The 45556-nt window shown below is 73.1% G+C and carries 42 protein-coding genes, 1 tRNA gene and 1 pseudogene; 35 read left to right on the top strand and 9 right to left on the bottom strand.

Annotated elements, in window-relative coordinates; genetic code table 11:
• Window positions 1-158: 158 nt before the first annotated feature.
• Entirely contained in the window at window positions 159-332 is a 174-nt protein-coding gene (locus tag ACFXOZ_RS29460) for a hypothetical protein (RefSeq protein WP_380404606.1), read from the bottom strand.
• A 263-nt stretch (window positions 333-595) separates the two neighbouring features.
• Between ACFXOZ_RS29460 and ACFXOZ_RS29455 the strand changes: the two are divergent.
• From ACFXOZ_RS29455 to ACFXOZ_RS29430, 6 genes and pseudogenes are all read left to right on the top strand, one after another.
• A pseudogene (locus ACFXOZ_RS29455) lies at window positions 596-871 on the top strand (PIG-L deacetylase family protein); the annotation flags it as partial.
• A gap of 247 nt (window positions 872-1118) precedes the next feature.
• Window positions 1119-1622 (top strand): hypothetical protein, encoded by a 504-nt coding sequence (locus tag ACFXOZ_RS29450; RefSeq protein ID WP_380522859.1) that lies wholly within the window; start codon window positions 1119-1121, stop codon window positions 1620-1622.
• Entirely contained in the window at window positions 1592-3010 is a 1419-nt protein-coding gene (locus ACFXOZ_RS29445) for a hypothetical protein (protein ID WP_380522861.1), read from the top strand. The genes ACFXOZ_RS29450 and ACFXOZ_RS29445 overlap by 31 nt, the downstream gene beginning before the upstream one ends.
• 8 nt (window positions 3011-3018) lie before the next feature.
• Window positions 3019-4509, top strand: a complete 1491-nt coding sequence (locus ACFXOZ_RS29440) for a VWA domain-containing protein (protein WP_380593285.1) — start codon at window positions 3019-3021, stop codon at window positions 4507-4509.
• A gap of 62 nt (window positions 4510-4571) precedes the next feature.
• A complete protein-coding gene (locus tag ACFXOZ_RS29435) occupies window positions 4572-5687 on the top strand; it encodes an AAA family ATPase (protein WP_380522799.1) in 1116 nt (371 codons plus the stop codon).
• Window positions 5684-8551: a hypothetical protein gene (locus tag ACFXOZ_RS29430; RefSeq protein WP_380593284.1), complete on the top strand. Its 2868-nt coding sequence runs from the start codon at window positions 5684-5686 to the stop codon at window positions 8549-8551. The genes ACFXOZ_RS29435 and ACFXOZ_RS29430 overlap by 4 nt, the downstream gene beginning before the upstream one ends.
• Window positions 8552-8662: 111 nt before the next feature.
• Here ACFXOZ_RS29430 and ACFXOZ_RS29425 read toward each other — a convergent pair whose 3' ends face one another.
• The gene (locus ACFXOZ_RS29425; RefSeq protein ID WP_380593283.1) at window positions 8663-9751 is read right to left on the bottom strand and encodes an alcohol dehydrogenase catalytic domain-containing protein; all 1089 of its coding nucleotides are present in this window, start codon (window positions 9749-9751) and stop codon (window positions 8663-8665) included.
• 156 nt (window positions 9752-9907) lie between these two features.
• On the opposite strand from ACFXOZ_RS29425, the gene ACFXOZ_RS29420 reads away from it, so the two are divergent.
• The 5 genes from ACFXOZ_RS29420 (at window position 9908) to ACFXOZ_RS29400 (ending at window position 16987) form a co-directional block, all read left to right on the top strand.
• Window positions 9908-10801: a LysR family transcriptional regulator gene (locus ACFXOZ_RS29420; protein ID WP_380593282.1), complete on the top strand. Its 894-nt coding sequence runs from the start codon at window positions 9908-9910 to the stop codon at window positions 10799-10801.
• Between the two features lie 281 nt (window positions 10802-11082).
• On the top strand, window positions 11083-12066 hold the full coding sequence (locus ACFXOZ_RS29415; RefSeq protein WP_375893758.1) for an ABC transporter permease: 984 nt from the start codon (window positions 11083-11085) through the stop codon (window positions 12064-12066).
• A gap of 1 nt (window position 12067) precedes the next feature.
• Complete coding sequence (locus ACFXOZ_RS29410) at window positions 12068-13045, top strand: ABC transporter permease (protein WP_380593281.1); 978 nt, start codon at window positions 12068-12070, stop codon at window positions 13043-13045.
• On the top strand, window positions 13042-15210 hold the full coding sequence (locus ACFXOZ_RS29405) for a dipeptide ABC transporter ATP-binding protein (protein WP_380593280.1): 2169 nt from the start codon (window positions 13042-13044) through the stop codon (window positions 15208-15210). The genes ACFXOZ_RS29410 and ACFXOZ_RS29405 overlap by 4 nt, the downstream gene beginning before the upstream one ends.
• A gap of 76 nt (window positions 15211-15286) precedes the next feature.
• On the top strand, window positions 15287-16987 hold the full coding sequence (locus ACFXOZ_RS29400; protein ID WP_380593279.1) for an ABC transporter family substrate-binding protein: 1701 nt from the start codon (window positions 15287-15289) through the stop codon (window positions 16985-16987).
• A 135-nt stretch (window positions 16988-17122) separates the two neighbouring features.
• Here the strand turns inward: ACFXOZ_RS29400 and ACFXOZ_RS29395 are convergent, their stop codons facing one another.
• Window positions 17123-17791: a hypothetical protein gene (locus tag ACFXOZ_RS29395; RefSeq protein ID WP_380593278.1), complete on the bottom strand. Its 669-nt coding sequence runs from the start codon at window positions 17789-17791 to the stop codon at window positions 17123-17125.
• Between the two features lie 275 nt (window positions 17792-18066).
• Between ACFXOZ_RS29395 and ACFXOZ_RS29390 the strand changes: the two genes are divergently transcribed.
• The 4 genes from ACFXOZ_RS29390 to ACFXOZ_RS29375 all read left to right on the top strand — a co-directional run bounded on the left by ACFXOZ_RS29390 (window position 18067) and on the right by ACFXOZ_RS29375 (window position 21904).
• Complete coding sequence (locus ACFXOZ_RS29390; RefSeq protein ID WP_380593277.1) at window positions 18067-18720, top strand: restriction endonuclease; 654 nt, start codon at window positions 18067-18069, stop codon at window positions 18718-18720.
• Between the two features lie 102 nt (window positions 18721-18822).
• Window positions 18823-19557 carry a hypothetical protein gene (locus tag ACFXOZ_RS29385; RefSeq protein WP_380593276.1) on the top strand — a complete coding sequence of 245 codons (735 nt, stop codon included), beginning with the start codon at window positions 18823-18825 and terminating at the stop codon, window positions 19555-19557.
• Window positions 19554-20864 carry a nucleotidyl transferase AbiEii/AbiGii toxin family protein gene (locus tag ACFXOZ_RS29380; RefSeq protein ID WP_380593275.1) on the top strand — a complete coding sequence of 437 codons (1311 nt, stop codon included), beginning with the start codon at window positions 19554-19556 and terminating at the stop codon, window positions 20862-20864. The genes ACFXOZ_RS29385 and ACFXOZ_RS29380 overlap by 4 nt, the downstream gene beginning before the upstream one ends.
• A 65-nt stretch (window positions 20865-20929) precedes the next feature.
• Complete coding sequence (locus ACFXOZ_RS29375; protein WP_380593274.1) at window positions 20930-21904, top strand: hypothetical protein; 975 nt, start codon at window positions 20930-20932, stop codon at window positions 21902-21904.
• A 70-nt stretch (window positions 21905-21974) separates the two neighbouring features.
• Here the strand turns inward: ACFXOZ_RS29375 and ACFXOZ_RS29370 are convergent, their stop codons facing one another.
• Window positions 21975-22724, bottom strand: a complete 750-nt coding sequence (locus ACFXOZ_RS29370) for a FadR/GntR family transcriptional regulator (protein WP_380593273.1) — start codon at window positions 22722-22724, stop codon at window positions 21975-21977.
• A 399-nt stretch (window positions 22725-23123) separates the two neighbouring features.
• On the opposite strand from ACFXOZ_RS29370, the gene ACFXOZ_RS29365 reads away from it, so the two are divergent.
• From ACFXOZ_RS29365 to ACFXOZ_RS29330, 8 genes are all read left to right on the top strand, one after another.
• Window positions 23124-24644, top strand: a complete 1521-nt coding sequence (locus ACFXOZ_RS29365) for an amino acid permease (RefSeq protein ID WP_380593286.1) — start codon at window positions 23124-23126, stop codon at window positions 24642-24644.
• The gene (locus ACFXOZ_RS29360) at window positions 24641-25999 is read left to right on the top strand and encodes a glutamine synthetase family protein (protein WP_375893782.1); all 1359 of its coding nucleotides are present in this window, start codon (window positions 24641-24643) and stop codon (window positions 25997-25999) included. The genes ACFXOZ_RS29365 and ACFXOZ_RS29360 overlap by 4 nt, the downstream gene beginning before the upstream one ends.
• Window positions 25996-26769 carry a gamma-glutamyl-gamma-aminobutyrate hydrolase family protein gene (locus ACFXOZ_RS29355; protein ID WP_380593272.1) on the top strand — a complete coding sequence of 258 codons (774 nt, stop codon included), beginning with the start codon at window positions 25996-25998 and terminating at the stop codon, window positions 26767-26769. The genes ACFXOZ_RS29360 and ACFXOZ_RS29355 overlap by 4 nt, the downstream gene beginning before the upstream one ends.
• Complete coding sequence (locus tag ACFXOZ_RS29350) at window positions 26766-28139, top strand: aldehyde dehydrogenase family protein (RefSeq protein WP_380593271.1); 1374 nt, start codon at window positions 26766-26768, stop codon at window positions 28137-28139. The genes ACFXOZ_RS29355 and ACFXOZ_RS29350 overlap by 4 nt, the downstream gene beginning before the upstream one ends.
• Window positions 28140-28144: 5 nt before the next feature.
• Window positions 28145-28912: a 3-oxoacyl-ACP reductase gene (locus ACFXOZ_RS29345; protein ID WP_375893790.1), complete on the top strand. Its 768-nt coding sequence runs from the start codon at window positions 28145-28147 to the stop codon at window positions 28910-28912.
• 239 nt (window positions 28913-29151) lie between these two features.
• The gene (locus ACFXOZ_RS29340; protein WP_380593270.1) at window positions 29152-30348 is read left to right on the top strand and encodes a hypothetical protein; all 1197 of its coding nucleotides are present in this window, start codon (window positions 29152-29154) and stop codon (window positions 30346-30348) included.
• Window positions 30349-30452: 104 nt separating this feature from the next.
• Window positions 30453-31064 (top strand): winged helix-turn-helix domain-containing protein, encoded by a 612-nt coding sequence (locus ACFXOZ_RS29335; RefSeq protein ID WP_380593269.1) that lies wholly within the window; start codon window positions 30453-30455, stop codon window positions 31062-31064.
• On the top strand, window positions 31061-32401 hold the full coding sequence (locus ACFXOZ_RS29330; RefSeq protein ID WP_380593268.1) for an MFS transporter: 1341 nt from the start codon (window positions 31061-31063) through the stop codon (window positions 32399-32401). Before ACFXOZ_RS29335 ends, ACFXOZ_RS29330 begins: the two co-directional genes overlap by 4 nt.
• Before the next feature lie 43 nt (window positions 32402-32444).
• On the opposite strand, the gene ACFXOZ_RS29325 is transcribed toward ACFXOZ_RS29330, so the two are convergent.
• Window positions 32445-34472, bottom strand: coding sequence for a HelD family protein (locus ACFXOZ_RS29325; RefSeq protein WP_380593267.1), 2028 nt, complete (start codon window positions 34470-34472; stop codon window positions 32445-32447).
• A 366-nt stretch (window positions 34473-34838) separates the two neighbouring features.
• On the opposite strand from ACFXOZ_RS29325, the gene ACFXOZ_RS29320 reads away from it, so the two are divergent.
• Complete coding sequence (locus ACFXOZ_RS29320) at window positions 34839-34976, top strand: hypothetical protein (protein ID WP_380522814.1); 138 nt, start codon at window positions 34839-34841, stop codon at window positions 34974-34976.
• 40 nt (window positions 34977-35016) lie between these two features.
• Here ACFXOZ_RS29320 and ACFXOZ_RS29315 read toward each other — a convergent pair whose 3' ends face one another.
• Both ACFXOZ_RS29315 and ACFXOZ_RS29310 read right to left on the bottom strand, forming a co-directional pair.
• Window positions 35017-35349: an ArsR/SmtB family transcription factor gene (locus ACFXOZ_RS29315; RefSeq protein WP_375893805.1), complete on the bottom strand. Its 333-nt coding sequence runs from the start codon at window positions 35347-35349 to the stop codon at window positions 35017-35019.
• Window positions 35350-35554: 205 nt separating this feature from the next.
• Window positions 35555-35785: a hypothetical protein gene (locus tag ACFXOZ_RS29310; RefSeq protein ID WP_375893807.1), complete on the bottom strand. Its 231-nt coding sequence runs from the start codon at window positions 35783-35785 to the stop codon at window positions 35555-35557.
• Window positions 35786-36168: 383 nt separating this feature from the next.
• Between ACFXOZ_RS29310 and ACFXOZ_RS29305 the strand changes: the two genes are divergently transcribed.
• The 7 genes from ACFXOZ_RS29305 (at window position 36169) to ACFXOZ_RS29275 (ending at window position 40957) form a co-directional block, all read left to right on the top strand.
• Window positions 36169-36372 (top strand): cold-shock protein, encoded by a 204-nt coding sequence (locus ACFXOZ_RS29305; RefSeq protein WP_375893810.1) that lies wholly within the window; start codon window positions 36169-36171, stop codon window positions 36370-36372.
• Window positions 36373-36594: 222 nt separating this feature from the next.
• Window positions 36595-37077: a MarR family winged helix-turn-helix transcriptional regulator gene (locus tag ACFXOZ_RS29300; protein WP_375893813.1), complete on the top strand. Its 483-nt coding sequence runs from the start codon at window positions 36595-36597 to the stop codon at window positions 37075-37077.
• A complete protein-coding gene (locus ACFXOZ_RS29295; protein ID WP_380593266.1) occupies window positions 37074-37997 on the top strand; it encodes an ATP-binding cassette domain-containing protein in 924 nt (307 codons plus the stop codon). Before ACFXOZ_RS29300 ends, ACFXOZ_RS29295 begins: the two co-directional genes overlap by 4 nt.
• Window positions 37957-38838, top strand: coding sequence for an ABC transporter permease (locus tag ACFXOZ_RS29290; RefSeq protein ID WP_380522816.1), 882 nt, complete (start codon window positions 37957-37959; stop codon window positions 38836-38838). Before ACFXOZ_RS29295 ends, ACFXOZ_RS29290 begins: the two co-directional genes overlap by 41 nt.
• 50 nt (window positions 38839-38888) lie before the next feature.
• On the top strand, window positions 38889-39179 hold the full coding sequence (locus ACFXOZ_RS29285) for a hypothetical protein (RefSeq protein WP_380522817.1): 291 nt from the start codon (window positions 38889-38891) through the stop codon (window positions 39177-39179).
• A gap of 137 nt (window positions 39180-39316) precedes the next feature.
• A complete protein-coding gene (locus ACFXOZ_RS29280; RefSeq protein WP_380593265.1) occupies window positions 39317-39886 on the top strand; it encodes a pyridoxamine 5'-phosphate oxidase family protein in 570 nt (189 codons plus the stop codon).
• A gap of 114 nt (window positions 39887-40000) precedes the next feature.
• Window positions 40001-40957 (top strand): helix-turn-helix transcriptional regulator, encoded by a 957-nt coding sequence (locus tag ACFXOZ_RS29275; protein WP_380593264.1) that lies wholly within the window; start codon window positions 40001-40003, stop codon window positions 40955-40957.
• 16 nt (window positions 40958-40973) lie between these two features.
• Here ACFXOZ_RS29275 and ACFXOZ_RS29270 read toward each other — a convergent pair whose 3' ends face one another.
• Window positions 40974-41393, bottom strand: a complete 420-nt coding sequence (locus tag ACFXOZ_RS29270; RefSeq protein ID WP_380593263.1) for a hypothetical protein — start codon at window positions 41391-41393, stop codon at window positions 40974-40976.
• Entirely contained in the window at window positions 41390-41734 is a 345-nt protein-coding gene (locus tag ACFXOZ_RS29265; RefSeq protein WP_380593262.1) for a hypothetical protein, read from the bottom strand. The genes ACFXOZ_RS29270 and ACFXOZ_RS29265 overlap by 4 nt, the downstream gene beginning before the upstream one ends.
• A gap of 517 nt (window positions 41735-42251) precedes the next feature.
• Between ACFXOZ_RS29265 and ACFXOZ_RS29260 the strand changes: the two genes are divergently transcribed.
• The 4 genes from ACFXOZ_RS29260 to pgm all read left to right on the top strand — a co-directional run bounded on the left by ACFXOZ_RS29260 (window position 42252) and on the right by pgm (window position 45494).
• A tRNA-Tyr gene (locus ACFXOZ_RS29260) sits at window positions 42252-42331 on the top strand.
• 100 nt (window positions 42332-42431) lie between these two features.
• The gene (locus ACFXOZ_RS29255) at window positions 42432-43211 is read left to right on the top strand and encodes a GNAT family N-acetyltransferase (RefSeq protein WP_380522823.1); all 780 of its coding nucleotides are present in this window, start codon (window positions 42432-42434) and stop codon (window positions 43209-43211) included.
• A gap of 105 nt (window positions 43212-43316) precedes the next feature.
• A complete protein-coding gene (locus ACFXOZ_RS29250; protein WP_380404508.1) occupies window positions 43317-43622 on the top strand; it encodes a YciI family protein in 306 nt (101 codons plus the stop codon).
• Window positions 43623-43853: 231 nt separating this feature from the next.
• The gene (gene pgm, locus ACFXOZ_RS29245) at window positions 43854-45494 is read left to right on the top strand and encodes a phosphoglucomutase (alpha-D-glucose-1,6-bisphosphate-dependent) (protein ID WP_375893838.1); all 1641 of its coding nucleotides are present in this window, start codon (window positions 43854-43856) and stop codon (window positions 45492-45494) included.
• The last annotated feature ends 62 nt before the right edge of the window (window positions 45495-45556 follow it).

The following is a 45556-nucleotide window of genomic DNA, read 5'->3' as shown; positions in this document are numbered from 1 at the left end:
TACGTCCAGTACGAGGCCGACTCGGGCGCACGCCCAGCCGGGCGCCCAACGCCGCGCGCTGATCTGCCAAGATCCGCCGGACAGGCCCTAGCGGCGCGGAGGCAGGACCCCGGGGTCCTGCCGGTCCGTTCGACGGCACTGTCCGTGGGCTCCTGGGCTCAGAAGAGGGTGGGCTCGACCCCGTCAGCCCCGCCGAGTCCCGGGAGGGCGTCCTGCCGGACGACGGCGTCGGCCAGCGGCACCTGCTTCATGCTGCCTTCGCAGAGGATGAGGGAGCGGCGGTCCCGCTTGTGGTCATGGATGACGCCGTAACCGGCACGGCGGGTCGGCATGAGGGCTACCGGCCGTTCGCAGGCCGGGCACTGAACTCTCGGGGCACGCATACGCACAGGTTGCCCGGTGCCACTGACAATGACCAGGGGCGTGCGGATGCGGGCACCGACCCTACCCGTCCTCGTCCTCCTCCTCGGGCTCGGACTCGGTGGTTCACCAGAGGCGCGGTCCGGATCGCGTCGACATCGCCCTGCCACCGCAGTTGTGCCACGTCCCCGGTGCGGTCAACCGGGCCACGCCGCAACCCCAAGAGGAGGAATCCGTGTCCCTGCCCAGCCTGCTCGTCGTGATGGCGCACCCCGACGACGAGTCGCTCGCGGCCGGGGGCGTACTCGCCCAGCACGCCGATGCCGGAGCCCGGACCACCGTCGTCACCGCGACCTGGGAGCAAGGGACCCAGCGCGCAAGGGAGTTGGCCGAGGCGGTCCGGATCCTCGGAGCGGGCGAGCCCCGGCTGCTCGGCTGGGCCGACCACCGGGTTCCCGACTCCGCCCCCGGACGGCCGCGGTTGTGCGACGCGCCGTTGGACGCGGTGGTCGGTCAAGGGGCGACGGGCGTCGTGCCGCGGGCGCGTGGATGCGGGCGGGGAGAGCTCGAATTCCGCCGGGAGCTGACGGTCCGTCCCCGCCGGTGCGGGCGTCGACGTCCTTCCGCAGCGCCGAGTGATGAGCCGGGCCGGCCCGGCGGGGCCGGTTGTCGGTGGTGACCACTACGTTCATCACCACAAGCGCTGCCGCCCTGTCGTGGCGCGCTGTCCCCCCAACCCCATTGGAGATGGTGTGCTTCTGCCTGCCTGGGAAGGTTCGAGTACGGTCCGGGTGGTTCCGCCCGCCCGGCCCCGCAAGCTCGCGAAGGTGCCGTTCGTGCAGTTGGCGGACGGTCGGCTGCAGGGTGTGGTGTCCAGCGGTTCGGACATCGGCCGGGTCTACGTGTCGGCCGTCGAGGCCGGTTCCTTCGCGTTCTCGTGCAGCACCAACAACAACCGTCCGTGCGGCGGCGCCCGGGGTGGCTACTGCAAGCACCTGGAGGCGCTGGTCGGCGAGGCGGTGGTGCAGTTCGGCGGTGACCGTGTCGCCCGTTACCTGCGGGTGGACACCGGTACGGAGGAGGCCACCGCCCGGGTCATCACCGGTGCCATGAGCGCCACCCGCCCGGTGAAGGCCGCCGAGTCGCCTGCGGCGGCGGTGTTCACCCGGTTCCTGAACCACCTGGAGTACCTGGAGTTCGAGCCGGTGACCACTCCGCTGCCGGACCTGCACTGGTTCCCGACCACCCGGGCGGTGGCGTGATGCGCACCGACCTCCTCCACGCGCCGGTCGGCGGCCTCGACGAGGCGCTCGCCGTCGTCGACGCCTTCGACCGGGCGATGTCCGACGGCCTGGTGCGGCCCCGGCCGGCCCAGGCCCAGGCGCTGGCCGAGCTCGCGGGGGCCGTCGCGGACTCGCCGCTGGCGGCCCTCGTCGCCGAGGCCGCCGAGAAGGCGGCCGCCGGCACCGCGGACGAGGGCCACCTGCTGGCCCTGGCGGCCGCCCGTACCGCTCTGCTCGGTGCGGCCCACGACGCGCTCCACGGTGTCGTGGGCGGGGCGACCGGTCGTACCACCGCCCTGTGGACGGTGCCCGCCGAGGGCCCGGGCGGCGCGTCGAACGTGCTCACCGCGGTCCGCGCCTGGCTCGCGGACCTGGCCCGTACCGGCTGGCTCGGCATGGACCACGACCTCGTGTCGGCCTCGGCGCAGCTCGTCTCCGCGATGCTCCCGGACCCGCAGCTGCGTCGCCTCGCCGTCCTGCTGGACGGGTTCGCGGGCGAACTCGCCGCGTCCTGCCCGGGAGCGAGTCTGGAACGCGTCCCGGTCCGCCGCTGGGCCGACCTGTGGTCGCGGGCCCTGCTGCTGGCGACTCCCGGTGCGGGCACCGTCCCTGACCCGCAGACGGTCACCGGACGGCTGCTGCCGCTCGGCGTCGACCTGCACGAGCACGCGACGGCCGCGCAGGCCCAGGTCCACGCCGTGTTCGAGCCGGCCGACGGCTCCGCGCCCCGCCTGGTCCGGGCGTCGGTGTCGGTCCCGAAGCCGGACAGCGTCCTGGGCGCCGGGGTCTGGCAGCTGCTGCGCCCCCGGATGTCGCTCCTGGCGGCGGCGGGCGAGGGCCGCGCCGTGACGGTGACGGACATGCCGCTCACCGCCGAGGGCGACCTGCTGTGGAGCGACGAACTCGCCCGCACCGCGGCCGAGGCCGACCCGTTCGCCACCGCCAGGGTCGTGCTGCCCACCGCCGTGGGCGCGCCGGTCGCGCCGCTGGAGCGCCACCCGGTACGCCTGGCCGAGCCGGTCTTCCTGGAGGGCTACACCGCCCTGGAGCAGGACGGGGCGCTGACCTTCGACCTGGCCGGCCACCCGCTCGCCGTCGACACCGACCGCATCCCGGTGGCGGGCCCGCTCACGCCGCAGGCGGTGGCCGCGTCCACCGCGTGCATCGGCCTGCTGCGCTGGGACGCCGGGGCCTTCGTCCTCCAGCCGCTGGCCGTCGAATCCACCGTCAAGCGCCGGACGGTGGGCCTGCACGCCGGTGCGTGGGCGGGTGGCACCACCGACAAGAGCGGCGGCAAGGCCGAGGCGGCAGCGAGCGAGACGGTGACCGTGCTGCGCGAGCGCGCCGGCAAGCTGCTGCGGAAGTGAACGGACCCATGACCTCCTCCTCCACCTCCTTCACCACCACCGATGGGAACGGCGGTGCTCTCGCGGACCCCGAGGGGAACCGCCGACAGGTGCTGTACTGGCAGCTGCTGGCGCGTCTGTTCGACCCGGCGGAGCAGCCCGCGCTGGAGACGGCGAGTCTGGCCGTCGTCGAGGACCTGGGCCTGCCCGCGGGCCTGCTGGACCCTCGTACGTCCGTGGACTCGCTCGTCCAGCGCCACCCCGGCCTGGCAGCGGAGTTCGACGGCCTCCTGGCGCCGGGCGCCGACGCCGACCTCGAAACCGACGCTGATGCCGCCGCAGGCCCGGTCGGGGCCCGCGACCGGGCCGCCGAGGTCCGGCGCGCGGCCCTGTACTCCAAGATCCTCCTCAACGCCCTCGCCACCGGCTCCGGCACGGTGACCGCGGGCCAGCTCTCCCGCTGGCAGTCCGACGCGGGATGGCTGGAGCGCGCCCTCGGCTGCAAGCCCGGGGAACTGCGCGCCGGCCGCCACGCAGGCCTCGGCCGTCAGACAGGCCTCGGCCGTCACGCCGGCACCGGCATCGGCACCCCCGGGACCCCCGGCACCCCGGACCTGTCCACGCTGATCCCCGTGATCGGCCCCGAACTCGCCGCCATCGAGGCCGATCTGGTCAAGCGGATGCGCCTGCGCGAAGTCCTCGCGGACAGCAGGCTCGCCGCCCGCCTCACCCCGAGCATGTCGCTGATCGAGCAGCTGCTGCACGACAAGGGCAACCTCGACGGCACCGCGCTCGCCAACGCCAAGGCCCTGATCCGCCGGTTCGTCGACGAGGTCGCCGAGGTGCTGCGCACCCAGGTCGAGAAGGCCACGGCGGGGGAGCTGGACCGCTCGGTGCCGCCGAAGCGGGTGTGGCGCAACCTCGACCTCAAGCGCACGGTCGAGAAGAACCTCGTCAACTGGAGCCCCGACGACGAGCGGCTCTACGTCGACCGGCTCTACTACCGGCACACCACCCGCAAGACGACGCCGCAGCGCCTGATCGTGGTCGTGGACCAGTCCGGCTCGATGGTCGACTCCATGGTCAACTGCACCATCCTCGCCTCGATCTTCGCCGGCCTGCCCAAGGTCGACGTCCACCTGGTGGCGTACGACACCCGGGCCGTCGACCTCACCCCGTGGGTCCACGACCCGTTCGAGACGCTGCTGCGCACCCAGCTCGGCGGCGGCACCGACGGTACGGTCGCCATGGCCCTCGCCCAGCCGAAGATCGCCGAGCCGGTCAACACCGTCGTCGTGTGGATCTCCGACTTCTACGAGTGGCGCGGCGAGGAGCTGTTCGCGCAGATGGCCGCCGTGCACCGCTCCGGCGTGAAGTTCATCCCGGTCGGCTCGGTCACGAGTGCGGGCCGGGGCAGCGTCAACCCGTGGTTCCGCCAGCGGTTCAAGGACCAGGGCACCCCGGTGCTCTCCGGCCACATCAACAAGCTGGTCCACGAGCTCAAGACGTTCCTGACCTGAGCGCCGCACCGCGCCGCACCCGTTCATCCCCCATTCCCACGCCGCAGAAAGGCTCCTGCCCGATGTCCGACATGCTCCGCGCCCCCGCCGAGACCAAGTACGCCGATGAGCTGGACTACCTGGAGTCGGTCGACTCCGGCCCGAAGCCGTCCACGTGGCGGCTGTCCCCGAAGATGATCCGCACCTTCGTCCTCGGCTCCGAGCCCTCCGACGGCATGGAGCGCGAGGTGGCCCAGAAGTGGTTCGGCGAGCGCAGCGTGGTCGAGCGGGCGATCGTCACGCTCGCCTCCGACCGCGGCCTGCTGCTGCTCGGCGACCCCGGCACCGGCAAGAGCTGGCTCGCCGAGCTGCTGGCCGCCGCCGTGTGCCGCAACTCCACCCAGGTCGTGCAGGGTACCGCCGGCACCACCGAGGACCACATCAAGTACTCGTGGAACGTGTCCATGGTGATCGCCAAGGGCCAGTCGCGCGCGTCCATGATCCCCTCGCCGATCATGACCGCGATGGAGACCGGCACGATCGGACGCTTCGAGGAGCTCACCCGCTCCACCAGCGACGTCCAGGACGCGCTGATCTCCATCCTCTCCGAGAAGTACGTGTCGGTGCCCGAGTTGAAGGGCGAGGACGGCACGGTGTTCGCCAAGCCCGGCTTCGCGGTGATCGCCACCGCCAACAGCCGCGACCGCGGCGTCAATGACCTGTCGTCGGCGCTCAAGCGGCGCTTCAACTTCGTCCAGATCCCGGTGGTGACGGACAAGCGGAGCGAGGCGGAGATCGTCCGCTTCCGCACCGAGGAGCTGCTGCGCCGCCACCAGATCGAACTGGACGTGCCGCCCACCCTGCTGGACGTACTGCTGCGCTCCTTCGAGGACCTGCGCGCCGTCGCGACGGCGGCGGGCAGCGACGACGAGCGGCTGGAGTCGGCCCTGTCCACCGCCGAGCAGATCGGCGTACTGGAGGACGCCATCCTGCACAGCAACTTCTTCGGCGAGCGCGCGCTCACCGCCCACGCCCTCGGCTCCTCCCTGGTCGCCTCGCTCAGCCGTCGCGCGCCCGAGGACACCAGCATCCTCACCAAGTACCTGGCCAACACCGTCCACCAGCGCAGTGAGCAGGAGGGCGGCGAGTGGCCGCAGTTCCTCGCCGCCGGCCTGGACACCCTCAAGGCGCTCGCATGAGCCGCGCCAGCACCCGGGTGCCCGCCACCGGCGGGCACCCCGGCCCCGACACGTTCAGCGCGCTGCGGAGCCAACTCGACGCGGCTGCCGCCGAGTTCGCCGACGGCCCGGGCGCCCTGGACGGCATCCTCCGCGGCCTCGTGAGCGACGTCGAGCGTGCCCTGCGCGAGCCGCTGGAGATCTTCCCGGTCTGCCACCACTCGCCGGCCTCCGCCACCGCCATGGCCCGCCACCTGCGTGCCCGGCAGCCGAGGACGGTCTTCCTCGAACTGTGCGAGGACATGGCCCCGTTGCTCACCGAGCTGCGCAACTGCCGCCTGCCGGTGGCCGTCCAGGCCTTCGCCACCCGGATCGACGGGTTCCCCGCCGACTGGGCGCCGCTGTCCGTGGTCGCGCCGATCACCGAGGCCTCCGCCGAGTACCAGGCCATCGCGTACGCGTTGGAGACGCCCGGCGTGGACCTGGTCCTCGTCGACCGGTCCTCGGACCACGTCTTCCAGTGGCAGCCCCGCCCGGACGCCCCGGACAGCGTGGACGGCTCGGACGCCGCCGAGGCCGCGGCGGCCGCCGCCGCCCAGGCCGACGTGGGCGCGGCTGCCTCCCAGGAGGCCGCACTGCACGGCGACGCGGTCGGCGTCGAACTGGGCGACCTGCGGCCCCGCTTCGCCGACCTCGAACGGCACCTGCTGCGCCACGGCAAGGTGCGGCACTGGTCGGAGTGGTGGCACCAGTACGTCGAGGGGCCGCTCGGCGACGCCGACCACGACACCTACCGGCAGGTCATGTTCCTGATCGGCAGCCTCTTCCGCCGCCTGGCGCCCGGAGATCCGGGCCGTGTGCGGGTGGACGAGGACCGCGAGCGGTACATGTGGACCCGCATCCGCGAGCACCTGGCCGCCACCGGCGCCGACCCGGCGCAGAGCGTCTACGTCTGCGGCGCCTTCCACGCCGCCAGCCGGGTCGAGGAGTTCGGCCTCCACGGCACCGACACCTTCGCCGTGCCCCCGCGCACCGCCACCGAGTGGCAGTACGGCCTGATCCCCTCCAGTCACACCGCCATCGAGAGGCAGTTCGGCCTCGAAGGCGGGTCGGTGTCGATCGCCGCCGCCCAGTGGGAGAAGAACCTCAAGCGCACCCGGGTCCAGCCCTACCGGCTCAAGGGCCAGGCCGGTGCCGGGGCGAAGGCCACCCGCGCCCGCAAGGCGGTCGCCGCCGCCCCCGCCGCGGACGGCGACAGCACCGACAAGCTGGCCGGATTCCTGCAACGACCGCCCGCCCTCGACCAGTTGGACCAGGAGGAACTGCTCGGCTGGTCCGTGGAGATCGTGCGAGCGGCCCGCCGCAACGGCTACCTCGCCTCCACCGCCGACGCCATCGCCGTGTACGAGACGTCCATCCTCCTCGCGGGCATGCGCGACCGCGCCCGCCCGACCCCGTACGACTTCCAGGACGCGGCCGTCACCTGCATCGAGAAGGAGACCGTGCCCGGCCGGCGCGACGTCCGGCGCCTGGTCGAGATCATGATGGGCGGCGACCGGATCGGCCAGGTCGGCTACGAGTCGCTGCCCCCGCTGGCCCGCGACGTCCACGACCGCCTCGCCCCGCTCGGCCTCAACCTCCAGGCCCGCGGCGTCAAGCGCGCGCTGCTGGACATCAAGTCCCAGCCCGACCTGCGCCCCTGCTCCGACGTGCTCTGGATGCTGCGCCACCTGATCCCCGACGCCGCCCGCCCGATCATGGGCGAGCGCACCCTCGGCGACGAACCCAAGCAGGAGTCCTGGGACCTCTCGCTCGGCACCCACCAGCGCGCCCTGATCGAGCTCGGCTACGAAGGCGTCACGCTCGAACAGGTCCTCGAACAGCGCCTGCGCCGGGAGGCCAACGCCCCGCAGGCCAATGCCGCCGTCGTCCTGCGGACTGTGGAGGACGCCACCCTGTACCTCGGCAGCCGGCGGCTCGCCGACGAACTCGGCGCCCGCGCCCTCCAGGTGCTGACCACCGAGCGCAGCGTCGACGGCGCCCCCGAGGTGCTGCGCCGGGTCCGGAGGCTGCTGGCGTTCTACCGCACCGGTGAGCCGGTCCTGCCCCGGTGGATCGAGCGGTTCGCCGAGGCCGGGTACGCCCACTACTGCGCCCTGCTCCCCACCGCGTTCACCGACGAGACGGCGACGGTGCGCCAGGTCGCGGCCATGCTGAGCTTCCTGTTCAGCATGGAGGGCCTGGCCCTGTCCCTGGGCGGGGACCGCGCCCAACTCGAACTCGCCGTCGCCCGGTCCGACCCGCAGGACCAGGCCAAGCGCGCCCTGCTGTGGGCCGCGCGGGTCCACCTCGGCCACCTCACCCGCCAGGACCTGCGCGAGCGCTGCGACGAACTGCTCGGCAATCCGCTCCTGCTGCCCGCCTACCCGCGCTACCTCAGCGGGCTGCTCCACGCGCTGGAGCCGGTGCCCAGCCTGGTCGACCTCGTCGTCGAGGCGGTCTCGCACGCCTTCGCCCGCCTGCCCGACCCGGTCCTGCTGCCCTGGCTGCCGACCCTGATCACCACCCTGCGCAGCGGCGGCGCCGAGCTCGCCCCGAAGCTCACCAAGGAAGCCGGACGCATCTTCCCCGGTCGGCTCGCCGAACTGGACACCTGGGTGCCGCCGTGGCTCGCACCGGCGCCCCAGCCGGTCCGGCCCGGCGGCGGCACCGCCGGACGGGGCTCCGCCCTGCTCGCAGCGCACCCCGCCGGTTGCGACGCGCTCGCCGCCCTCCTGGGCTGCGACGGGTCCTGGACGGCGCCGCAGACCCCGGCGGGCTCGGCGCTCCTCGGCCGGCACCCCGAGACGGCCGCCGCCCTGGCGTCCCTGCTCGGCGCCGCCTGAGCGGACGGAGAGCGGACGGAGAGCGGACGGACGCCGACGCTGACGGCGCGGGGGCGGTCCCGCCGGTTACGGACCGCCCCCCGTGCCGTCGCCACCGGCCCACGACACCCGTCAGCGCGCCGACGGGACGAGGACGGTGCGCTCGAACGGGCCGCCGTGCGAGGCGGCGTACGCGACGGCCTCGTTGACCGCGTCGAGGCCGAACGACCGGACCCGTTCGGGGGCGAGGTCCAGGGCGCCCGAGGCGAGCAGCCGGATGATGCCGACGTTCGCCGTGCGCGGGTACATCCACTGGCCGCGCACGGTGACCGAGTTGCGCATGAGCCACGGGTAGGGGAGGGCGAGGTCGTCGCCGCCGAGCATGCCGACACCGCCCATGAGGACCACGCGCCCGTACTCGCGCACGGTCATGGCCGCCGTGTGCGCGACCGAGCTGGGTGCGCTCGGCGGCAGCAGGTCGAGCACCATGTCGATCGGGCCGTCGCCCGCCGCGGCCATCGCCGCGCGGTCGTCGGCCTCGTCCCCGGTGAGCGGGACGGGGCGCACCCGGGGGCCGAACCGGTCGGCGAGGAGGTCGAGCGCGGCCCGGTTGCGGCCGGGGGCGACCACCCGGCCCGCCCCCATCGCCAGCGCGAGCGCGACCGCGCTGCTGCCGAGGTTGCCGGTCGCCCCGCTGACGAGCAGCGTCTCACCGGCCGCGAGCCCGCCGGCCAGCAGCCCGCCGTACGGGATGACGTGCACGCCGAGCGCGGCCCAGCGGGCCGGGTCGTCCCCGGCCGCCGGGGGCAGCGGGTACACGTTCTCCGTCGGGACCCGCATGAGCTCGGCGAAGGACCCGTCGTGCAGGTACCGGGCGAGCCGCGCGCCGCCCTCGCCGCGCGAGCTCCAGCCCTGGAGGGTGATGTCGGGCGTCAGGGCGTCGTCCCGGGAGCGCACCGTGCAGTCGCACCACACCAGGTCGCCGACCCGCAGCCGGGTGGCGTCCGGGCCCACCTGGACGACGCGTGCCACGCCGCCGATGCCGGGCACGACGGGAGGCACGAGGGGGTACTTCCGCTCGCCGCCGAACACCTCGGCCGCGTACGGGGCCACGCAGGCGGCGAGCACCCGGACCACCACCTCGCCGCCGCCGGCCTCGGGGTCGGGCACCTCCCGCACCGTGAGCGGGGCACCGAACCGCGTCAGGACTGCTGCTCGCACGTGTGAGCCTCCATGGTCGTCTTCGTCTGCGGACGCCTTCGTCTTCGGACGCCTTTGTCTTCGGACGTCTCCGTCCGTGCTCGTCGTGATCGACCCTAGGAGCCCGGCGGGCATGCGGGAAGCGACGATCGAGCACGTGTGGTATGCGTATGCGGCATGGACGTCTCCAGTACCGGCCTGCGGGTCCTGCGACAGATCGCGGAGTCCGGCAGCTTCACCGCGGCCGCCACCCGGCTCGGCTACACCCAGTCGGCGGTCTCACGCCAGGCCGCCTCCCTCGAACGGAGCGCGGGCACCGCCCTGTTCGAACGCCGCCCCGACGGAGTGCGGCTCACTCCCGCGGGCCTGACCCTGCTGCGCCACGCCCGGACGATCCTGGACAGCCTGGCCGCGGCCGAGCGCGACCTCACCGGCACCGCCCCGCAGGCCGAACTGCTGCGACTCGGACTGTTCCTGAGCGCGGGCGCGGGCCTCCTGCCCCTTGCGCTCGCCCGCCTCGCGGCAACCGACCCGCAGATCACGGTCACGACCACCGAGGGCGCCACGCCCGCCCTGGTCCGGGCCCTGCGCGCGGGCTCGATCGACCTCGCCGTGCTGTCCTCCCGCCCGCCCCACCGCCCCTTGGACGGCGAGTCGCCGCGCCTGCACGTCGAGACCGTCGCGGACACCGAGCTGCTCCTCGCGGCGCCTTCGACCGGAGGGTTCGCCGGCCGCACCGCGGTGCACGTCGACGAACTGCTCGACGCCCGGTGGATCGCCACTCCCGCGTCCGGCTCCGAGCCGCTGCTCGGCGTCTGGCCCGGCCTGCCCGGCCGGCCGCGCATCGTCCACTCCGCGCGCGACTGGCTGACGAAACTCCACCTGGTCGCCGGCGGCTTCGGGGTGACGACGGTGCCCGCCCGGCTCGCGCCGCTGCTGCCGTCCGGGGTGAGCCTGCTGCGCGTCGAAGGCGCCCCGCCCGAGATCCGCCGGATCCTGGTGGCCCGACTCCCCGGCCGCCCGACCCCGACCGTCACGGCCGTCACCCGGGCTATCGTCGCCACCGCCTGATCCGGGTGGGCACCCCAGCCCCCCGAGCCCCCCGACCCCCGCGAATGTGAACGGACGATGGGGCGCGATGCCCCTCTGCTGCGGGGGTGTTTCGTTCTCATGTCCATGTCCCCTGGTCACTGGCGCTACGACACCAGTCGTACACAGACTCGGATCCGCACGACCGTGCCGTCCGACTCCGTCCGACTCCCAGCTCCAGGAAGTTCTGCCGCCATGCGCACCTCCCTCAGACCCGACGTCCCCCAGGCGCTTCCGCCGCACCTGGTGGGGAGGTGCGCTCCGTGCTCCGGTACGTGACCCGCAGAGCGGCGGGCTGGCTCCTGGTGATCGCCGTGGCCACCAACGCCACCTACTTCCTGGCCAGTTGGTTCCTCGACCCGCGCTCGAACTTCAAGGAACTGCGCCCGGTCCGCACCGAGGAGCAGCTGTCCCGGGCCCTGGCCCCGTACAACCTCGACCCGCACGAACCGCTGCTCCACCGCTGGTGGGACTGGCTGACCGGCGTGGTCCTGCACTTCGACTGGGGCCGTTCCCCGGTCGGGGTCGAGGTGAACGGGGAGATCGGCTACCGCTCCCTGGTCAGCGCCGAGTTGGTGATCGGTGCGACGGTCCTGTCGGTCGTCGTCGGTGTCGCGCTCGCGGTCCACACCGCCTCGCGCCAGTACGGCTGGCGGGACCGGGCGGCCCAGGCCGTGTCCATGGCGCTGTTCAACGTCCCGGTGTCCATCGCCGCCCTCGCACTGGTGCTGCTGGCCATCCGGCTGAACGAGCAGGCCGGCTGGCACTTCCTGTACGTCGCGGGGGAGAACTCGCCCGACGTGGAAGGGTTCTGGGCGACGCTCGGTGACCGGCTGCTGCACCTGATCCTGCCGACGCTGACGCTCACCCTGACGGGGTACGTGGGCTACCACCTCACCCAGCGCTCCCTGCTGCTGGACGTCATCGGCTCCGACTTCGTGCGCACCGCCCGGGCCACCGGGCTCACCCGCGCCCAGGCGATCCGCCGGCACGCCCTGCGCACCGCACTGATCCCCACCGCCCAGTCCGTGGCGTTCAGCATCCCGGCGGTCTTCACCGGCGCGGTCCTCACGGAGACGATCTTCGGCTGGAACGGCATGGGCCAGTACTTCATCCAGACCATCAGCAAGAACGACGTGCACGGCACGGTGGCGACCGCCGCCTTCGCCGCCGCCCTGACCGCGGTCGGCGCGATCCTCGCGGACATCGCCACCGTCCTCCTCGACCCGAGAGTGCGGGTGAACTGAGATGGCCGTCCCCGTGAGCCCCGACGCGACCTCCGAGGGCGCGCTCGCCACGGCAGCCGCACCCGCCACCGGCAGGCCCGACGTGCCCGACGTGCCCGACGTGCACGACGGGCGCTACCTGGGCCGGCGCCGCCTCTACCTGCGGCGCTTCCTGCGCAACCGGCCCGCCGTCGCCGGCGTGGTGATCTTCCTGCTGCTGGTGCTGTTCAGCGCGCTCGGCGACCTCCTCACCCCGTACGGCTACGCCGACGCCGACTTCTCGGCACTGACCCAGGCCCCCAGCGCCGAGCACTGGTTCGGCACCAACCAGGGCGGCAACGACGTCTACGCCGCCGTCGTGCACGGCCTCCAGCGCTCGCTGGTGATCGCGGTGAGCGTGTCCGTGCTGACCGTCGCCATCGCCGCGGTCGTGGGCGCGGGCGCGGCCTACCTCGGCGGCCGGGTGGAGAAGGCCACCCTCGCCGTCATCCACTTCCTGCTCATCGTGCCCTCCTTCCTCGTCCTCGCCCTGGTCTCGCACCGGCTGGCGGGCGACTGGCGGGTCCTCATCCTGGTCCTGACGGTGTTCGGCTGGATGTCCACCGCGCGCGTGGTCTGGTCGGTGTCGACGTCCCTGCGCGAGCGCGACTACGTGCGCGCCGCCGAGTACATGGGCGTGCGCCCCCTGCGCATCGTGCTGCGCCACATCATCCCGAACCTGGGCTCCCTGCTCATCGTCAACCTCACCCTGGGCGTGGTCTCCACCGTGCTCAGCGAGACCGCCCTGTCGTTCCTCGGCTTCGGCGTGCAGACCCCGGACGTGTCGCTGGGCACGATGCTCGCCGACGGCGCGGGCACCATCACCAGCGCTCCCTGGCTCTTCGCCTTCCCCGCCGGGCTGACCGTCCTGCTCACCGTCTCGATGACCTTCGTCGGCGACGGCCTGCGCGACGCCCTCGACCCCACGTCCACCACCGGCGCGGCAGGAGCCCGACGATGACCTTCGCACCCGCCCGCCGTACCGGGCCCGCAGCGGCTCCCGCGGCCGCCCCGACGGCCGATCCGACACCCGCCCCCGCGCCCGCACCCGTGCCCGCCCCCGTCCTCTCCGTACGCGACCTGCGCGTCTCCTTCCCCTCCGAGGCCGGCCCGGTGGAGGCCGTGCGCGGCATCGACTTCGACCTGCTGCCCGGGCGCACCCTGGGCATCGTCGGCGAGTCCGGCTCGGGCAAGTCCGCCACCGCCCTCGCCGTCATGGGCCTGCTTCCGCCCACCGCGCGCCTCGGCGGCCGGATCCTGCTGGGTGGCCGCGACCTCGCGGCGATGGACGACAAGGCCCTCTCCCGGGTGCGCGGCAAGGACATCGGCATGGTCTTCCAGGACCCGATGTCCGCGCTCACGCCCATCTACAGCGTCGGCCGGCTGCTCTCCCAGGCCCTGCGCGTGCACCGGGACCTCACGAAGCAGGACGCGTGGGAGCAGGCGGTGGAACTGCTCGACCTGGTCGGTATCCCCGACCCGCGCGAACGCGCCAAGTCCTTCCCGCACGAGTTCTCCGGCGGCATGCGCCAACGCGTCGTCATCGCCCTGGCCATCGCCAACAAGCCCTCGGTCCTCGTCGCCGACGAACCCACCACGGCACTCGACGTCACCGTCCAGGCCCAGATCCTGGACGTGCTGCGCCTGGCCCAGCGCGAGACCGGCGCCGGCCTCGTCCTGATCACCCACGACCTGGGCGTGGTGGCGGGCCACGCCGACGAGGTCGCCGTCATGTACGCGGGGCGGATCGTCGAGCACGCGAGCGTCGACGAGCTCTTCCGCCGCCCCACGATGCCGTACACCGCCCGCCTGCTGGCCAGCGTCCCCACTGTGGACAGCGGCGTCGAACGGCCCCTGATCCCGGTCGGCGGGGAGCCGCCGTCCCTGGTCGGCCTGCCCGGCGGCTGCCCCTTCGCGCCCCGCTGCGCGGTCGCCCAGGACGTGTGCCGGACCACCGAACCGGTCCTGACCGCCCCCGGCCTTACCACCCCTGGCCCGACCACCGCGAGCGGGCAGCAGCACAGCCGTGTCGCCTGCCACCGCGCGCAGGAGATCGCCGACGGAACCCTCGACCCGGCCGGGGAGGCCGCCCCCGTACCGCCGGCCGGTGCCGGGGAGCGGACCGTCGGCGAGGTGGTCCTGCGGGTGGAGGACCTGGTCAAGACGTTCCCCGTCACCAAGGGCGCCCTCCTCAAGCGCCGGGTGGGCACCCTGCACGCCGTCAACCACGTCAGCTTCGAGGTGCGCGCGGGCGAGACCCTGGCCCTGGTGGGGGAGTCCGGCAGTGGCAAGACCACCACCCTGCGCGAGGTGCTGCGGCTGCGCGCCCCCGAGGGCGGCCGCATCGAGGTGGCCGGCACCGACGTCGCCACCCTCCACTCTGCGGTCCAGGTGCGCGAGCTGCGGCGCGACGTCCAGATCGTCCTCCAGGACCCGACGGACGCCCTCGACCCCCGCCTGACCGTCTTCGACCTGCTGGCCGAACCGCTCCAGGCCGCCGGCGCCGACCGGGCGGCCATCCGCTCCCGGGTCACCCGGCTGCTGGACGTGGTGGGCCTGGACCGCGCCATGGGCGACCGCTTCCCCGCCGCCCTGTCCGGCGGCCAGCGCCAGCGCGTCGGCATCGCCCGTGCCCTGGCCCGGGAGCCGAAGCTGCTGGCCCTGGACGAGCCGCTGTCCGCGCTGGACGTCTCCGTGCAGGCCGAGATCATCAACCTGCTCGCCCGGCTCAAGCGCGAACTGGGACTGGCCTACCTGCTGGTGGCCCACGACCTGGCCGTGGTGCGCTACGTCTCCGACCGCATCGCGGTGATGTACCTCGGGCACATCGTCGAGTCCGGCGCCACCGAGGAGATCTTCGCCCGGCCCCGGCACCCGTACACCAAGGCCCTGCTGTCGGCGATCCCGGTGCCCGACCCGGCACGCGAGCGCCACCGCGAGCGCATCGTCCTCGCGGGCGAGCAGCCCAGTGCCACCCGCCTCCCGGAGGGCTGCGTGTTCGTCGACCGCTGCCCGCTGTACCGGGAGGCCGACGAGGCCGTACGGACCCGCTGCCGCACCGAGCGGCCGGCGACCGCCGCCGCCCCGGACGGCTCCGACCACCAGTACGCCTGCCACGCGGTCTGACCCCGCACCGGCAGCACCCGCCCCTTCCCCTGTTCACCGATCCCACCGATCCCACCGATTCCCACAAGGACATCCCATGCGTCGGAAGCTCGCTCTGCCCCTCGCGCTCGTCGCGGCCGTCACGGTCGCGGCCACCGCGTGCTCCTCCTCGTCCTCCTCCGGTGGTTCCTCCTCCGCCGGAGGCGCCGGGCAGAACGCCAAGAACGCCGCCAAGGTCGCGTCCTCGGTCACCGACTACAACCCGCAGCCGTACGACAACGTCAAGGACGGCGGCACCTACACCACCGCGGGCACCTTCGACGAGCAGGGCAACCCCTTCAACGTCAACGGGACCCTGAACTCCGTGCGGATCTGGTCCTGGTACAACGCCGACGCCATCACCTACTCGCCCACCGGCGAGGTCCAGTACAACCCGGACTACTACAGCGACGTGAAGGTCTCCGTCGAGGGCGGCGACCAGAAGGTCGTCATCACCCTCAACCCCAAGGCCGTGTTCAACGACGGGACCCCCATCGACTGGCGGGCCATCGAGGCCACCTGGAAGGCCAACAACGGCTCGAACAAGGACTACGCGGCCAACTCCACCGACGGCTACGACCGCATCACCTCCGTCACCCGGGGCGCGGACGACAAGCAGGCGGTCATCGCCTTCAAGGGCGTCAACCCCTCCTGGTCGGCGCTGTTCACCACCTTCCTGCACCCCGAGGCCGCCACCGTCGACAACTTCAACAAGGCGTACGTCAAGACGGCCCACCCCGAGTGGGGCACCGGACCGTACACCGTCGGCACCTGGGACGCCCACTCCGGCAACATCACCTTCGTGCGCAACCCCAACTGGTGGGGCAGGAAGGGCAAGCTGGACAAGCGGGTCTACGTCAACCTGGAGAGCGGCGCCTCGATCAACGCCTTCAAGAACGGCGAACTCGACTACACCTCCGCCGTGGACGCGGAGAACCTCAAGCAGGTGAAGGCCGTCAAGGACGCCGAGATCCGCAGCGGCGGCAGCCCCTTCGAGTACTCGCTGTACCTCAACACCAAGTCCCCGCTCCTCGGTGACCTCCAGGTCCGCAAGGCGGTGCAGGAGAGCATCGACCGCCCGCAGATAGCGAAGATCCAGTTCCAGGGCCTGGACTACACCGAGCCGCTGCCCGGATCCGCCGTGCTCTTCAGCTTCCAGCAGGGCTACCAGGACAACGTCGCCGCCGTGTTGAAGTACGCCCCGGACGAGGCCCGGAAGACCCTGGACGCGGCCGGCTGGACGCCCGGTCCGGACGGCATCCGCACCAAGGACGGCAAGCAGCTCGCACTCGGCTACACCCTGCTCGGCGACGACCCGATCGAGAAGGCCACCGCCTCCGCGCTCACCGCGATGCTCAAGAGCGTCGGCGTGAAGCTGGACATCAACAAGGTCTCCTCGAACGACTTCTCCAAGGTGCTCAGCGAGCGCCGCTTCGACCTGTTCATCTCCGGCAACCGCTCGACCGACCCCTTCGGCGCCCGCAACCTGTGCGACTTCTACTGCTCGGACCGCGACTCCAACATCACCGGCGCCGGCACCCCCGAGCTGGACCAGGAGATCCGCGCCACCGGCCAGATCGCCGACCTCGGGCAGCAGATCGAGGCCGTCAACAAGGTCGAGCAGAAGGCCCTCCAGCAGTACGCCTTCCTGCCGCTCTACAGCGGCCCCTCCACCTACGGCATCAAGAAGGGCCTCGCCAACGTCGGCGCCACCATCTTCTACAGCCCGCTGCCCGAGACCATCGGCTGGCAGAAGTAGCAACCCCCACCCGCCTGCGCGTCCACCGCTACCGCTACCGCTACCGCTACCGCCACGGCTACTGGTCGGCGGTCCCGAAGTGGTGGACGCGCAGGCCCCGGCGCCGGGGCTCCGACGCGGACACGACGCGCCGGATCAGGGCCCCTGCCACACGCTCACCTGGAGGGTGACGTAGGTCGGCGAGTTCTCGTTGACGGACGTCACCTGGACGCCCGCGATCAGTCCCGGCCGTTCGAGGATGCAGAAGACGGACCCGGGCGTGCTGGGCGCACCGGTGATGAACTGGGTCCCCGTGGAGCAGGCCTGGTAGGTCGGCGTGCTCCCGTTCGGCAGGGCGAGCATCCTCTCCGACGTGCCGGCTTCGATCTGCTGCCCTCCCTGGTCCGCCTTCCACGAGATGTCCCCGCTGGAGTTGGTGGCGCCGACGATGTCGGGCTGCGTGGGCTTCTGGGGCCCCAGCGGTGCGTAGTAGAGCGCGGGGAGTTGGAAGCTGTACGACCCGCGCAGTGCCCCGGCGGCGCCGGTCGGCCCGGGTGACACGGGTGACACGGTGGCGGTGTCGGAGACCGAGGGCACCGGAGGCACCGGGGCCGTCGGGGGAGCGGGAGAGGGCGACCTCCACTCGGTCTGCGTCACCGTCACCGTCGGGCTCGGCGTGGCGGCTTGGGTGCCACCGTAGAAGGCCCCGCCGATCGCCGTCACCAGAGCCGCGGCCGCGGTGATGATGCCCGGCAGTGTGGTGAAGAAGGTGACGAAGCGGGTCGGCCCCCCGGGGCCGGTTGGTGAGTCCTGGTCCGACGTCATTTGCGGCCCCCTCGGGCGTTGTGATGCACCGTCAGCAACGCGGAGCATAGCCCTCCGGGCGCGTCCGGAAGCCGGCAGTTGCCGATCCGTGACTACCCGCTGTCGCTGCCGTTGCCGCTCTGCCACCTGGCCCGGAACGCGCAGCTCTCCGGTCGCCGGCCGCCCGGATCCGGTCAACTCGGTACCGCGCTCGGCGGAATTCACCGAGATCGCAGGCGGCCGGGTGCCGGTGGACCCTACGCTCGCACGAACACTGTGGCGCGAAGGGGGATGCCGTGGCCCGTGGACCTGTCCGGCGACGCCGGTCGACCGCTGCGCGCCGGGCGCGTCGGCTGCGGCAGGCGCGGGACAACGCGGTGCTGCTGGGCGTGGCGGCCGTGATCGTCCTCGTGCTGCTCTCGGTGGCGGTGCGCTGGCTGGCCCAGCACCTGCTGCTGGTGGCCCTGCTCCTCCTCGCGGGCGCGGGGGCGGGCGTCGCCGTGCTGCGTACGCGCGTCCGGGCGCGGCAGCGCGAGCTGGACACGCGGGCGGCCCAACTGCGGCACATCGGGCCGTTCCTGGCGATGAGCCCGAAGGCGTTCGAGCACGCGCTGGCCGACCTGTGCCGGCGGGACGGCTGCACCAAGGTCTCGGTGGTCGGCGGAGCCGGGGACCTCGCGGCGGACGTGCTGGCCACCACCCCCACCGGACAGCGGATCCTGATCCAGGCCAAGCGCTACGGACCGCGGACGTTCGTCGGCTCCCAGGACGTCCAGCGCGTCAACGGCACCTACCGCGACGTGCACCGCTGCGACCTGGCCGCCGTGGTGACGACCAGCTCGTTCACCAAGGCCGCCGCCGCATTCTGCGCACAGGTCGGCATCCGCGCCGTCGACCGCCGCTCCCTCGCCCGCTGGGCGGAGGGCACGGGCGTCCCACCCTGGGCCTGACCCGCCCGGCCGACGCCGACGACGGCCACGGAGGCCGTCCCCGGACTCACCGCCCGTGACCAGCGCGGGCCGTTGTCAGAGGCGCTTGGCAGGATGATCCCCATGCTCGCCATCCACCCTGACCAGCACCTTGACGACCGGCCCGCGCGGCCCGCTCCCCCCACCGTCCGGGGAGGCTTCGAGGTGCACCTGACCGTCGGGCCCGGCGCGGCCGACGCACTGGCCGCGTGGGCCGACGGTCACGGACTGAAGTTCACCCACATCCTGCTGGAGCGCGGTACGTCGCCCTCGCAGCCGATGCTCACCCTGCGCGCCGACGGCACGCTGGAGGAGGTCGCCGTCCTGACCGCCCGGGTCCGGGGCCGGGCCGAGCGGGCCGGATTCACCGTTCTGCGGGCGAAGATCGAGGCCACGCCGTGGGCGGAGGGTGTCCCGGCCTCGGACGAGGACGCCGCCTCGCACGGGGCCGGGCGCTACTTCGAGCACCACGTCAAGCTGTTGCTGCCGGCTGGGATCCCGGCGGCCGACTCCGCCCGCTTCGCCGAGCTCACCGCACTGGCCGTCCGGCACGGCGCGCACCTGTCGCGCAACCCGCGCCGGACGCGCGAGGACGGCCGGCGCGAGTGGTTCGTGACCCAGCGGTGCCGCCTGGTCGGCCTGGACACCGCGGGCCGCCGGTTGGACGCGCTGCTGCGGGACCTCGCCGCCGACGGTCGCGAAGTGGCCTCGGTGGAGAGCGAGTTCGTCGTCGTCGACAGTGACGAGACCCTGGACGCGGGATGGATCACCGAGCCCGGGCACAGCGCCCGGCCGTACGGAGCAGGAGAGTCGACATGACCGAGGACCAGTCCCAGTCCCAGCCCCGACCCGATGCGCCCGTGGCATGGGAGGACCTGCGATACGGCCCCTGGCGGGGGGTCCTGCTGCCCAAGCAGCCGCCGTCGGAGGACGTCCGGGTGGACCGGGAGCTGCCCAGGAGCCTCCGCCCGATCGACGACGAGACGGTGACCCAGCAGCCGGTCTTCGACCCCGCCCTCGCCGGGTACGCCCGCGCCCTCCGGCCCAGCGAGCCAGCGTTCGCCGACCCCGGGCTCGCCGAACGCTGGCTCACCGCGCGGCGCGAGGCGCTCGACACCGTGCTGTCCGCCGTCGCCGGCTCGCCGTGGGCCGAACACCTGGTGCTGCGCGGAAGCGTCCTGCTGCGGGCCTGGTACGGCGAACAGGCCCGTGAGCCCGGTGACCTGGACTTCGTGGTCCGCCCGGTGGACTGGCAACTGGAGGACGAGCGCACGGAGCGCATGCTCGGCGAACTCGCCACCGCCGCCGAACGCCTCTCGGGCGAGGTGAGGCTGCACGCGGACCAGGCGCTCAGCGACGAGATCTGGACGTACAGCAGGATCCCCGGGCGCAGGCTCGTGCTGCCGTGGTCGGTGCCGGGTGTCCCGGGCGGGAGCGTCCAACTCGACTTCGTCTTCACCGAGCACCTGCCCGTCGCACCGCAGTCCTACCGGCTCCCGGGCGTCACCGGACCGCTGCTCGGCGCGACGCCGGAGCTCTCCCTCGCGTGGAAGCTCCTGTGGCTGGTGTCCGACAACCACCCCCAGGGCAAGGACCTCTACGACGCGGTCCTGCTCTCCCGCACCGCCGAGGTTCCTTACGCGCTGCTGCGGCAGGTCTTCACCCAGTCCGACGAGTCCTGGTCGCGCCGGCCGGTCCTCCCGGAGCAGATCAGCGGACTGGAGGTCGACTGGGAGGAATTCGCCAAGGACCACCCGCAGTTCGCCGAGCCCGTCGAGGAGTACCCGGCCGACCTGCTCGCCGCGCTCCACCCGACCTTCGCCGACCGCGGCGAGTACGCCCTGCGCGCCCGGTGGCTGGCTCCGCTGATCGAGGAACTGCGGGACGTACTGGCGAGCGAGGGCATGGAGGAGGTCCAGCAACGGATGGCCCGCCTCCACATGCTCCCGGACAACACCCTGGTGATCACCTGCGAACTCCTCGGCGGCGACCTCACCGCTGCCGACCGCGCCGTCGCCGACCACGTCGGAGTCCCGCCGCGCCGGATGACCCACCTCCTCGCGGAGGCCGCCTCGCGCTACGCGGTCGAGCTCGCGCGCGACGGCCGGGCGAGCGCCGCCGGCTGAGGCCGTCTGTCGGTGCCGGCGGTCATCATCGTGGTCGTCATGATCACCGGATCAGGAGGTCCCCGTTGTCCGCGTTGAACGACTTCGCCACCTGGGAGCCGCTGCTGCGGCTCCTCCGGTCCGCCCACGCGGAGAAGCTCGCCGCACCGGGCGGGTACGTGGCGGGGGTGATCGGTCGCGGTTCGTCCACCGTGCCGTTGAAGTGGCGGAGTCCGGAGCCCGGGCGTGCCAGTCTGCTGTCGGACTACCAGGCGCAGCATGACGCGATCCGGCGAGTGCGGGCCGTGGTCCCTGACACGGGTTCGGGTGGCGTCGCCTTCACGGTGGAGATCGCACCGGAGGGGAGGGCGGTGCTGCGCCTGTTCGATCTGGGGCCTGCGGCCGGTTCAGGTCCGGGCAACGCCCATCCGAGGGTTCTGGTGCGGGCGGAGGGTGCCGTGCCGGAGCCGTGGCGGCGCCGGCCCGAGCCGGTGCCCGGGGTGCGGTCGGCTCCGTCCGTGGATCCGGAGGCGCTGGAGCGGACGCTGCGCGAGCGGATACCCGGGGCGATCGGTGCGACCGAGGAGGAGATCGCCGCCGCGGAGGCCCGTCTGGGGGTGGCGCGCGCCCCCGTCCTCGCCCTGCCCCGTCTGCGCACCCTCAGCGCTTCCCCGGGGACCCTCGCCGACCCCCGGGAGGTCGGCCGGTTGAGCGGGCTGGAGTTCGTGGCACTCACCCCGGAGGACTGGCGCGTGCTCCTCGACGCGGGGGCCGTCCCGCAGAGCCTGTCGGCGGCTGCCATCACGGTGAACGGGGACCGCGATCCGCGCCGGACCATCGCCCTGGCGAACGAGATCCTGGCCCTCTGGGACCGCCCCCTGATCACGGAGACCGTCGTCCACGGAGACCTCGGGCCCCTGCCGACCAGCGGCCCGGAGTCGACGGCGGGCCGCGGAGGTGAGCCGCTGCCGCTCCGACCGGCGGGGGAGAGGCAGGGGCTGGGGCGTGTCCTGCCCGGTCTCCCGGGCACCCCTGAGCCCGGGCCCGGGGCGGACGGGTAGTCGGGCACGCCTGGGAGCCTGATCCACGACGGCCGACCGGTCCGGACGGCCGATCGGCCCGGGGGCGGTGTCAGGCCAGGAAGGCGCGGAGGAGGGAGGCCGTTGCGGCGAGGTGTTCCTCGGTGGCGCGGCGGGCGGCGGCGCCGTCGCCGGTGAGGATGGCGTGGACCATGGCCCGGTGCTGTTCGGCGGCGTGCTCGATGTTGCGGTCCAGCATGGGGATCGCGTTGAGCAGGTCGTTGAGGCGCATCCTGGCCTCGGCGATGGCCGCGGCGAGGGCGGGGGAGCCGGTGAGCTCGCCGATGGCGAGGTGGAAGCGGGAGTCCAGCTGGCGGTACTGCTCGGCGGGGGCCGCGTCCAGCTCGGTGAGCCGGTCCTCCAGGTGGGCGCGCTGTTCGGGGGAGAGGGGGCGCCGGGCGGCGGCCTCGGCGGCGCCGACCTCCAGGACCTGCCGGTAGGTCAGGGCGTCCTCCAGGGCGCTGCCGAGGTCGCGGGCGGCGCGACGCAGGTCGGCGACGTCCGGTTCGGGCATCCGGTAGGTGACGAAGGTGCCGCCGTAGCGGCCGCGGCGGGGTTCGACGCAGTCGGCCTGCTGGAGCGTGCGGAGTGCCTCGCGCAGGGTCTCGCGGCTGACGCCGAGCCGGGCGGCGAGGTCGCGTTCGGCGGGCAGCCGGTCGCCGGGGCGGAAGACGCCGAGCTTGATCGCCTGGAGCAGCCGTTCGACGGTCTCCTCGAAGGCGTTGCCGGTCCGGATCGGGCGGAAGATCGCCCCGGCCTCCCAGTCGAGCCGTGCCTGCTCACGTGTTACGTCCACGTCCACGCCGGAATCGTACCTGCGATCGGATCTCCCGCACTCGTTCCCGTCCCGCCCTTGACGTGGCCACCGTCCAGCCGGAACGATGCTGCTCACCCACCGAATGGTCTGACTTTAGACCATTGAAGAGCCGTCCGACCGTCGAACCCGCCGGGGCGGGTGCGCCACGCCGCCGTGGTCGCGCGCACCCCGGCACACCCTCAACCCCCAGGGGTGCCCATGACCGACGCACGCTCACCCGACCACCCTGGCCCCGCCGTGTTTCCGGTGGATTCCTCCCCCGTTTCCGCTGACGGATCCCTCGCTCCCGCCGAGGAATCCCCCGTTCCCGCCGAGGGATCCCCGGTCTCCGCCGACGAACAACGCCTCCGCGAGCTGGGCTACACCCAGGAGCTGGCCCGCTCGATGTCGGGCTTCTCCAACTTCGCCGTCTCCTTCTCCATCGTCTCGGTGCTGTCCGGCTGCCTGACCCTCTACGGGACGGGCATGAAGACCGGCGGCCCGGCCCTGATCATCTGGGGCTGGCCGGTGGTCGGCCTGCTGACGCTCTGCGTCGGCCTCGCGATGGCCGAGATCTGCTCCAGCTACCCGACGGCCGGCGGGCTCTACTACTGGTCCGCGAAGCTGACCCGCAGCCGTGGCAGCGGCCCGGCCTGGAGCTGGTTCACCGGCTGGTTCAACTTCCTCGGCCAGGTCGCGGTGACCGCCAGCGTCGACTACGGCGCCGCCTTCTTCACCAACGCGTTCCTCGAACTGCGCTTCGGCGTCGCGGCCACCCCCGCGCACACCATGGAGATCTTCGCGGTCATCCTGCTGGCGCACGGCCTGCTCAACACCTTCGGGGTGCGCCTGGTCGCCGTCCTCAACAGCGTCTCCGTGTGGTGGCACCTGGTCGGCGTCGCGATCATCGTCGGGGCGCTCGCGCTGCTCCCCGAGCGGCACGCCTCCGCCTCCTTCGTGCTCACCGAGTTCGTCAACCGGACCGGCTTCCACAGCCAGTTCTACGTCGCGATGCTCGGCCTGCTGATGGCCCAGTACACCCTCACCGGCTACGACGCCTCCGCGCACATGACCGAGGAGACCCAGGACGCCGCCCGCTCCGGCCCGCGCGGCATCGTCAACGCGATCACCGTCTCCCTGGTGGCGGGCTGGATCCTGCTGCTCGGCATCACCTTCGCGATCCGCGACTACGACGGCGCGCTCAACAGCGACACCCAGGTCCCGCCCGCGCAGATCTTCATCGACGCGATCGGCTCCGGCGGCGCCCAGTTCCTGCTGCTCATCGTCATCGGCGCCCAGTTCTTCTGCGGCATGGCCTCCGTCACCGCCAACTCCCGCATGATCTACGCCTTCTCCCGCGACGGCGCGCTGCCCGGCTCCCGGCTCTGGCACCGCATCTCCCCGCGCACCCAGACCCCGACCAACGCGGTCTGGCTGGCCACCGGCGGCGCCCTGCTGCTCGGACTGCCCGCGCTCTGGAACAACACCGCCTACACGGCCGTGACCTCGATCTCCGTGATCGGCCTCTACATCTCCTACGTCATCCCGGTGTACCTGCGGCTGCGCCAGGGCGAGGACTTCCCGCGCGGCCCCTGGCACCTGGGCCGCTGGAGCCGGCCGATCGGCGTCGTCGCCGTCGTCTGGACGGCGGTGATCACCGTCCTGTTCATGCTGCCCACCGCCAGCCCGATCACCGTCGACAGCTTCAACTACACCCCGGTCGCCGTGGCCGTCGTGGTCGGCTTCGCGGGCGTCTGGTGGCTCGCCTCCGCCCGGAACTGGTTCACCGGGCCGCACGTCGGCGCTGCGCCGTCCGCGATGTCCCCGCTGTCGGGCCTCGACACACCGCACGTCCTCGACACACCGCACGTCCACGGCACCCCGTCCGCCCCCGGCACCCGGGACACCGAACAGGAGACCCGATGACCACCCCCCGGCTCACCCTCGACGAGCTGCGCACCCTCGTCGCCGACGGGTCCGTCGACACCGTCGTGCTCGCCATGACCGACATGCAGGGCCGCCTCCAGGGCAAGCGCGTCGCCGCCCAGTACTTCCTCGACGACGTCGTGACCGGCGCCGCGGAGGGCTGCGGCTACCTGCTGGCCGTCGACGTCGACATGAACACCGTCGACGGCTACGAGGTCTCCTCCTGGGAGAACGGCTACGGCGACCTGACGCTGCGCCCCGACCTCGCCACCCTGCGGTCCGTCCCCTGGCACCCGGCCACCGTCATGGTCCAGTGCGACGTCGTCCAGCACGACGGCACCCCGGTCGCCGTCTCCCCGCGCCAGGTCCTCCAGCGCCAGCTCGACCGCCTGGCCGGCTACGGCTGGCAGGCCCAGGCCGCCACCGAGCTGGAGTTCATCGTCTTCCGGGACAGCTACGAACAGGCCTGGGACAAGGACTACACCCGGCTCACCCCGGCCAACCAGTACAACGTCGACTACTCCATCCTCGGCACCGGGCGCATCGAGCCGCTCCTGCGCCGCCTGCGCAACGGCATGGCCGGCGCCGGCCTCACCGTCGAGTCCGCCAAGGGCGAGTGCAACCTCGGCCAGCACGAGATCGCCTTCAAGTACGCCGACGCCCTCACCACCTGCGACAACCACGCCGTCTACAAGACCGGCGCCAAGGAGATCGCCGCCCAGGAGGGCTGCAGCCTCACGTTCATGGCGAAGTACGACGAACGCGAGGGCAACTCCTGCCACATCCACCTGAGCCTGCGCGACGAGCAGGGCGCCCCGGTGTTCGCAGGCGACCGCCCGTACGGCTTCTCCCGCACCATGGAGCACTTCCTCGCCGGCCAGCTCGCCTGTCTCGCCGACTTCGCCCTGCTGTTCGCCCCCACCGTCAACTCCTACAAGCGCTACGTCCCCGGCAGCTTCGCGCCCACCGCCATCGCCTGGGGCCGCGACAACCGCACCTGCGCCCTGCGCGTCGTCGGGCACGGGCAGTCGCTGCGCTTCGAGAACCGCGTCCCCGGCGGGGACGTCAACCCCTACCTCGCGGTCGCCGCCCTGATCGCCGCCGGACTGCACGGCGTCGAGCAACAGCTCGAACTCCAGCCGGAGTTCACCGGCAACGCCTACGCCTCCGACGCGCCCCGGGTGCCCGCCACCCTGCGCGACGCGGTCGACGCCTTCGAGCGCAGCGCCGTCGCCACCGAGGCCTTCGGCAAGGACGTCGTCCGGCACTACACCCACGCGGGGCGCACCGAACTCGCCTCCTACCAAAGGGCGGTGACCGACTGGGAGCGGCGCCGCGGATTCGAGCGGCTGTGACCCACGAGGACCGCCGACCGCCCCTCATCGGCATCAGCAGCTACCAGGACGCCGCCGCCTGGTCGGTCTGGAACCAGCGCGCCTCGCTCGTGCCCCAGACGTACGTCGACAGCGTCGTCCGCGCGGGCGGGATCCCGGTGCTGCTGCCGCCCCAGCCCGGCGGGGCCGGCCACCTGCTCGACGCCCTCGACGGACTCGTCCTCGCCGGCGGACCGGACGTCGACCCGGCCCGCTACGCGGCGGCCCCCGATCCGCGCACCGGCGCGCCCCACCACGCCCGCGACGACTGGGAGAGCCGGCTGCTGCGGGCCGCCCTCGCCCGGGACCTGCCGGTGCTCGGGGTCTGCCGCGGCATGCAGCTGCTCAACGTCGAACTCGGCGGCACCCTCGTCCAGCACCTGCCCGACGACAGCCACCAGCGCGTCCCCGCCCGCTTCGTCCGCCACCGGGTGGACGTCGTCGACGGCAGTCGGCTCGCCGCCGTGCTGGGGCCCGCCACCGAGGTCTCCTGCTACCACCACCAGGCCGTCGACCGGATCGGCAGCGGACTCCAGGTCACCGCGCACAGTGCCGATGGAACGGTCGAGGCGCTCGAACTGCCCGGTCACCGCTTCGCCCTGGGCGTCCAGTGGCACCCGGAGACCGACCCCGACGACCTGCGCCTGTTCCACACCTTCATCAACGCCGCCCGGACAGCCGGCCGGACCACCGGCCGGACCGGCGGCCCGCCCGCCGGCCGAGGCACCAGCCAGAGGGAGAGCCCCCGATGACCGAACCGGACCTCTTCGAGGTCGTCAACCCCGCCACCGAGGAGGTGATCACCACCGTCGAACTGGCCGGCCTCGCCGAGACCGACGCCGCCGTCGCCCGCGCCCGCGCCGCCTTCCACACCTGGCGCCGGGTGGCCCCCGCCGACCGCGCCCGGCTGCTGCGCGCCTTCGCCGCCGCCGTCGACGCCGACCGCGAGCACCTCGCCGCCCTGGAGGTCGCCAACGCCGGCCACACCATCGGCAACGCCCGCTGGGAGGCGGGCAACGCGCGGGACGTCATCGAGTACTACGCCGCCGCCCCCGAGCGGCTGTTCGGCCGGCAGATCCCCGTCGCCGGCGGCATCGACGTCACCTTCCAGGAACCGATCGGCGTCGTCGGGGTCATCGTGCCCTGGAACTTCCCGATGCCGATCGCCGCCTGGGCCCTCGCCCCGGCGCTCGCCGCCGGCAACACCGTCATCGTCAAACCGGCCGAGCTCACCCCGCTCACCGCGCTGCGCCTGGCCGAACTCGCCCTGGCGGCCGGCATCCCCGAGGGCGTGCTCCAGGTCCTGCCCGGCCGCGGACCGGTCGTCGGCGGGCGCTTCGTCACCCACCCCGACGTGCGCAAGGTCGTCTTCACCGGCTCGACCGGTGTCGGCAAGGGGATCATGGCGGGCTGCGCCGCCCAGGTGAAGCCCGTCACCCTCGAACTCGGCGGCAAGAGCGCCAACATCGTCTTCGCCGACGCCGACCTCGCCAAGGCCGCCGCGACCGCGCCCTACGCCGTCTTCGACAACGCCGGCCAGGACTGCTGCGCCCGCTCCCGGATCCTGGTCGAGGCCTCCGCCTTCGACGACTTCATGGCGCTCCTGGAGCCGGCCGTGCGCGGCGTGCGGGTCGGCGACCCGGCCGACGAGAAGACCGAGATGGGCCCGCTGATCTCGGCCGCCCACCGCGAGCGGGTCGCCTCGTACGTCCCGGACGCCTCGGCCGTCGCCATCCGGGGCAACGCCCCCGACGGGCCCGGCTTCTGGTACCCGCCGACCGTCCTCGCGCCCGTGCGGCACGACGACCGCGCCTTCACCGAGGAGATCTTCGGCCCGGTCGTCGCCGTCGTCCCGTTCCGCGACGAGGAGGACGCACTGCGGATCGCCAACGCCACCGAGTACGGCCTGTCCGGCTCCATCTGGACCAGGGACCTCGGCCGCGCGCTGCGCGTCTCGCGCGGCGTCGAGGCCGGCAACCTCTCCGTCAACTCGCACTCCTCGGTGCGCTACACCACGCCGTTCGGCGGCTTCAAGCAGTCCGGCCTCGGCCGCGAGCTCGGCCCGGACGCCCTCGACGCCTTCACCCAGACCAAGAACGTCTTCATCTCCACGGAGGAATGATCACCATGACCCAGCGACTCGACGGCCGCGTGGCCGTGATCACCGGCGCCGGCAGCGGCATCGGCCTGGCGACCGCCCGCCGCTTCGCCGCCGAGGGCGCGAAGGTGGTCTGCGTCGACCTCGACGCCGAGACCGGCGCCAAGGCCGCGAACGAGGTCGGCGGCCTGTTCATCCAGGCCGACGTCACCGACGAGGCCGCAGTCCGCGACCTCTTCCAGCGGACCGTCGACGAGTACGGCCGCCTCGACATCACCTTCAACAACGCGGGCATCTCCCCGCCGGACGACGACTCCATCCTCACCACCGGCCTGGAGGCCTGGAAGCGCGTCCAGGAGGTCAACCTCACCAGCGTCTACCTGTGCTGCAAGTACGCGATCCCGCACATGCAGCGCCAGGGCAAGGGCTCGATCATCAACACGGCGTCGTTCGTCGCCGTGATGGGCGCGGCGACCTCGCAGATCTCCTACAGCGCCTCCAAGGGCGGCGTGCTGGCCATGTCGCGCGAGCTGGGCGTGCAGTTCGCCCGCGAGGGCATCCGGGTCAACGCCCTGTGCCCGGGCCCGGTGAACACCCCGCTGCTCCAGGAGCTCTTCGCCAAGGACCCGGAGCGCGCCGCCCGCCGCCTGGTGCACATCCCGCTGGGCCGCTTCGCCGAGCCCGAGGAGATCGCCGCCGCGGTGGCCTTCCTCGCCTCCGACGACTCCTCGTTCATGACCGCCAACACCTTCCTCGTCGACGGCGGCATCTCCGGCGCGTACGTGACCCCGCAGTAGCCGCGCGCCGCCCTCGGGACCCGCGACCCCGGACCCCGGACCCCGGACCCCGGACCCCGGACCCCGGGATCCGGGCACCCGACTCCGGATTCCGCTGCGCCCGTGCCGCGAATCGTGAAGACTGGGTGAAGTTCCCGTGCGCCGAACGGTGTGGCGCACGGGAACTCTCCATGCGAAACATGACACAGCATCAGCACAGTGCCATTCCGCGGAAGTCCACGAGACGAGGAACGCACGTCATGAGCATCGGCATCCGAGCCCTGCGGTCCGCAGCCGCCACCACCGTCGCCCTGGCCGCCGTCGGCGCCCTCGCGCTGGGTACGGCCGGCAGCGCGACGGCCGACACCGATCCGGCGGCCGGCGTGGCCGTCGACCTGCCCCTGCCGCCCGGCGCCGTCGGGAGCGATCCCGCCGCGGTCAACGACGACGGGGTGATCGTCGGCTACGCCACCGATCCGCAGAACCAGGACCGTCCGGTCCGCTGGAACGCGGACCTCAGCGCCACGACACTCCCCCTGCTGCCCGGGGACCCGAGCGGCCGCGCCGTGGCCGTCGCCGCCGACGGTGCCGCCGTCGGCTACTCGGGGAACCGCACGGTGCGCTGGGCCCCCGACGGCACGGTCTCCGCACTGCCGCTGCTGCCCGCGGACACCGGCGGCTGGGGCTACATCTACGCGATGAGCCGCACCGGTACGGCGGTCGGGCACTCCGCGGCCGGGACGGCCTCCCACGCGGTGAAGTGGGGCCCGGACTGCCGGGCCGTCCCGCTCGCCCCGCTGAGCGGGGACGTCAACAGCACCGCCGTCTCGGTCAACGCCTCGGGCGCGGTGGCCGGCCTGTCCTACTCGGCCTCCGGCGTCGCCCACCCCGTGAAGTGGAGCCCGGACGGCACCCCCACCGCGCTCGACCCGGCCTCGGCCTACCGCGGCGTCTGGGTCGTCCAGATCAACGACGCCGGCACCGTGCTCGGGAAGGGCACGCCGACCGGCGCCGCGAACGACCAGTGGCGCTCCATGACCTGGAACACCGACGGCACCGTCACGGACCTGGGCCGGCACTCCACGGCGACGGCCCTCAACGCCGGCGGCACGGTCGTCGGCAAGCAGGGCGGGGCGGACGGCATCGACTACACCGCCACGAGCTGGAGCCCGGCCGGCGCCGCCACCACGATCGGCGCCGACTACGAGTACACGACGGCCGTCGCCGTCAACGACGCCGGCGTCTCCGTCGGGTACACCGGGACGAAGGTGCCGCAGGCGCAGGAGCGCCACGCCCTCCGCTGGGGCGCCGACGGGGCCCTGACGGAACTGGACGTGGCGCCGGAGGGCTACTCCTACCCCGTGGCCGTCAACAACGCCGGCCTGGCGGTCGGGGTCCGGATCGGCTCCTCGGCGTCGACCGGTTCGACGCGGGTGGCGGTGATCTGGCGGCCGTAGCCGCCGCGGGGGACAGGGACGAGGGTCAGGGCCTGGGGCCGGGGGCGTGCAGCCTCCGGCCCCGACCCTTGTAAAGAGTTCTTTCTAAAGATAGCTTTACATGCATGCCCGAGGAGAACTCACCGCGTTCCATCCGCCTCACCGACCCCCGCGCCCTGCGCGCCTACGCCCACCCGACCCGGCTGGTGCTGGTCGGCCTGCTGCGCCGGGACGGCCCGATGACGGCCACCCAGGCCGCCGAAGCCACCGGCGAGAGCGTCGCCAGCTGCTCCTTCCACCTGCGGCAGCTGGCGAAGTACGGCCTGGTGGAGGAGGCCGGGGGCGGGCGGGGGCGGGAGAAGCCGTGGCAGGCCACCGCCATGTTCACCAGCTGGGACTCCGGCGCCATCGCGGACCCGGCGGCGGCCGCCGCCACGGAGGCGCTCCAACTGGCCATCGCCGAGCGCTACTTCGAGCTCACCACGCGCTGGGTCCAAGGGCAGGCCCAGGAGCCGGCCGAGTGGCGGCAGGCCGCGCAGTTCGGCGACACCCTCCTGCACCTGACGGCAGCCGAGCTGGAGGAGCTGGGCGGGCGGATCCAGGACCTGATGCGGCCCTACCTGGAACGGCTCGACGACGCGGGCAAGCGCCCCGAGGGCTCCCGCCCGGTCACCGTGCTGCAACTGGCCTTCCCCACCCGCGCCGACGGCCGGAGCGACCAGGAGCCGACCCCGTGACCGCGCCCGCCCCCGACAGGCCCGCCCCCGACCGGGCACCGGCGGCGCCCGACCGGACTCCCGCCGGGACGCGGATGCGCTGGTTGCCGGTCCTGCTCCGGGAACGGGCCTTCCGCCGCTACTGGACCGGTCAGACGATATCCGGCCTCGGCGACCAGATCTCCTCCCTCGCGATACCGCTCGTCGCGGTCCTCGCCGTGCACGCCGACGCCCTCCAGATGGGCTACCTCGCCGCCGCGACCTGGCTGCCCAACCTGCTCTTCGCGCTCCACGCGGGCGTCTGGGCCGACCGCCGCAGCCACCGGCGCCGGGTCATGATCGCCGCCGACCTCGGCCGGTTCGCCCTCGTCGCCACCGTCCCGCTGGCCTACGCCTTCGACGCGCTCACCCTCGCCCAGCTGTACGCGGTGGCCCTGACGGCCGGGACCCTCTCGGTCCTCTTCGACGTCTGCGACGCACCGCTGTTCAACGCCCTCGTCCCGCCCGACCGGTACGTCGAGGGGCACTCGCTGGTCAGCGGCAGCCGCGCCATGGCCCAGGTGGCCGGGCCGAGCATCGGCGGAGTGCTGGTGCAGGTCCTCTCCGCCCCGCTCGCCCTGCTGGCCGACGCGCTCTCCTACGCCGCCTCGGCCTTCGCCCTGTCCCGCATCGCCCCCGCCGAACCCCCGGCGGAACGCAAGGCCCGCGGCCAACTCGCCGAAGGCGCACGGTTCATGCTCGGGTCGCCGATGATGCGCGCCTCGCTCGCTGCCACCGCCACCGCCAACTTCTTCACCTTCATGCTGACCGCCCTGCTCGTGCTGTACGCCACCACCGTGCTGCGCCTCGACCCCGGCCTGCTCGGCGCGGTGCTGGGCGCCGGGGCCGTCGGCGGACTCCTGGGGGCCCTCTGCGCCACCGCCGTCACCAGGCGCATAGGCGTCGGGCCGACCTTCATCCTCGGCACCGCCCTCTACCCCGCCTCCCTGCTGCTGATCCCCGCCGCGCACGGGACCACCCCCGTCGTCCTCGCGCTTCTCTTCGCGGCCGAGTTCGGCGCCGGACTCGGAGTGATGTGGCTGGACGTCGCCGGGGCCTCCATCTTCGCCGCGATCATCCCGGACAACCTACGCTCCCGCGTCTTCGGCGCCTACCGCTGCGTCAACTTCGGTACCCGCCCGCTCGGTTCCCTCGTCGGCGGCGCCCTCGCCGCCACCATCGGCCTGCGCCCCACCCTGTGGGTGGCCGCCATCGGCGCCCTCACCTCCGTCCTCTGGCTCCTGCCCTCCCCGATCCGCCGACTCCGCGACCTGCCCACCCCGGCCGGCCAGGGTGAGGGCGTGTCAGACTCGCCCTGAGGGCGGCCGCCGAGCCCGCGGCGGCGACGGGGGCGTCGAGCCGTCAGGCGGGTCCGACGGTGACCGTGCAGAGGCGCTTGGTGGCCCGGGTCAGGGCCACGTACAGGTCCCGCTCCCCGCCGGGGCGGGCCGTGACGATCTCCTCGGGGTGCAGCACGACGACCCCGTCGAACTCCAGGCCGCGCGCCTCGGACGCCGGCACGATCCGCGCGTGGTCGGCGACGCCCCGGGCCGTCAGCTCGCCCACCCTGGCGTCCGCGCAGACCACTCCCAGGAGCTCGCCCGGGTGCGCGGCGCCCTGGGCGCGGAGCTCCTGGACGACGGCGGTGGCCAGCTCGTCCGCCGGCGCGGTCACGGTGCGGGGGAGCTCACCGCTGCGCAGTGAGCGGGTGGGCCGCTGGTCCGGGGCGATCCGGGCCAGCAGGTCCCGGACGCTCTCCAGGATCTCCTGGGTGGTGCGGTAACTGACGGTCAGGTCGTGCAGCTTGAACCGCGGTCCGACGTGGGGGCTCAGCGCCTCCTTCCAGTCGCGCGCCGTCGCGACCGGGCCCGCCTGGGCGAAGTCGCCCACCAGCGTCATCGCCCGCGCCGGGCAGCGGCGGACGATCATCCGCCACTGCATGGCGGTCAGTTCCTGCGCCTCGTCGACGACGGCGTGCCCGTACGTCCGCTCGGGCGGGCCGTCGACCAGGCTCGCGGCCTCGTCCAGCAACGGCCCATCGGCGTCGGTCCACGGGCCGTCCGGGTCGCGGAGCAGCAGGGACCGCTCCGGCGCGGTGAGGTGGGGCAGGTGTGCGGCGAGCGCGTCGGCGTCCGTCAGGAGCGCGTTCACGAGGTCACCGGGGACCAGCCGCGGCCACAGCAGCTCGACCGCCCGGTCCACACCGGCATCGTCGAGGAGATCGGCCCGGACGGCGTCCAGGTCCAGTTCGTGGGCCGGACCGGGGTCGGCCGCACCTTCGGCGCGGTTGCGGCCCGCCCCCGTGAACTTGTCGAGGTCCAGGCCCGTCATCGCGGCGGCATCGGCGTCGATCTGCTCCAGGAGGTCGCCCATGTCCCGTTGCATCGCGTCGGTGACGGCGTCGACCAGGAGCTCCGTGAACACCCGGCGCGCGGGGTTGTGCCCCGGTACGGCCGCGACGGCGGCGTCGCGTGCCGTGGCGACCTCCTCGGCGGACAGGTGGACCGCCTCCCGTCCGACCCGCACCGTGAAGTCGCCGGCGGGGGCCTGGCGGGCGCGCAGCAGGCCGGCCAGGGCGTCGGCGAGGTCCGTGCCGCCCTTGAGGCGCGCGGTGTCGAACCGGTCCACCGCGTCCGTGGGTACCCCGGCCAGCTCCCGGCAGGTCGCCAGGACGACGTCGTTCTCGCCGAGGGAGGGAAGGACCTGGGAGATGTAGTCGAGGAACCGGGCGTTCGGGCCCAGCACCAGGACACCCTCCTCCGCGGCCCGCGGGAACGCGTACAGGACGTAGGCCGCCCGGTGCAGGGCGACCACCGTCTTGCCGGTGCCGGGCCCGCCCTGCACCACGGTCACCCCTCGGTGGGGGGAACGGACGATCTCGTCCTGCTCGGCCTGCAGCGTCGCGACGGCCGCGTGCATCCGGCCCGTACGCCGTGCCGACAGGGCCTCCGTCAACGGGCCGTCGCCGACGACGTCCTCGTCGGTCGGGGCGCTCCCGTCCAGCAGTTCGTCGTTCACCGAGACGACCGTGCGCTCCTCCAGACGCAGGTGCCGGCGCCGCCGCAGGCCCATCGGGTGGACCGGCGTCGCCTCGTAGAAGGGCCGCGCCGCGTTCGCGCGCCAGTCCACGAGCAGGGGCAGCTCGTCCTCCTCCGTGTGCAGCCCGATCCGCCCGATGCGCAGGGCCGTGCCCTCCGCCCAGTCGATCCGCCCGAAGACCAGCCCCCGTTCGGCACCCTCCAGCCGGCCGATCTCCTTGGCCAGCCGCTCGGCGGCGATTTCCCGCTCGTACGCCTCACCGGCGCCGTCCGCCGGGGCATTCAGCACACGCGCCCGCTGCGCCCGCGCCTCGGAAAGGCGCCCGGCGAGGAACTCGTACAGGGAGGACACATAATCCCGCTCCGCGTCAACTGCGAGCGTGGAAGGGTCATTCGTCGTCTTCGACATCTTCGACAACTTCGGCAACAGGGGGCTCCTTCGATTCGAGCCATACCATACGGTCGGATTTCCTCGAAGGTAAGTCTTGACTTGTACGGTGCAGACATGTCCCTGTGACTGAATTCCATCACTTTGTCAATCGCCAATTAGGTATCCGGAAAAGGGGAATTCGGGAGCATTCTCGCGACCCTGGTCGACCTCCTGGGTAAACCGATCGCCGAGGCGGACGCCCTCTGCATCCCCACCGCCGGACACGGGGGCCCGTACGGGGATCCGCACGGGCCATGGCGTTTCATCAGTGGGCAGTCCCCCAATCCCATGACCGAGTTGGGGTGGAAGTCGGTGGGCGTACTGGAGCTCACCGCCCTGCCCGGCATCGACACGGAATGCTGGGTTTCCTGGGTCCGCGAGGCGGACGCCCTTCTTGTCAACGGCGGCGACGCGCCCGGCCCCTGACCCCCGGCCCGGAGACGCTGGGGCCGGAGGCCAGGGGATTTCAGGGAATGTCGTGGGCTTCGGTGTCGGCGGCCGCGATGACTGCGGTCAGGAGGCCGGGGAAGCGTTGTTCGAGTTCCTCGGTGCGGAGGGTGTTCATCTTCGTGGTGCCGACGTAGTACTGCCGCACCACTCCGGCCGCGCGCAGGACGGAGAAGTGGTGGCTGGAGGTGGACCGTCCGACGGGTAGGTCGAAGGAGCCGCAGCTCAGGTCAGCGCCCGAGTGGGCGAGGGTGTGCACCACTTTGCGCCTCGCCGGGTCGGCGAGGGCCTCCAACACCTGCTGGACGTTGACGTCCTCCACACCGGGGTGCACGATCACTCGCGCCGTCACGCGTGCCCGTCCCACACCCACCACCCCTTCCCACGCCTGGCCCCCGTTCCGAGTCGAACCCCCGTCAACCGCCGCGCACGGTGCGCGACTTCATGGCAGACGCTACTACGGGACGGGCCCCGCCATGCCCGCTGCAACACCTCTGCACCACAGGTTGAGCACCGGATGTGCACGTTCCGCCCGGGTGCGCCCGGGGCCGGCCGGGCTAGGAGTAGTACTTGTGGAGGTCGTCCGAGGCCATGCCGGTGCCGTGGTGGACGGCGCGGCTGGAGTAGGTGCTGCGCAGGTGGGTGGCCTGGCGGGTGCGTTCCAACTCGACCAGCAGCCCCGCGTCTTCGGAGTGTGTGCCGCGGGCCCTCTCCCGGCGGATCAGGACGACGGTGGTACCGATGATGGTGGCGACCAGTGCGGCGAGGAGCAGGACGACGGTGCCCATGTTCTCGTTCCCCCTTGTTCCGGTCCCGGGTCGGGCCCGGCCGGTGGCGGCGGGCCCCTTCCGGGGACTCTGAAGATCCTTGCACGGAACGTCCGGGATGGTCCGGTATCTGAGCGAATCCTGAGCAAGGAACGGACGGGTGCCGGCAGGGGCGGGCCGGCCCGGCGCCCGGAGCCGCGGTGCCGATGTGCGAACGCCTGGCCGGGGTGGGCGGGTTGGAAGTGGCCGGATCTGGGCGAAAGCCGGATGTGGACGGCGACCGGTCGGTAGCATGATCATTGAAATTCGCTGTCCGCGGTACTGCTGAACGCACTGTTCCTGGACGCGACCACCGTGAGGGGTGCGCAGCAGCGCGCACCCCTTCGTCCCGAAGGGAGATCGGCATGGCCACGGGTACTGTGAAGTGGTTCAACGGGGAGAAGGGCTACGGGTTCATCGCGCAGGACGACGGCGGCCCGGACGTTTTCGTCCACTTCTCCGCGATTCAGGGCAGCGGCTACCGCAACCTGGAGGAGAACCAGCCGGTCGAGTTCGAGGTCACGCAGGGCCAGAAGGGCCCGCAGGCCGAGCAGGTCCGCGCGATCTGACCAGGCGGGCCCACGTAGGCCCCGCACACAGGCCCCGTACCGGCGAGCAAGCGCCGGTGCGGGGCCTTTTGCTGCGCCTGTCGCCTGTCGCCTGTCGCCTGTCGCCTGTCGCCTGTCGCCCGCCGCCCGCCGCCCGCACCTCACCGCGCCCCTGTGTCCGCCTCCGTCCGCCCCCGTCCGCCCTCTCGACAGATACCTCTCACTGAGAGCTAAAATCGGAATATGGAGACAGGACCCACCCACCCGCCCGACGGCGCCCTCGCCGACGAGTTCTCCACCCTCCTCACCGGCATCCAGCGGATGCTGCGCCGCCGCCTGCGCCAGGGCCTGGACCAGCCCCGCCTGCGCGGGGCCCAGGTCGAACTGCTGCACCTGGTGATGGACACCCCGGGCCTGCGGGTCTCCGCCGCCGCCGAGGAACTGTGTCTGGCCGGCAACTCGGTCTCCACCCTCGTCAACCAGCTCGTCGCCCAGGACATGCTGCGCCGCGAGGTGGACCCCGCCGACCGCCGGGCCGCCCTGCTGTACGCCACCGAGGCCGCCCACCAGCGCATCGAGGCCTGGCGCGAGCGGCGCCGGGCACTGACCGGCGAGCTGGTCGCGGGCCTGCCCGGCCCCGAACGGGCCGCGCTGGCCGCCGCCCTGCCCGCGCTGCGCTCCCTCACCCAGGGGCTGCGCGACCTGCCCGAGGAGGACCCGCGATGACCGAACCGGAACCAGCAGGAACACCGGAAACGCCAGGGACACCGGAAACGCCAGGAATACCGGGAACGCCGGGAACACCAGGAGCGGCGGAGGCCGTGGTGTGCCGGGGCCTGGAGTACAGCTTCACCCACGGCCGTGGCAGGACCACCCGCGCGGTGGACGGCATCGACCTGACCGTACGGACCGGTGAGGTCTTCGGCCTCCTCGGCCCCAACGGTGCCGGCAAGACCACCACCATCCGCGCGATCACCACCCTGCTGCCCGCCGGCCCCGGCATGGTGCGCGTCTTCGGCCACGACGCGGCCCGCCGGCCCATGGAGGTACGGCGCCTGCTCGGCTACGTGCCGCAGCAGTTGTCCGCCGACGCGGGGCTGACCGGGCGGGAGAACGTCGCCCTGTTCGCCCGGGTCTTCGACGTCCCAAGGACGGAGCGGGCCCGCCGCGTCGCCCAGGCGCTGGCCGCCGTCGACCTCACCGACGCCGCCGACCGGATGGCCGGCACCTACTCCGGTGGCATGGTGCGCCGCCTCGAACTCGCCCAGGCCCTGGTCAGCGCCCCGCGCCTGCTCGTCCTGGACGAGCCCACCATCGGCCTGGACCCCATCGCCCGCACCGGCGTGTGGGAGCGCGTGGACGCCGTGCGCCGGGCCACCGGCATGACCGTCCTGGTCACCACCCACTACATGGACGAGGCCGAGCGCCACTGCGACCGCATCGCCCTGATGGACCGCGGCCGCATCCGGGCCCTGGGCACCCCCGCCGAGCTCAAGGAGGGCATCCGCGACACCCTCCCCGGCGGCGACGAACCCACCCTCGACGACGTGTTCCGCCACTTCGCCGGCCGTGACCTGGCCGACGCCACGGAAGGAGACTTCGGCGATGTCCGCCGCACCCGCCGCACCGCCAGCCGCGTCGGCTGAGCCCCCCACCCCCGGCACCACCCCCGTTGGTGTCCCGGACCTGAGCCTGCTGCTGGTGCCCCCGCGCGCCCGCACCGGCTGGCGCCTGGTGCCCGCCCGGGTCGGCGCGATGTGCGCGGTGGAACTCCAGAAGCTGCGCCACGACCGTACCGAGCTCTACACCCGCGCCGTCCAGCCGGCCCTCTGGCTGTTGATCTTCGGCGAGACCTTCACCCGCCTCAAGGCCATCCCCACCGGCGGCATCCCCTACCTCGACTACCTGGCCCCGGGCATCATCGCCCAGTCCGCGATGTTCATCGCGATCTTCTACGGCATCATGATCATCTGGGAGCGGGACTCCGGCGTCCTCACCAAACTCCTGGTCACCCCCACCCCGCGCGCCGCCCTGGTCACCGGCAAGGCCTTCGCCGCCGGCGTCAAAGCCGTCCTGCAAGCCGTCGTCGTGGTCCTGATCGCCGCCGCCCTCGGCGTCGCCATGACCTGGAACCCGCTGCGCCTGCTCGGTGTGGTCGTCGCGGTGCTGCTCGGCTCGGCGTTCTTCTCCTGCCTCTCGATGGCCATCGCCGGGATCGTCCTCACCCGCGACCGCCTGATGGGCATCGGCCAGGCCATCACCATGCCGCTGTTCTTCGGCTCCAACGCCCTCTACCCGGTCGACCTGATGCCCGGCTGGCTGCAGGCCGTCAGCAAGGCCAACCCGCTCAGCTACCAGGTCGACGCCCTACGCGGCCTCCTCATCGGCACCCCCTCCCACCTCCCCCTGGACTTCGCCGTCCTGGCCGCCGCCACCGCAGCCGGCATCGCCGCCGCCTCCGCCCTCCTGGCCCGCCTGGCCCGCTGAGGCGCCCGCCCCCGGCGCACGAGTTCCTCCCCTTCTCTTCTCCGAGGAGCATGTTGAGCGAGCATTCTGAGAGCTACCACGTCACCGGGAATCCAATGCTCGACGCCGACGGCGTCACCATCTGGCAGCGGTACGGCGGACGGGCCCCGGAGGGGTACTTCTACGACGGGTGGTACAAGTTCGAGCCTGGTCACCCCCGCTACGACGAGCTTCTTCCGCAGGCGCGGCAGAATCCGCGGGACGTCGATGAGGGTGAGAGCAAGGCCCCGATTCACCCCGAGACCATGGCCATCCTGGACGAGATGCAGCGAAAGACTCGGGAGCGGAACGCGGGGCAGTAGCGGCGACGGCGGCGTACTGTCCGGAGACGGCAGGGGGAAAGGCGACAGGAGGTGTCGGGTTTCGCCGCGAGAGTGGGGGGACCGGTCGGCGCGGTGACGGCGTCGGCCGGGGCCACGTACCACGGACAAGGGATCCCATGCTCGAGACGCCCGACGACCTCGCCCGCCTCCAGGCCCTCCTGGACGCCTCGCTCGCCCGCTCCACCGCCCATCTGCGCTCGATCATCAGCAGCGAGCGCACCCTCACCGCCGTCCAGTTGACCCGGGTGCTCACCGGGATGTGCACGCTCGCGCTGTCCACCGTCACCGCCAAGGGCGAGCCGCGGATCAGCGGGGTGGACGGTCACTTCCTGTACGGCAGGTGGTACTTCGGCACCGCGCGCACCGCCGCCAAGGCCCGTCACCTGGCAGCCCGGCCCGCCGTCAGCGCGGCCCATCTGCGGGGGGAGGACCTGGGCGTGTTCACCCACGGCACCGTGGAGACCCTCAACCCCCGGGATGGCGAGCCGGCCGCCGACTGGCCCGAACTCCTCGCCTACTTCCAGGACTTCTACGGCCGTGACGTCTTCGACTGGGAGCACGACGTCGTCTACTACCGGCTGCGTCCGCACTGGATGGCCGCCTTCGCCTCCGATCCGGCCGAACTCCTCGCGACGGTGGAGCGGGCCGAGCGGGCCGAGCGGGCCGAGCGGGCCGAGCGGGCCTGACCATGACCGTGGCCGTGCCCGGCGCCGGCCCGTACGTCGGGATGCGTCGGGTGCGTCGCGGGCGGTGACAATGGGGTGGCGGACAGCAGGGGCGGACGGACGAGGAGGGCCGGGGTGCGGGCGAGCCGGGCGATCGCGCTGCTGCTGCTCCTGCAGCACCGGCGCAGCATGACCGCCGCCGACCTCGCGGCCGAGCTGGAGGTCTCCGAACGCACCGTGCAGCGCGACGTCGCCGCCCTGGCCGAGGCCGGGGTGCCGGTGTACGCCGAGCGGGGGCGGGGCGGCGGCTACCGGCTGGTCGACGGCTACCGCACCCGCCTGACCGGTCTGGAGCGAACCGAAGCCGCCGTCCTGCACCTGGCCGGCCTGCCCGGCCCGCTGCGCGACATGGGCCTGGCCGGGCAGGCCCTGGCGGCCCGGCTCAAGGTCGCCGCCGCCCTGGGCGACGCCCCCGCGGCCGCCGCCCAGCGCTTCCACCTGGACGCCCCGGCCTGGTTCCGCGAGGCCGGGACACCGCCGCTGCTGGCCGAGGTCTCCCGCGCGGTCTGGGAGGACCGGGTGCTGCACGCCCGCTACGCCGCGCGCGGCGGCACCCGGCAGCGGCGGCTGGAACCGTACGGCCTGGTCCTCAAGGCCGGGCAGTGGTACGTCGCGGCCCGCAGCCCCTCGGGGCGCATCGGCTCCTACCGGGTCGACCGCTTCGAAACCGCCGAGGCAGGCGAGGAACGCTTCGACCGCGACCCGGACTTCGACCTCGCCGCCTACTGGGACGAGGCCGCCCGCGCGTTCACCCGGACCATGCTGCGCGAACGGGCGCTGGTGCGGCTCAGCCCGTGGGCCGTGGCCAACCTGGCCGCCCTGCTGGAGGCCACCGCCGCCGCCGACGCCCTCGCCACCGCCGGCCCGCCGGACGCCGAGGGCTGGGTCACCGTGACCCTGCCGGTGGAGGACCAGGAGATCGGCTACCTCGAACTCCTGCGCCTGGGCCCGGAGGCGGAGGCCCTCGGCCCTCCCGAACTGCGCGCCCGCCTGGCCGAGGCCACCCGCCGCGCGGCCGCCCGCTACACCTGAGCCGGGGCGGGCCCGGTCAGGTGCTGCTGTCCGGTCGTGGCGTCCGTCCTTCCTGGTCGAGGCGCGTGAGTGCGCCGCGCGCGAACTGCTCGTACCTGGTCTGGTGCCAGGGTGCGTCGGTGGGGATGTGTGCGGCGGCGTCGACCGCTTCGTGGAGGAGTGCGCGTCGTGCGTGGGGCTGGTCGGCCAGGCGGGGGTGGTCGCTGAGGCCGAGCAGGACTCTGGTGAGGTGGTAGGCGTGGGCGCGGGGGTTGACGGCGAAGAGGGTGCGGTGGACCCACAGGCCTTCCTCGCCGTCGAGGGCCCAGTGGTCGCGGATCAGCAGCCGGATCCGGGCCCGCAGGACCAGGTCCGGGTGTGGCGTCGGGTGCGGTGTCGGGTGTGGCGTCCGGTGCGCTGTCGGGTGCGGCGTCCGGTTCTCGTCCGCGTCCTTCATCGGGCGTTCGCCTGCCCGAGCCGGCGCTCGAACTCCTGGAGCTGCGGCACGGTGTGCTCCCACATGCGGCGCTGGTGGTCGGGGGCGTCGGCGGGGATGTGCGCGCTCGCGGCGTGGGCTTCCTCCAGCAGCGCCTCCCGGGCGCCGGGCCGGGCTGCCGCGCGAGGGCTGGTCTCGGCGAGCGTGCGCAGGACGTAGGCGAGCTTGTAGGCGTACACGTGGGGGTTGACGGCGAACAGGGGCCGGTAGACCCGCAGGCCCTCCTCGCCCTCCAGGATCCGCTCGTTGTGGCTCAGCAGGGTGATCCGGGCTTTCAGGACCAGGTCCGCGTGGACGTTCATGTGGCGTGTCCCCCTTCGTCGTTGCTCTCGTTCGCACCCCGTTCCTCTCGGGCCGCCGCGGCCGTGTCCGGCCGTGTCCGGGCACGGCGGCGTGCGCGCCGGCCGCCCGGGAGAGTGCGGGCGGCGGCGCGAAGGCCGTCGGGGGAGTGGGGTGTTGCACGAGTGTGCGGGGTGCGCGGGGGCGGCGGCAAGGCACAAGAAGGGTGTGCTGAGTCCTACCGATCCCTGGCCTGAGCTGGCAGGATTGGGGTCGGCACCCTCCCGGGGCCGGGCCCGGAAAACCTGTTGCGCCCCCAGGAGCGCATGCGGCACGCTGATCGCGGAACACACCGACGCAGCGCAGGGAAAGGGGAACGGGCCATGGCCAGCAGTGGCGCTCGATATCGCCCCCGCCCGCGCGCGTTCGGCTATCGCCCGGCGCGCTGAGCGTCCCCTCCCCACGGGCGTTCCCTTCTTACGAGCGTCCCCCGCTGCCCGCGCCCTCCTGGCGTTGCGGGCCGGGCGCGGACGTGACCCCGGGCGAGCTGGGCACTGGAGAGCCCAAGGGCCTGTAAAGCCCCCGCTTCGGCTGTGGCGGTTCGAATCCGCCCTCGCCCACCCCATTCCCGCGCACCATCCCCGAATCCCGAGGTGGCCCAGTGGGTCGATGCCTGATTGGCCCTGTGTGGCCGGTCAATTCGGTACTACGGTAGGCAGCATGACAACCGGAACCGCCGCGACCGACCAGCCCGTATCCCTCACCCTTGCCGAGGCGCCGCTGCGTCAGGCCCGCAACTCGGCCGCCTTCTGGGCCGCGACGGGCGACTCCCGCGGCCACGAGGTGATCCGGCGCCGCGGCTTCCTCGCCGTCGACGGCGACGAGCGCGCCGGCCTGCGGATCCTCGTTCAGGAGAACGACCTCGACCAGGGCGAACTGGCCGAGCTGGCCGAACTGGTGCGCAGGGCCCCCGGACCGGTCAACGCCGAGGACCCGTTCAGCGCCACCGACCTGAGCCATCTGGGCCTGCGCAACTGGCAGATGCCCGTCATGCTGCGCCTGCCCGCCGCTGCCCCTGCCGCTGCGGGCGGATCGGGGCTGGACGTGGTGCGGGTGAGCGGTGGCGAGGACCTCCGGGCGGCCGAGCGGGTCGTGATCGAGGGTTTCGAGCTGGCCGCCTTCGAGCCCTACCGCCCCGGTGAGCTGTTCCCGGCGGCGCTGATCGGCCGGCCGGGCGTGGACGTCTTCCTCGCCTCGCACCAGGGGGTCGCCGCGGGCGCCTGCGTCAGGGTCGTGGACGAGGGCCTCGCCAGCCACTACTGGGTCGGCACCGCGCCCGCCTTCCGCTCGCGCGGTGTGGGCCGGGCCGTCATGACCGCCTCGCTCGCCGACCTCGCCCAGGTGCCGGCCACCCTCACCGCCTCCAAGCTGGGCCGCCCGCTGTACGAGTCGCTGGGCTACACCGTCGCCGCGCCCTCGACCTGGTGGGCCTCCCGCTGAACCGCGGTGCTCCGGTGGTCCAGTGTCCCGGTGTCCCGGTGCCCCGGTTCTTCGCCCCGCCGCCCCGCCGCCCCGCCGGTCGGCCCGCGCCGCTAGCCTGACGGCATGTTCGTACTGGAGCTGACGTACACCACCGCCGAGCTGGAGCGGATCGACGAGGCCCTGCCCGCGCACGTGGCGTGGCTGAACGGCCACTACGCCGCCGGCACCTTCCTGGCCTCGGGCCGCAAGGTGCCGCGCGACGGCGGGGTGATCCTCGCGGTGGGCGAGGACCGGGCGGCGATCGAGGCGCTGGTGGCCACCGACCCGTTCGTCCGGCTGGGCCTGACCGAGTACCGGGTGACGGAGTTCCTGGCCACCGTCACCGCCCCGGCGCTGGAGGCGTACCGCCAGCAACTGCCCGCCTCCTGAACCCCTCCTGAACCCCTCCCGAACCCCTCCCGGACTGTTCCCGGACTCCCTCCGCGTTCCTCCGGACTCCTCCGCGCTCCTCCGTAGCCCACCCGCGCCCTGCGCGGAATCCCGCTCCCGTGCCCCGGACCCGCCCGTACGGTTCGGGGCACGGTCGTCTTGTGGCTACGATCGGTGAGCGCGGGGCGAGGACGTAACGCGAGTGTTCGTGGAATCGGCGGGAGTGGACGGATGGGACACGCACGGGCCGGGCAGCCGGCGCAGCCCGGGGACCTGGTGGATGTGGCGCGGTTGGTGACGGCGTACTACGCGCTGCGCCCCGATCCGCAGGAGGTGGCGCAGCGGGTCGCGTTCGGGACGTCGGGGCACCGCGGCTCCTCGTTGGACGTGGCGTTCAACGAGGACCACATCGCCGCGACCACGCAGGCGATCTGCGAGTACCGGGCCGAACAGGGCGTCGCGGGCCCGCTGTTCCTCGGCGCGGACACCCACGCGCTGTCCGAGCCGGCCAAGGCGACGGCGTTGGAGGTGTTGGCGGCCAACGGTGTGCGGGTGCTCATCGACGACGCCGACGGGTACACGCCCACGCCGGCGGTCTCGCACGCGATCCTGGCGCACAACCGGCGCAGTCCGCGGGCGTTGGCGGACGGGATCGTGGTGACGCCGTCGCACAATCCGCCGCGTGACGGCGGCTTCAAGTACAACCCGCCCAGTGGGGGGCCGGCGGGGTCGCAGGCCACCGGGTGGATCCAGGACCGCGCGAACGAGCTGATCCGCGAGGGTCTGCGGGGGGTGAAGAGGGTCCCGTACGCGCGGGCGCTGGCCGCGGCCACCACGGAGCGGTACGACTTCCTGGGCTCCTACGTGGAGGACCTGCCGTCGGTGCTGGACCTGGACGCGGTGCGGGCGTCGGGGCTGCGGATCGGCGCGGACCCGCTGGGCGGGGCGTCGGTGGCCTACTGGGGGCGCATCGCGGAGGTGCACCGTCTGGACCTGACCGTGGTCAACCCGGTGACGGATCCGACCTGGCGCTTCATGACGCTGGACTGGGACGGGAAGATCCGCATGGACTGCTCCTCGCCGGCGGCGATGGCGTCCCTGATCGGCCGCAAGGACGAGTACGCGATCGCCACCGGCAACGACGCCGACGCCGACCGGCACGGGATCGTCACGCCCGACGGGGGGCTGATGAACCCCAACCACTACCTGGCGGTGGCGGTCGACTACCTGTACCGCCACCGGGCCGACTGGCCCCGGGACGCGGCGGTCGGCAAGACCCTGGTGTCCTCCTCGATGCTGGACCGGGTCGCCGCCGATCTGGGACGTGCGCTGACGGAGGTCCCGGTCGGCTTCAAGTGGTTCGTCGACGGCCTGCTGGAGGGTTCGATCGCCTTCGGCGGCGAGGAGAGCGCGGGCGCCTCGTTCCTGCGCCGTGACGGCGGGGTGTGGACCACCGACAAGGACGGCATCCTGCTGGCCCTGCTCGCCGCCGAGATTACCGCGGTCACCGGCGCCACCCCCAGCGCGTACTACCGCGAACTGACGGAGCGTCACGGCGCTCCGGCCTACGCCCGTGTCGACGCCCCGGCGGATCGCGAGCAGAAGGCGCGTCTGGCGCGTCTGGCGCCGGAGCAGGTCACGGCGGGCGAGCTGGCGGGGGAGAAGATCACCGCGGTGCTCTCCCACGCGCCGGGCAACGGGGCGGCCATCGGCGGTCTCAAGGTGTGCACGGACAACGCCTGGTTCGCGGCCCGCCCGTCGGGCACGGAGGACGTGTACAAGATCTACGCCGAGTCGTTCCTGGGCACCGAGCACCTGGGCCGGGTGCAGGAGGAGGCCCGCGCCCTGGTCGGCGAGGTCCTCGGCGGCTGAGCCGCCCGGCTTCGGGCGTCGGCCCCGGCGGCGGCCCCGGACACGGTCCCGGCGCTCAGGCC

The sequence above is a fragment of the Kitasatospora sp. NPDC059160 genome (genome assembly GCF_042755465.1).
Classification (GTDB): Bacteria; Actinomycetota; Actinomycetes; order Streptomycetales; family Streptomycetaceae; genus Kitasatospora.
Note: the sequence above shows the minus strand (reverse complement) of the source record. Positions and strands in the feature narration are given on the sequence as shown.

Bases quoted from the DNA above. Each gene is read 5' to 3' on its own strand.
- ACFXOZ_RS29265 (WP_380593262.1), bottom strand. From the start codon at position 41,734: ATGAACGTCCACGCGGACCTGGTCCTGAAAGCCCGGATCACCCTGCTG.
- ACFXOZ_RS29350 (WP_380593271.1), top strand. From the start codon at position 26,766: ATGACCGAACCGGACCTCTTCGAGGTCGTCAACCCCGCCACCGAGGAG.
- ACFXOZ_RS29290 (WP_380522816.1), top strand. From the start codon at position 37,957: ATGTCCGCCGCACCCGCCGCACCGCCAGCCGCGTCGGCTGAGCCCCCC.
- ACFXOZ_RS29460 (WP_380404606.1), bottom strand. From the start codon at position 332: ATGCCGACCCGCCGTGCCGGTTACGGCGTCATCCATGACCACAAGCGG.
- ACFXOZ_RS29320 (WP_380522814.1), top strand. From the start codon at position 34,839: ATGACCGAGTTGGGGTGGAAGTCGGTGGGCGTACTGGAGCTCACCGCC.
- ACFXOZ_RS29310 (WP_375893807.1), bottom strand. From the start codon at position 35,785: ATGGGCACCGTCGTCCTGCTCCTCGCCGCACTGGTCGCCACCATCATC.
- ACFXOZ_RS29250 (WP_380404508.1), top strand. From the start codon at position 43,317: ATGTTCGTACTGGAGCTGACGTACACCACCGCCGAGCTGGAGCGGATC.
- ACFXOZ_RS29435 (WP_380522799.1), top strand. From the start codon at position 4,572: ATGTCCGACATGCTCCGCGCCCCCGCCGAGACCAAGTACGCCGATGAG.
- ACFXOZ_RS29295 (WP_380593266.1), top strand. From the start codon at position 37,074: ATGACCGAACCGGAACCAGCAGGAACACCGGAAACGCCAGGGACACCG.
- ACFXOZ_RS29360 (WP_375893782.1), top strand. From the start codon at position 24,641: ATGACCACCCCCCGGCTCACCCTCGACGAGCTGCGCACCCTCGTCGCC.
- ACFXOZ_RS29300 (WP_375893813.1), top strand. From the start codon at position 36,595: ATGGAGACAGGACCCACCCACCCGCCCGACGGCGCCCTCGCCGACGAG.
- ACFXOZ_RS29345 (WP_375893790.1), top strand. From the start codon at position 28,145: ATGACCCAGCGACTCGACGGCCGCGTGGCCGTGATCACCGGCGCCGGC.
- ACFXOZ_RS29395 (WP_380593278.1), bottom strand. From the start codon at position 17,791: ATGACGTCGGACCAGGACTCACCAACCGGCCCCGGGGGGCCGACCCGC.
- ACFXOZ_RS29420 (WP_380593282.1), top strand. From the start codon at position 9,908: ATGGACGTCTCCAGTACCGGCCTGCGGGTCCTGCGACAGATCGCGGAG.
- ACFXOZ_RS29365 (WP_380593286.1), top strand. From the start codon at position 23,124: ATGTCGGGCTTCTCCAACTTCGCCGTCTCCTTCTCCATCGTCTCGGTG.
- ACFXOZ_RS29255 (WP_380522823.1), top strand. From the start codon at position 42,432: ATGACAACCGGAACCGCCGCGACCGACCAGCCCGTATCCCTCACCCTT.
- ACFXOZ_RS29440 (WP_380593285.1), top strand. From the start codon at position 3,019: ATGACCTCCTCCTCCACCTCCTTCACCACCACCGATGGGAACGGCGGT.
- ACFXOZ_RS29430 (WP_380593284.1), top strand. From the start codon at position 5,684: ATGAGCCGCGCCAGCACCCGGGTGCCCGCCACCGGCGGGCACCCCGGC.
- ACFXOZ_RS29405 (WP_380593280.1), top strand. From the start codon at position 13,042: ATGACCTTCGCACCCGCCCGCCGTACCGGGCCCGCAGCGGCTCCCGCG.
- ACFXOZ_RS29285 (WP_380522817.1), top strand. From the start codon at position 38,889: ATGTTGAGCGAGCATTCTGAGAGCTACCACGTCACCGGGAATCCAATG.
- ACFXOZ_RS29385 (WP_380593276.1), top strand. From the start codon at position 18,823: ATGCTCGCCATCCACCCTGACCAGCACCTTGACGACCGGCCCGCGCGG.
- ACFXOZ_RS29280 (WP_380593265.1), top strand. From the start codon at position 39,317: ATGCTCGAGACGCCCGACGACCTCGCCCGCCTCCAGGCCCTCCTGGAC.
- ACFXOZ_RS29410 (WP_380593281.1), top strand. From the start codon at position 12,068: ATGGCCGTCCCCGTGAGCCCCGACGCGACCTCCGAGGGCGCGCTCGCC.
- ACFXOZ_RS29380 (WP_380593275.1), top strand. From the start codon at position 19,554: ATGACCGAGGACCAGTCCCAGTCCCAGCCCCGACCCGATGCGCCCGTG.
- pgm (WP_375893838.1), top strand. From the start codon at position 43,854: ATGGGACACGCACGGGCCGGGCAGCCGGCGCAGCCCGGGGACCTGGTG.
- ACFXOZ_RS29340 (WP_380593270.1), top strand. From the start codon at position 29,152: ATGAGCATCGGCATCCGAGCCCTGCGGTCCGCAGCCGCCACCACCGTC.
- ACFXOZ_RS29335 (WP_380593269.1), top strand. From the start codon at position 30,453: ATGCCCGAGGAGAACTCACCGCGTTCCATCCGCCTCACCGACCCCCGC.
- ACFXOZ_RS29305 (WP_375893810.1), top strand. From the start codon at position 36,169: ATGGCCACGGGTACTGTGAAGTGGTTCAACGGGGAGAAGGGCTACGGG.
- ACFXOZ_RS29400 (WP_380593279.1), top strand. From the start codon at position 15,287: ATGCGTCGGAAGCTCGCTCTGCCCCTCGCGCTCGTCGCGGCCGTCACG.
- ACFXOZ_RS29270 (WP_380593263.1), bottom strand. From the start codon at position 41,393: ATGAAGGACGCGGACGAGAACCGGACGCCGCACCCGACAGCGCACCGG.